Genomic DNA, 50,202 nt, shown 5'->3' with positions numbered 1-50,202 from the left:
GCCGCGCCATCGCCGTCCTGGCAGCCGACGGACTGGTCTTCACCGTGCCCCAACGCGGCACCTTCGTCACCCCACCGCAGTAACCACAGCGAAAACCCCCGTCTCGCTGCCCCTGTCCCGCGACCCCACCCAAGACCGGGTCCGCGAGACCTGGGCGCATGCCCATGCACCGCGCTTGCCGCCCGGCCTGCAGCAGAGGCCGTCCCTCCCGCCGGACCATCCGGGACCGCGCGCAGCGGCACACGGGGCGCCGGCCGCAGCGTCCCGCTCTCACCAGTCCGGGCATCGGGGGGGTCCGTCGGCGGACGACGGCGGTCAGAGCCTGAGCCGGTTGTGCTCCCCGGACGGCGCGCCAGCCGCCCTTCGGCTCGGGAAGCTCTGGCTCTCCGCCATCGTGCAGCCTCGCACGCAGCAACCGCAGCCCGTCATGGCGTCAGAATCAGAGTCAGGGACAGCCAGTGGAGCGGTGAGGTGCCGCAAGGCCTGGCGACCTGCGGTGGTGAGCAGATTCGTGCTCCTCACCGGTGACATGGCGGCACTCACCGACTGCAGGTGATGCCGGATTGTGATCTTTCACCCCCCTTTTCGGTGAGCAAATCGGTGAGTGCCACCGGGCTTCATGGAGGACATCACCCACGTCCACCCGCCCGGGAGCCCACATGACCGCCGCTGTGCATCCGCCTGCCACCGTCACCGAAGCCGGCACCACGGGGCCGGGCATGCCCGGCCCCCCGTACCGAAGGCAGCCGGACCGCGCCCTGCGGCCCGCGTTCAGCCCGGACACCAACCCCAGCCCCACCCGCGCCCCACGCCTCGGGCCACCGCGGGACAGACGCGTGTCGGCCGACGGCTTGTGGGAGCCTGGCCCGTCCTCACTGCGGGACAGGCCCAGGCCGACTGGCAATGCCCGGCCGGCGCAGGCCCCCACGGCCCGGCATACCGCGGCTCCCACCGGCCTCGAGCAGCGCGAGTGGACAGGCGCAGCCACCGCGGGTCACCACGTCACGGGCATAGCCGTCCGGACACCCGACGCCGGAACAGCCGGCCGGCCGGCCACACATCACCGCGCCTCTGGGCGTGCAGCCCGGCCGCTGCCCCCACCGGGTGCGGATGCCGCTGCTACCGGTCCGGCCACACCCGCAGGGGCAGGTGACGGCCAGTGAGGAAGCTACCCACCCGGCCTCCACGGTTCGTCGCCGTGGACAACCGCGCGGTCGACGACCAGCGCCTGAGCGTCCTGGACATCGGACTGCTCACCATGGCGCTGCGCCTGCCCGACGGCGCGGACTTCACCATCGCCGCTCTGGCCCAGACCCGTAAACCCGGCCGCGAAGCTCTCACCAAAGCCATGCGGAACCTCGTGGCATACGGCTACATCGTCAAACTCAAGATCCAGGACGCCTCCGACGGCACCTGGCGCACCGAATTCTCCGTCGCCGGCCTGCCCCACCGCCGAGAGGACATCCACCACCTCCTGGCCCAGGTGGCCGGGACACGGGCCGTGCGCGTGGAGCCGGCCTGGCTCGACCCCCGCAACCAGCACACTCCCACTCCACCCGAGCCGACGCTGCCAGAGGCGGCCGCCACAGACTTCCCGGCCGCGCAGTCCGCCCTCCGCCCGGTCACGACGGGGTCTCCTGACCCGGGCGCCACCAGTGACAACTCCGAAGACCTGCAGGCCGGACCGAGTGACGGGTTCCCGGCAGTCGGTGAACCGGCGGTCGGCGACCCGGCGGTCGGTGAACCGGCCGCCGGTCAGCCGACCGTCGGAGACCCGTCGGCTAAAGAACTAAGACTCCACAAGCAAGACGGAAAGAACTCTTCTCTCTCCTCCCCGACCATCACACCCGAACGTCCGACCGTCCTGGCACCGAGGAGAGAGACCACCACCGCATCCGGACAAGCGCCCCCGGCCGGTCCCTCGCCCGCGACGCCATCGCGATCAGGCCCCACCGGCGACGACGCAGGCAATGCCGGCACCAGTGCGCCCGCACCAGCACGATCGGCACCCGGCGGCCCGCAAGCAGCCGCTCCCGCCCAGCACGGTCACACCCCCCGCACCGCCGACCCCGGCGCGCCCGCACCAACAGGACCAGCACCGGCCGGCCCACAAGCAGCAGCTGCCGCCCGGATCGCCGACGCCTGGACCACCGCCCGCCACCACCACGGCCACCGTGTCCCCGCTCTGGCCCGGGGCCGCATCGCCCACGCCGCCGAAGCGCTCCTGGCCACCGGCATCCAAGAACAGCACCTGACCCAGGCAGCCATCGCCATGGCCCGCAAACCCACCTGGTACGACCTCAGACGCCACCTCGAACACTGGACACCCCCCACCGCCCCACAACCCGCCACACGGCCCGGACACCCCGCCTACTGCGGAGAATGCGACCACGGCTGGACCACCGACCCCGACGGCCGCGCCCGCAAATGCCCCTGTCGCACCCAAGGACAGCCATGACCCGCCAACGCCCGCGCACCCTCACCGCTGGCAATCCCCCGCCAGTGCCGAACCCCAGCCTCACCACAGACCAACAACTGCCGCCCGAACGCTCCCGGGTGCTGGCGCAGCATCCCGGCCCCGAGGGCAAGCAGGACCGCTACACCGCCACCCAGCCCGCCCTGCGCAAAATGCACCCCTTGCGCAGCACCGTCAAGAAGGTCGCCTTGCGTAACTCCGACGACCCCGGCTCCCCCGCCCATTGCGCATCCCAGGACCCGCCCCTACACCGGAATGCGCAACCCGAACCCGGCCCGCCGCCTCCCCCCATGCGCAACGGAACCCAGCCACCCTCGAAACCGACCCCAACGTTGCGCCCGCGCGATCACCTGGCCCTGCGACTGCCGGCGCGGCCGGAACGAGCAGTGCCACACCGGCCGGGCTGGTCATACCCCGGCCACGGCCACTGCGGCATCCAGCGCCCGGTGCCAGGGATAATCGGCGGGCTTTCCGGTTCCGGGCCGGTTCGGGACGAAGCCGTCGTCGCCGTACAGCACGGTCACGCCCATCGCCCGCAGCTTCGCGACGCTCTCCTCGAACTGGAGGTGCTGCACATAGGCCGCGTTCACACAGGGCATCGCTACGATCGGGATGCCCTTGCCGATGCCTTCGGCGGCCACCCCCACCACGAAGTGATGCGTGAGCCCCAGCGCCCAGGAGTTCACCGAGTTGAACGTGGCCGGCGCGAAGACAATGACGTCGGCCGGCGGCCAGACGTCCGGCTCGCCGGGCCGCTTGTACCGCGACCGCACGGGATGCCCGGTCAGCGCCGCCAGCCCTTCCAGGCTGTCCTCCAGCCAGTCCGCCGCGGTCGGCGTGAGCCCCAGACACACGTCCCAGCCACGCCGCTGCGCGTCATCGATCACCCCGGCAATGTCGAAAACCGGCGGCGCAGCGCTGGCGAACAGGTACAAGGTGCGCGTCATACCCCCACCCAACCCCTGGTGATCCATTACGCGCAACCGATCCTGCCCGCAGCGGGTGTCGGGGCGATCGCCGATGCCATGACGGATGCGGCGGGTACTGTTCCAGATGGCTGCAGGGTACGGAGGTCAAAGATGCCCAGAGGTGACCACGAGCACACCGGTACACGCATTGCCGCCGCCCGAAAGCTCGCCGGTCTGACTCAGCGAGGTCTCGCCCAGACCATCGGCTACTCCTACAGCCTCGTTCACCAGGTCGAGTCCGGTCACAAGCCCGCCAGCCCTGACCTCGTCGCGGCGGTCGCCCGTGCGCTCCGTCTCGATGTCACCGCCCTGACCGGGCAGCCCTACGTGACGGAATTGCAGCAGGACCGGCTCGAGGGGCTCATCCGGCCGATCCGCGAGGCCTTGGATCTGTACGACCTGGGAGCGGACCCTGACCTGCCTGTGCGGCCTGCCGGTCAGCTGGTCGCCGCTGCTGACAACCTGTGCCGCCTGGTCCGCGCCGCGCGCCTCAACGCTGCGGCGACGCTATTGCCGGGCGTCATCGCCGAGCTCACCACCGCGGCGTACCGCAGGCCGTCGACCACGCTGTGGCGCGCGCTCGGATCGACCTATCGCACCGCCCACGACATCACCGTCAAGCTCGGCTACTTCGACCTGTCGACGATCGCCCTGGACCGCATGGCCTGGGCTGCCGACCGTGCCTGTGATCCCCTGCTGGCGGCGGTCCGCCAGTACATGCGCGCACTGGTCTATCACCGAGAAGGCGAGCACCGCATCGGGCTACGCCTCATCGCCTCCGGGCATGGCCTGGCCGCCGACACCGAACCAACGCCCGACGCTGTGGCCGTCACCGGTCAGCTGCACCTGGGGGCCAGCGTGATTGCCGCCCGCGCCCGGGACGCCGCCCTTGTCGAGGACCATCTGGACCAGGCGAAGGCCTGCGCGGACCGCACCGGTGAGAGCTCGACGCACTGGTTGTCGTTCGGCCCGACGAACGTCGCCTGTCATGCGGTGTCCGCCCAGGTCGAACTCCACCACTACGACACGGCCCTCGCTCTGGCGGCAGACATCGAACTCCCCCACAGTTGGGCGCCCTCCAGGCAGGCCCACTTTCACATTGACCGGGGCCGCTGCCAGATGGAGACCGGCCGCACCGATGCCGCCCTGGAATCGATCACCACCGCACGCCGTCTTGCCCCGCAGCAGACCCGTTACCACCCCGGCGCCCGCGAGACGATCAAAGGCCTGGTCTACATGCGGCGCACCACCCCCGACACGCTGGACAACCTTGCTGCATGGATCGGCCTGTAAGCCCGGCTCTATTCGGTGGCACAACCTGCACAGCCGAGTGTCACGCGATGGTGACACTTAGCCACCACCGGCGTCCGCATTCTGGAAGCACCTGAACCAGACACCGATGGCGGGGGCAACCGACATGAATGCCGCAGGAAGGCCAAGCGCTTTCGTCGAAGACCGTCTCGCCTCACGCCAGGCGGAGCCCCCCAGCGGCCGCCTCAAACAGGGCGTGACCCACACCCGCAACCCTGAGCGGCAGCACGTGCAGCGGTGGGCCGGCGGGGAAGGGGACGCTCGCTGCGCGGACCGGCCGCAGATTCCCGCAGCCGGGTCCCCTGTGCCGGACATGCGCGACCTTGCGGCTGCGATCCGCCGGCTGGTGGGCAACGCCTACACCGGCTGCGTCCAGGCCTTGTGCGGCGCGGACTTCGACGTCGTGCTCACCACCTACGGTGCTCCCGGGGACCGGGCAGTGCGCTGGATGGACCGCTACCAGACCGGCGGGTGCGGGCCGGTCATCGCCAACGTCGAGCGTGACGCGCTGATGTGGCTCGTGCCGCCCGGCACCGTCCACGCGTGGGAACATCCGCACGCCTTGTGTTTCGGCGGGCCTTTCACCGTCCTCCTGCCGCCGGCCGGCGCCCGCACCGCTCCGGGGCCGCACTGGCGCAAGCCCCAACGCCTTGACCACCTGGTCGATGCCGACTGCCTGCACCACGCTCTTGGCCGGTACCGCCCGGACCTGCCGCACCCGGTGATGCGCCTGGCCGGTACACCGCTGCTGCCCGGCACCCCACCCATGCCACTGCTGCCCTCATGAACCCCGCCCCAGACGCCAGCCCGGCCCCGCCCAAGCTGACCAGCACCGAGCAGGAGTTGCTGGACGGCCGCCCATGGACAACGGGGGCGTGTCTGCTGTGCGGAGCCACAAGACTGCCGGTGACGCCCATCGTGACCGTCTACCCGCCCGGGCCCCCTGCGGCCCTGGCCAAGTGCCGGGCCTGCATGGCGGCCGGTCTGATCACGCAACGCGCCACCGCAGCCGCCCTCCAGCGCCCCTACTCCCCCGCGCTCCCCCCGATCCCCGAAGGACACCTCATGCCGCCGGCAGCCGCGTTACCCGCCACCACCGCCCGCCCAGCCGCGCAGTCCGCCAACCGGGCCGTCACATCCTCCCGCTCCCGGCCGGTGCCGCACCGGCTCGGCGTCCTCGGCCTGGTCTGGATCCTCGGCAACAGCGCCGCCCTCCCCCTGCTATGGGCACAGGTCACCACCGCACAGCACGACGGTCCCTCGTCTGCCGCAAGCACACCCGACATCACAACCAACCCAGCCTGACACCAGCAGTCCCGCAGATTCCTCCCCCCGGTCCAGGGGGAGGTTGCCCCCGGCACCCCCCGACCGGGGATGAACGACCCGCCCACCGAAGAAGGACCGGGCCCCACAGCACCCGCAGCGCACACCGTCACACCTCCCAGCCACTGGCTGTCGTTCGGCCCGACAAACGTGACCTGTCATGCCGTGTCCGCTCAGGTGGAACTCACCACTACGACACAGCCCTCTCCCTGGCAGCAGGCATCGGACTCCTCCACAGCTGGGCGACCTCCTCCAGACAGGCTCACATCCACATCGACCGGGGCCGCTGCCAAATGGAGGCCGGCCACCTGACGCCGCCCACCTGACGCCGCCCTACAATCGATCACCACCGCACGCTCGACGCCCAGCCCACATAGCGCGGTTCATTGAGATCAGAAAAGCCAGTGAGGCAAAAGAGGTCCGCGAGACGCCGACGTCGTAGCGCATGCCAGCCGAGCTGTCCTAGGGACGCCGGATCCGCAGGCACGGGCGACCATGCGTCGGAGATCTGACACTGCAGGCGGGGCAGCCCGTCGCATGCCAGGTGGGAGAGATGGACAAGGAAGAGATCGGCGCAGGAACCGGAGCGCGCGCTGCGGCTGGCCCCGGCCGCGCAGCTGGACATCGACCTGCGCCTCACTCCACGACAGTGGCGGGCTGTGCCACGTGCAGGCATCGCGGGTGGGAAGCGACAGAACGTCAGAAGATCAGCGGATGTCGCACTGCCATTCCCAGAACCGCCGTAGCGGCCAGCTTCACGGGCGCCTCCGAAGCCCTCCGGAAGCTCATCCGGGCTAGCGAGGACAACCATCTCCTCTGCCTCATCTGACGGGGAGATCCATCAGGTACGCCAGGCTGCCAGCCCCCCGGTCTCGGTTCCACCAGTGAGCCAGCAGCTCCCGTACCGGCTCTTGGAGGACCGCCGTCAGCGGGCCGCCACCGAACAGGAGGACGGTGAGCGGCGACACCACCGGGAAGACCGTCGCCAGCAGCGCGGGGGCGGCGGTCACGGCGAGGCCTGCCAGGGTCCGGTGGAACAGACTACGGTACGTGTCGCGGAGCGCACCGGCATGGTCGCGGATCTCCTGGCGGGCCCCCGCGATCCGCTCCTCAATCTGCAGCACGATCTGCGGTGACCACGGCTCTGCTTGCACCGTGGACACCACATCGTGGAGGAACTCCCTGAACTGCGCCCGCTCCTCGGCGCTGCGCTCGCGGTAACGCAGGCAGTCGTCCAGCGACAGGGCCGCCAAGTCCTCGTGGGAGACTACGGAGTCGACGATCCGCCGCTCCACCAGGGCCGTCTTCTGCCCCCTGGCCGGGTTCGGTTCGGCCCGCAAGCCCGGGATCATCGGAGCTTGGGAGGCGGCCGCCGCAGCCCGTGCCATGCGCAGGGACAACAGCCGGAAGTGCGCGTCACTGTCGGTGACCGGAACCGCGTTCTCCGCCTCGCCGATGGCAAGCGCAGTGGAGGTGGCGAGGGAGGACCCGGCAACGTACGGCAGGAGGGCGGCGTAGTCTCGGCGGTCGTCCGGAAGCATCCGGCCGGTGCACAGCGTCGGTTCTGCCGTTGGGTGGCCGTCGAGGTACAGGGCGATGGAGTGGGCGGGGCCGGAGATCACGTTGTCCCTTGCCAAGACACGCGCGGGGATCTGATGGGCCAGGTGGTGGAACGCGGGCCCGGGAATCCGGCTGCGCAGCATGCTCCATGTCGTTGGAAAGCCGTGCCGGAACAGCGCGTGGGCCTCGGTGTCGGCCAGGTCCGCGCCCAGGGCGTCGGCGATGAGCTGACCGATGGCCTGGTCCTCGACCAGACCCGATGGGTCGATCCGCCGCATCAGACCCTCGCGCTCCAGCACCTCGTACCGGCCGCTGACGGCTGTCCACTCCCGTTCTAGGGAGGCCGCCACATCCGAGGGGAGGTACGGCAGGTGCTCGTCGGCCTTGTACAGGCCAGCGCGCACGCGTGGGCTCATCGGATCGACGAAAAGGATCTCGTCGTAAAGGAGCACGGCACGCTTGAGCGTGGTCTCGTCGATCGTCCGGGAGAACGGGTAGTACAGCGCCCGGAACGGTTCTGCTCCGGCTGTGCTCACTCCCAGACCTCCGATTCGTCCTCCGGTGGCTCCTGCGGGCGCGGGCTGGCGACGGCCCTGGGCTGCTGGAAGGGCAGATTACCGGGGGCGTGGGCTCGCGGGTGGGAACCCGACCGACCAAATTTGTCCAATGCGGCCAGGAAGCCAAGCGCCTGGTAGGCCAGAACCGCAGCCGCGGTAAGCAGGCCCGATACCGTGAGTACCCAGCCAACCGCGACGATCACGGCCACGGACACGGCCACCTCTGCGATGAAGCGCAGTGCGGCCGCGATCAGCAGTCCGGTGAGTGGCACCGAGACCACAGTCGCCGTGACGCTGCGCGGCCATGCCCGGAGGGCGTAACGCACCGCCCTCCACACCAACTGTGCGCGGGGTTTCCTTCGCTGTCGACGCCGCAGCGCATCGACGCGCTCGTTCGCAATCCGCAGGTGGCGGTTCAGCTCAAATCGTCCGGGACGCCGCTTCACCCCTCCTGGCATGCCCGAACGCGGCCCAGGAAAAACGGAAATGCGCCCGTGCGCCGCTGCTTGGGTCGCCGACTGCAAGGGAGCACGACAGGACCTGGAGTGGGCGGCGAACCGCGGCGACTCCTACCCCGGAAGTACCGGGAACGCCTCGTTCAGTCCGACGAGCACTCCCAATTCGAACTCGCACACAGGCGCCCCAACCGGGGTCTCCATCACCGGCATCTCCGCGTCTGCCCCCACCATGACGGCCACAATCGCGGTCTCCGCGGCGGGACCGGTCCCGGTGCTGGCCGGCGCCGCCGCAGCGCGGGCCCAGGTGGACGGCGAGACGGGGCTCACCGAGATGATCCACGCCCTCCAAGCACAACTGGAGGCTCTGGAACACGCCGTAGCGGCAGATGCGCGGAGGTTCGCCGAGCCGGTCCTGGAGGCCGGCCAGCGGCCGGAGCACGACGGTGCGCCGGGAGGTCTGGAGTCCGCTGTGGGAGTCGGCCTCGCCAACCGGCGGCCGTAGGACATCCACGGCGCTGGGCGACGCCGCACGTGCGGCCGCAGGCCAGCGCTGCAGGAGGACAGGCGGAGGGCGAAAGCCATGGTGCAGGCGGTCGAGAATCTCACCGCGCTGACCACACGCCTCCTCGCAACGGCTCCGCATCCGCGGCTGAAGGGCTGGGACCGGGCGGTCGTCGACGTGCTTCATGCGCAACGGATCGCCGGCTTCGCCGACGTCCTGTCGCGGCATGTCGGACAGCGTCTCGAACTGGCCGTGCCGAGCCGCCTCGTAGCGGGTCTAGCCCCGGGTACCGTCATCCGCCTGCGGCCAGACTCGCCGGGGGTGAAGCAATGGCCGAGAAGCAGCCGCCCCCGGGTACCTTCGTGACAGAACCGCCGCCCTGAGGCCCCGTACCGCGCCGGTCACGTCCGTGACCTCCGCCGCCGTTCAGGACTGGGCCGCTGGCCCGCGCGTCGTGCGCAAGCCGGCCGACGGCTTCACGGCGGTGGGGCCGCTCTGGGCGGACGGGCGGATACGCCAACTCGACTGCCAGCGCAAGCACTGGCAGTCCGGTTGCGGGGTATCCGAGTCAAAGTAGCCTGGAATTGAGTGAGCGACGCTCTCTGAACCTGGAGGTAGGCGATGTTTCACCGACTGCTGCGGCGTCGCAAGCCGCGCGGGCTTGTGCTTCTCGGCAACGGCCGTCTGATCCGGGGCTTCAGCGGTAGCTACTACGACGGCCATGGATACCAGTCCTGACACCATCCGCGAGTCGAACCGGGCCCGCCGCAAAATTGGCTGCGGCGGGCTGACCTTGGAGGATGTGCGGTGGCAGAGGATACCGATGCTCTGACAGCCATGACGCGGATCCTGTCACCGCATTGCCGTGTCACCTTGATGTCCGGCGGGGCGCTCATTGCGGACTGGAGACGGACGCGTTTTCTTGCGATGGCGGGGGCGGACATCCAGAAGTTCGCCGACGGAAGCTCTGACGAGCGCGCTGAACTCGTCACCGATCTCATCCGTGCCGGCTGCGCGACGGGCCGCCGAAAGGAACATTCCAACGCCGAGGTCGGGCTCTGGCTGCGCGGGGTGCACCTGCTGATCCGGACCATGGGATTCGGGCACGTCCTTCGGCTCCTGTCCTTGGCCGCTCCGGATTATGCCCGTGCAGACCCGGCCTCACCGCAGGACATCGCACGGCTGAAACGAGCAGTGCTATCGCACGGCCGCACAAGCTGGTTCGTCAACGACGACTGCAAGGCCCAGGCCGTGACGGCTTACGTCCTGCTGCGGCGGCGCGGTCTGCAGGCTGTGCTTCACGTCGGTGTGCGTGAGCACCCGTTCGCCTTGCATGCCTGGACGTCTTCGGCCGGCCTGTGCATCCCCGACGCCGATCCGCGCGGGCACACGTTCGCACCGGTTCTGTCGATCGACAGCGGAGGGCAGTGACGTGGAAGCCCTCCGCCTGGAGTGGGCCGGGGGCGTACCGAAGCTCTCGGCGGCCGGGGCCATGGCGCGGCAGGGACTGGTGACGACGGCCTCCTCACCGGCCGGTACCGCGGTGGTCGCCGGCTGGGTCGGCTCCGTGCGTGACCGCGTGGCGGGTGCGCGCGGCCTCCTGGACGACTTCGGCCGGCCGGGAGCCGCGCCGCGTCTGCCGGCCGGTGACTTTGCGGCTGTCCTGGTGTGCCGAGACCGCATCCTGCTGATGCGGGACGAACAGGCACGCATTCCCCTGTTTTTCAGGGAGTCCGGTGGTCGTGTGAGTGCGGTGAGTACCTCGGCGCGCCGTCTGGGTGGCGGAGGAGAGCTGGAACCTCGCTACTTCTGCCATTACCTGACCGGGAACCTGGCGCAGCCGCGCTCGCAGCTCACCCCTTTCGCCGGGGTACAGCGGGTCCTGGGCGGCGAGGTGGTGGAACTCTCGCTCACCGGGCAGATACGCGGTCGCTCGCTGCGAAGCGACGGTCAGGTGCATGACCCACCGGTACCGGCAGCAGACGCTCTCCGCGTCAGCGGCGCCGCGAAGGACCTGCGTCTCGCGCTGGAGAGCGCGGTCGGGCGCCGTATGGGCAAGGTGACGGCGTGCCACGTCTCCGGCGGCACCGACTCCACCAGCATCGCGTTGCTCGCGGCACTGCTGGCCGCAGGACAGGACCAGCCGGGGGACCTCGTCCTGCTCGCCGGGCGCTTTGGCCGGGGAGAACTGGCCGGGGAACAGCCGTACCTCGACGAGGCGATGAAGGAGATCGGCCGTCTCGCACCCGCAGCCCGCCCGGTCATCGTCGATGTCGACGACGTCGCCGACTTCGACGACTTCGAGCATCACGCGGGTGACCCGGACGAGCCGCATGCGCACGCCTTCCGCGCCCCGTTTTGGAGCAGGCTTCATGCCGCGGCGTCGGAACTAGCCTGTGACACCCTCATGACCGGCTGCGGGGCCGAGCCGATTGTGGACGCCAACCCGCTTCACCTGCACCAGTTGGCCCGCTCAGGACAGCTTTGGCAGATGACGAAGCAGGCACGTGCCTGGGCCGCGGGCAGCGAGCGGGGCGTGCGGGACGTCGTCTCCACCTACGTCGTGCGGCCGGCTTTTCCCCTGGCAGCCGAACGCATCACAGCGCTCGTCCGCCGCCGTGGAACGGTGCTCGGCGGCCTTGGCAACTTCTCCCGCCCCCGATGGGTCAGACCCGGATTCGCGCGGGCCCACGGCTACCGTGAAGCCAGCATCGCGGGGAGCCGCTTCGTGTTCGGACGCAAGCCGGAACAATCCTTCTACGACGCGGCCAACTACATCGCCGCTCCCGACCCGCTGTCCTGGCGCCGCGCACAGCAGGACGGATTCTTCCTCTCGCACCCCTTCCTCGACACGCACGTCATCGCCGCGATGCGCCGCCTGCCGGCCGAAGCGACGTTTCATCCGGGCCGTCCGAAGGCGGTTCTGCGAGAGGCCATGGCAGATCTGCTCCCGCCCCGGATCCGCGGCCGGACGGTCAAGGTCCCCTTCAACGAGCTCTACGCCCGCGGCCTGCGGGCACACGGCGACCACCTCATCGACCTGTGCCGCTCCGCGCGTCATCCGCTCATTGCGGAGATGTTCGACATCGAGACGCTCTGCCGGGCAGTGCGGGAGGCACAACTCGGCATAGGAGACGCCTACTCCTGGGATCGAATGAACAGCTCTCTTGCCCTCGTGGTGTGGCTGGAGCGATTGAACCAGCGCTCCAGCGCGAACGGTGGCGCGGGCATGCCGGTCATTGCCGGCCTTTGATGTCCCACAGCGTCCGTTCGATCGGGCCCGTGAGGGCGTCGGCGAGACCGTACCGGCTCCTCAAGTCACGATCTTCTTCCTCTGGAAGTTGGCGGTCTTCTTCGCCATCGCGCCTGACGACTACTTTCAGGCCTGCGCCATGCTTGCCGAACTGCCAGTAGACGGTGACGTAGCGGGGGTCCCTCGTGTACTCGGAAATCGCGTTGCTCTCGTGCACCCTGCCGCGAGTGATAACGGAGTCCATGGGATCCTTCTGATTCGACTTCGCCATCCACTGGGGCAGCTTGCCGTCACGCCAGGAGTAGGTCTTCGAATCAAAGCGGTCCCATCGAAGCCGGTCCTTACGTGCCAAGCTCGCACTGGCGTAGAACGCCAACTGGTCGTACGGCGTGTTCATGGGCAGTTGCACGACCGTCTGGGCGACCAACGTGTCGCCTGGCTCGATCCAGCTGTTGCCGTACGCGAATGGTTGCGCCGCCACCAACTCGCCAGGCTGGTGGATCTCGCGGCGGGACAGTGGGCGCTGCTCATAATCGCCCCACTGCTCGGCATCAGTGCGCCACTGCCCGGTGAGCCGGTCCTTCTCGCTCAAGGGCACCTCTTCGCCCATGGCGTGGAACTCGGCGCCGAACACGTAGAAGCCCACATCGCTGCGGTTCTCGAGAGTGATGTCGACGGGTACGGCGAATGCCTTGCGGTCCTTGGTCACCACGGGGTCCCCCACGGTGACCTTGACGAGGGGCCTACCCTCACGCTGGGTTGGCTTGTAGAGGTTCTCGTAACCGAAATTGGCAACCGCCACTGCCGCGGTGACGACCACTGCCACGGCCAGCCGCTTCGGAGCGGGGATGACGACCGACGTCCGGTACACCGCCAAGGCAGCCCATGCCGAACCCACTACGAGCAGGCACCACAGCACCAGGTAGGGAGTGGAATCGCCATCCCTGACTGTCGTGATCACGAGGAAGATGTTGCCGGCAAATGCCGCGCCGCCGGCGATCAGCGCGACCAGTCCGGCGTAGGGGAAGCTGTTCCGGAACCAGTGGTCAACGACCGCGGCAGCGCCCAACAACGTGGTGACCGACAGCACGATGAGGAGGGCACCGGTGATCCGACCCGTGTAGGTCAGAGCTCCGCTGACGTTCTCGATGCCGAACCGACCCAGCATCACCGCTGTCGCGAGGAGGACCAGCAAGATCAACATCACCGTTGCCGGCGACCGCCCGTTTTTCGTCGGGATCCACAGCCGCTGCAAGCGTGAGCCCTCGCCGGAGCCGGGGGAAGTCTTCACGCGATCACCTGCCGCAGCAGGCCGTACGTGATGTGCCGGCAGCGCCGACGGTGACCGCGACCGGGCGAACCACCCACGCCGGCCGGAAAGAGTTCGGCCAGTCGGCATGGGCGTAGGCCAACAGAAACCATGGGGGTGTGTCTCCTTGGAGCGTCGCTGGGGGGCACTGCACGGGTGAAGCGCCCCGATGAGCCCCCTGCCGGCTTCCGGCGGCATGAACCTCGCGATGGCGTCGCGAATCATCAAAACCCCGAAGCGGATCCAGGAGACCCGGCGCTCTGCCAGGGGCTCGAGCACCATCGTCGGTGCTGATCATCCAGCTCACCATCCGGGATACCTCCGGACGGCCCAGTGAACCGCCCCGGGTCTCGTCGAGGCCCTGCCCCCCGTTGCGTGGAGCCGGGATAGCCGATTTCACGCTGCCCGTGCTGCACGTAGCTCGCACTCCGCTGGACTGAGCATGCCCAGGGCAGAAGTGCCCTGCGTTGCCGGTTGGGGCGGAGAGTTGTTGAAGGGTCAATTCTCCACCCCTCCGACTCCACCAGCCCAGGACAGACCACTCCATCGCTCCCGGTGCGGTTCACCACGTGCAGAGGGCAGCTATGTGGGAGATGATGCAATGGACGGCTGCACCCCTACCCCAGTCGCGTGTGCCTAGCGCTACGACGCAAGGGAGACAGCTATGTGGGTCGCGATCTTGCTTGCTGCACTGGCCCTGCTGCTCGCTCTTGCAGCAGTTGTCTTTGTAGTGGTTGGTCGCCACGCAGATAGCAATGGGGGCCTGACCGAGCGGGTCCGAAGTATGGCTGGGCTCCTGGCGGTTGTGGCGAGTGACGGCGCGATTGCCGGTGCGGCGGCCGTGGGCATTGACAGAGCCTCAGCAGACAGCAATCAAGTAGTCGCACTGCTCACGAGCGCGTTTACCGCTATAACCGCCATAACGACGGCATACTTCGGCATAAAAGCGGTTTCAAATACCGCGGCAAGCGCTCTGCACAAATGCGAGCAGGAAACGCCCAGGAAACCCACATGAAGTCGGTCGAGGATCTCCACGCGGACGCGGTGAGCGGCTCTCCTTTGCCTGATCCCATGGTGTTGGCGCCAGTCACGCGTTTCTTTGACGGTGAGATGCTCCTTGCGCAGGGCTTGGAGCCCTGCGGGGTTGCAGGTCGGCGGAACACAGCCGCCTCGATGTCAGTCAGACCTCACAGCCGGCCGGCCGGGGCCAGGCGGGCTCGAAGCACCACGTGAGCGCCCAAGAACGCGGCACGCTGCTTGCAGTCCTCCTGACCGGCTGCGGCGGCCGCTTTCCATGTCATCCGTCCGGCCGCCATGGTGTCGCCGGGTCTGGTGGCACGTGCGCACCGGCCACGGGCCACGACCGACCGCCCCCTCATCTGCCGTCACCGCCGGCGGCAGGCGACTGCGGCTGCTATGTGCGCAAGTGAGGCCGGGCTGCCAAGACCTGGTACCGGACGTGAGGACTTTTGTCCTTGTGGCGGAGTCCACCATCCGCAATCTCTTCCCTTCAGGAAGGCGCGATGACGGTGCAGCAACAGCAAGCTACGATTCCGACGGTTCTGGTGTACGAGGACGACCCCGGTTTTCCTCCGCAGGTCAACATGCCCGTACCGCATCCCGTTCCGCAGCTCGACATACTGCCCTTCCCGACGGCCATCGCGGAAGGCATGCCGCAGCCGGACGGTGCCGGGCCGGGTACCGAGGCCTTCCGGTACTGGGTGGCGGCCGATGCGCTCAGCAGGACCAGCCAGACCTGGGGTCCGCTGGTTCCCACCGCAGCGCAGTGGTATCCGACGGTCGGCCGCACCCTCACAGCGCACCTCAACGCAGGAGACGACCTCAACGCCTTCTACAACCGTGAAGGCCTGTGGTTCTTCCGCCACACGGTGGCGGGTGTCACGGTCGCTGCGTGCGAGAGCTCCGAGGTCGTCGAGCACGAGGCGGGGCATGCGGTCCTCGACGCTCTGCGCCCTCAACTGTTCAACGCGGCGAGCGCAGAGGCGGCCGCCTTGCACGAAGCGTTCGGTGACATCAGCGCGCTGCTGACCTCGCTCCGGCTGGAATCACTGCGGCTCGTGGTACTGGCCGAGACCCAGGGCGACCTCGAACTGTCCTCGCGGGTTTCGCGGATGGCCGAGCAACTGGGCTGGGCGATCCGCCAGAACCACCCGAACGCGGTCGACGCGGACTGCCTGCGCAACCTGTCGAACAGCTTCTTCTACCGCGACCCGGTGAACCTGACGCCGAACGGCCCCGCGAACACGCTCTCCAGCGAGCCGCACTCGTTCTCCCGGGTGTTCAGCGGCGCGTTCCTCAAGGTCGTCGCCGGGATCTTCCGGCAGCAGGACCTGCAGGATCAGGCGGGTCTGGCCGCGGCGGCCGAGATCGCGGGGCAGCTGCTGGTGGATGCCGCTGTGGCCGCGCCCGTGGTGTCCGCCTACTACGCACAGGTCGCCGGTCACATGATCGCCGCGGACCAGCGCCGGTACGGCGGCACGTACGGTCAGTCCCTGCGCTCGGCGTTCATCCGTCACGGCATCCTGTCCCTGGAGGCCGCAGCGTCCATCACCGAGCCGGAGGTGGCACGCCGAGGCGCCGGCATCGCCGAGGCGGCGCCGGGCGGTGGTGACGACCAGGGGCTCACGGCCGTCACGGTCCACGGGGCGACGTACGGCGTCACTCAGCCCATCACCCTCTTCGCCCCGGCAGAGGAACGACGGTTCGGCATCGCAGGCTCCGACCCCGCCGGCGGCTCGGTGCGGCCCGCCGACCCCGAGCGCGTCGCCACGTCGTACCTGGAGGACCTCTTCCGCCGCGGCCGCGTCGACGTACCCGCCGAGCACCGCTCCGAGGCGGCGTTCGTCGACGACAACCCCTCCCGGCTCAAGACGCACGAGATCACACGGAGCACGACCGACGAGGGTCTCGCCTTGGTCCGGCGGTGCTTCGACTGAGCAGTTCAGCAGAACTCAACGGACAAAGCGCAGACGGCGGACGGAGAGCCGTCCGTCGTCCCCGCGCTTGATGACGTGCGTCGTCCTGGGCGTCGGCTCCTCCCCCTCGAACACCGCCTCGCCCCGCGCCAGCAGGTCGCTGATGAACTTCTCGGTTGCTCGGCGCTCGGCGTCATCGCCCTGCCCGCCTCCATCGGTACCCTCCGGGCCTTCATCACTTTTTGCACCCATACAGTGCACTTTATTTCGTTGACGCCGGAATGCGTGGCTTCGTTCATTTCCAGGAACAGCGTTTGCCGATGGGCTGCGGAGGCAGTGGGATCGCGGGCGTCGAGGAGAAATGACCGCACGCGCCCGGTCTCAACGAAGGCTGCATCGCCGATCACCACACCCCTCACGTCCGCGATGTTCCGGCAAGGGGGCGGTGAGGGCCGACTGTGCTGGGAGAGCTCCCCCAAGGACCCGTCGGAAATTCTTGACGCGTCGGAGATTTCCGACCTATCGTTTCGTCATGCCTACCGACGTGTTCGGCGTACTGGCCAACCCTGTTCGTCGCAGACTGCTCGAAAGGCTGCGTGAAGGGCCTCGCTCCACCAGTGAGCTGGCCGCGATGTTCGAGCTTGGCAGACCCGCGGTTTCCGAGCACCTGGCGGTGCTCCGTACCGCCGGGCTGGTGCGCGAGGAGCCACGTGGCCGGCACCGCTTCTACCACCTCCAACCGGCCCGCCTGGCCGAGGTGAGCGAGTGGTTGCACCCATTTGAGCACTACTGGAAGCAGCGCATGGACGCGCTCGCCGATCTTTTGGACGAGGAGAACCAAACGTGACCGAGAACAACACGATCACCTGCGAGAAGTTCCTGCCCCACCCCCCGGCGGCGGTATGGAAAGCCCTCACCGACCCTGACCTCCACGCCCGCTGGTGGGCGGCCGGTGACGTCCAGCCTGTCGTCGGGCACCGCTTCACCCTCGACATGGGCACCTTCGGCAGCCAACCCTGCGAGGTGACCGAAGTGGACGACCAGCGACTGCTGACCTACCGATTCGCCGAGGGCACGCTCGACACCACCATCACCTGGAAGCTGCAGCCGGAAGGCAAGGGCACCCGCCTCCTCCTCACCCATGCAGGCTTCGACCTCGACTCACCGATGGGCCGACAGGCATACGACGGCATGGGCAAGGGCTGGCCCCACGTCCTGGACCGCCTCGGCACCGTCCTGGCTGAGAACGCCTGAGCACGAGCTCTTCCCTGGTGTCGATGCGACGATCACCAGCGCGGGCGCAGGTGGGACGGCAAGGCGGGGCTCACCGAGATGACCCACGCCCTGAGGGCGCAGCCGGAAGCTCTGCAACACGCCGTGGCAGGCGCGCTCGCCGGGGGCGGGCACTGTCCGTTCGCGGCCGGGTCGAATCAGGCCCCTTCCGAGGGGACCGGCGTCACGGCCGACGATCCATTGGGCGCCGAGGCTTCGAGCCGGTACGCAGTTGGTCAAGTGGCATGGCTTGGGATGCCGTCGCCGGGTCGTTCGGTCAGTACTTGGCGGCCAGACTGACCTGAGTGTCGCCTCCGGCGCCTTCGAGCCGCCACCGCAGCCACTTGCGGTCGGGCGCGTTGGTGTTCACCGAGAGCCAGTGTCCCGGAACGACCTTGCCCTGCCAGTTCTGGACCCAGAAGCACTCCTGGCCGCTGCACTGCCACACGTCGACGAAGAGAGTGGCGTTGTGCGACCCCTCGCGGCCGACCATCGCGATCCCCGTCCCGAAACCCACGGCCCGATTCGTCCCGCAGGTCGCCCAGTCCCAACCCTGTACGCACGACTGGGCGCCGTTGCAGAACGTGTTCCGGAACCAGATCTGCTCGTCCGTGGCGCGCGCCGCGGGCTCGCCGTAGCCGGCCCACTCACCACTGGCCTGCTTTCCGGCCTCGGGCGGTCCCTGAACCTCGCCCGGAGTGGCGGGAAGCTGGTCGATCGCGCGACCGCCCTCCACGATCGCCATCGTACCGTCGGGGAACGCGAGGATCTGGATGGCGTGGTCGTCCCCAAGTGCCATCGTTGTCTGAACGCGCGGAGGCAGCAGCGCCTGCTTGATGTCGGTGGTCATCGTCATCTCAGACTTCCTCTCTGTGGCCAGGGACGCGCGGCGGCGCACCCTGCCAAGACGAGTGTGCTGAAGGGGAATTGGGGGCCGCCGGTGCGTCCGGTCACGAACTTCCACCCGAACGGCCCCTGTCGTTTTCAGTCTGTCACGGCGCCTGTCGATGCGCTCGCCCGCTGCCCGGGCCGTCGAACCGGCTCAGCATCCCCTTTGAACTGGGCGAAGTCGGCGGCCACGGCGTCGGCGTCGACCGCGAAGCCGGCTCTCATCCAGCCCTTCACTCCCGCAGGACCCCGGGGCAGCCGACGGCGGCGAGGCGCTGAAGCAGGCTGCGGCCGCGAAACTCTCAGCCGGGACCGGGCCGGACTGCGGCTCACCGGTGCTCGCGGCTTGATGCGCTGCGTCCATGGGCAGGCGGTTTCCACCGCTGCCCGTGTGCACCTCGTGCAGCGCCATTGTCCCCAGTTCGCAGCCGCGTGTGGTGGCCGGGGAACCCCTTGCGCTCACATCGGTGACCACATCAGCCGGCACATCCTGCCGAAGGGCTTCACCTGGCGGGACTACCGCGAGCCGGTCGTCCGCGCGCGCGTCCAGCTGGCCCTGTCCACTGAACGGCTCCGTCCCGCATTCGGCTCTGTCGCCTAGTCGGTGGTGGCGCAGCGCGTTGATCACTGGAGGGGGATGCGGTGGCGGAGTAGGGCGAACCGGCCCGGCCGTGTCTCTGCCGCGTGATCCTCTTGGTTCGCGTGTTGACGCCCTCGGTGCGCCGTTGCGAGGGGCAGGGTGAGGCCCGCATTGACCGCGGACCGGTCGAGAGTTCGAGGCCGTTCGCGAAGGCGTGCAGGTGGGGTAGGGCGCAGGCGCGGACGGCTGTAGCCCATTGGTTGAGCCTGGCGTCATTGCCGGTGCTGAGGGTGAGGGGTGCGGCGAACTCTGCGACGAGATAGGTGAGTTCGGTCATCTCGGGACAGGCGGCGAGGTCCCGCACGAGCGCGGAGTCCTTGTCCCGCAGGTTGTCGGGACGGGTCAGGACAAGGCGGGTGAGCCGGCGGGGCGTGGTGACAGGTCGGTCGCTCTCGGCACGACCCTGGGTGATGCAGCGGTCGAGGAGCGTGCGGCTGCCGGTGGAGCCCAGCTCTTTGATCTCGCCGAAGCGCTGGAGCACGAGGACGGCGGGGTCGGCTGTCCGGCGTTCGTGTAGGGGGTCGCGGTAGGGGTCGCCAGGGTGGGCCGGGAGCGCGGTGCCCGACGCAGGGCCGGGGGGTTCGCGGGTGCGTGCGTAGCGTTTGACGCTGTTGAACGATGGATTCAGGCGGCGGCCGCACTCGGAGGTTCTGCAGCGCCCGGAGTAGCGTGGAGATGGACGCCTTCCCAGCAAGCCCATCAGGCACGCCGACAGCGCCCTGGGCCGTATGCGCTGGAGCGAGCCGGAGGAGGGCCACGATGGCCGAGTCCCCGCGCATCTCGTACCTCAAGGTGAACGGTGCCGCCAGAGCCGCGACCGGAGAAGTCGGCATGGCGGGCACGAAGGAGAACAGCCGGCCCGATGTGCTGCTCTTCCAGCAAGGGCTCAAGAAGGTGGTGGGCTTGGACTACTCGTCCGGACCCGGCATATTCGGCCCCGCGACCAAAGCGGCAACGACGAAGTTCCAGCGGTCGCAAGGCTGGAGCGGAGCCGCCGCGGACGGCATCCCCGGACCGGAGACCTGCAGACTGCTGGCCGACGAATCCGGCCTTTTCAAGGTCGTCGATCTCGGCGCCGCCCCCGGCGGCAGGATGCCTTCACCGTGTCCCGGGCACAAGGTCACCCACCCCTTCGGAGTCAGGAACGCGCGCTACGCAGCCGGCTACCACACGGGAGACGACTATGCCGCGCCAACCGGAGCCAAGCTTGTCGCGGTCCGGCCCGGCACCGTGGAGTTCTTCAACGGAGGTGCATACGGCAAGGTGGCCAGACTCCGGGCCGACAACGGCCGCGACTACTGGTGCTGCCACATGGAACGCAATGGAAAAGCGGGCCGGGTCAAGGCCGGCGACGTGATCGGCTACGTCGGCACCACCGGCAACGTAACCGGCCCGCACCTTCACTTCGAAGACCGGCCTCGCAACGCCGGGTACGGCCACGTGCGCAGGCCGCAGTGGTAGCGCAATCCATCCGCGCGCGGCTGGCCGACAGCAGCTGCCGGCAGGGCCCCGACGAGTGACGCCGCAGAGGCAGGGCTGCCGGTGACCGGTATTCCCCGGGGTACTGACGTGGAATGCGCGACGTCGTGTCCGCGGTGCCTGGCAGGGTGTGGCGGGCGCTGAACCGGCGGGGTCACGCGGTGGCCCGCTGCACCGTCGAACGCCTCCTGCCCGAGCCCGGCATCGCTGACCCCCGTCCGGGGCCGGAAGGCAGCCGCGGTGACCGCGGCCTTGTGTGGCTTTCTCTCCTCAGATCGTGAACGGCCGCTGTCGAAGGAAGCGGTTGCTGGGCCGACCGGTCACGAAGAGGTTCGGGCTCTGGGTGGCCGGCATCCGCCTGAGGATCTCGCGGTGGAATGCCTTGTAACCGCCCGGGAACTTGCCGCCGTTCCACACCTGAAGAAGGGTGCCGGTGAACAGGCCGTTACGCAGCCCGTCGGCGGCCAGCTGGTTGTCCTGGCACGCCGAGATCAGCACAGCGCTCGCGCCGAGTTCCCGGCTGTCCCGTGCGTCCAGCTCACGCTGGATGGCGTCGTAGAATCCCTGGTCACGCCGGTAAAGCTCATCCTGCTTGTCCAGGGGCATGAGCCTGGATGTCGTCTCGATCTGGTTGGGGTCGGTCGTCTGGAACTGCTCTTCCATGGCTTCTGGCGTGAGCAGTTGCCGGACCCGCAGCCCCGTTCCACTGTGACAGCAGTCCAGGAAGGCCAGGATGCGAACGCCCTCGGCGAAAGCCTCCAGTTCCTTGTACAGCTCGTCGTCGATGTACTCGCGGTCGAAGAAGCACATCGTCTCATCGAGCCGGTCCGGCTCGTCCTCGGGCCCGTTGATGTCGGGGACTTGCCCGCCATGGCCCGAGTAGGTGAACAGCAGGATGTCCCCCGGCGACAGGACCTTGGCTGCCCTGCGCAGTTCGGTGTTCACGTTGCCGACGGTCGCCTCGGCGGTCAGGAGCATGGTCCGGTCCTTGAACCCGGCTTGTTTGGCGAGCTGTTCCATGTCGCGAGCGTCGTTCTCGCAGGCGATGAGCTTGCCGTCCCAGCCGTTGTACTTGTCAGGGTCGACGTTGTTGAGTCCGATGTGGATGGACATGCTCTGAGCCATGGACTGGCTCCTTCCGTACGAGTGACAGCGCCCCGCGGGTCGCCCGCGGGTACCGAGAGCCGGTCATCGGGCCGAAAGCCCGGCCGATGGAAAGGGCCGGCTCCCGCTCCCTCCCCACTCCCGGCATGATCCTAATCGCCCGATTAGATGCCCAGTGTTCTATGTAGATCTATTTGGGTGATGTTGGGATGCATGCGGGCGTGCAGACACGGGCGGCACGGTAGGTAGCCAGTCATGGCCACTCCCCCCGATCCGTCACCGGATACCGCAACGGCGAGCCGTGAATCGCTGGCCCACCGCAAGGGCTACGACGAGCGCTTCCTCGGGCCGGCGGTGCCGCTGCCCCGGCCGACCGATCCGGGCATCGAAACGGTAATCCTGCCCTACACGCACTTCAGCGTGGTCTTCCGTCCGGACCGGCGCCTGGCAACGGCCACGGCTGTTGCGATCAACGGCGGCGAGCTGATGGACGTGGACCGCAACGACAACTGGCGTTTCGACCCCCGCCTCCCCGAGAGCCAGCAGGCCGGGCACGCGGTGTACAAGGACAACCCGCTGGACAAAGGACACCTGGTGCGCAGGCTCGATCCGGTATGGGGTCAGGCGCCGGAAGCAACCGTGGCCAACGGTGACACGTTCCACTACACCAACGCTGCTCCGCAGATGGACATCTTCAACCAGGGCAAGGAACTGTGGCAGGGGCTGGAAAACTTCCTCCTCGATCACGCCGGGCAGTTCGACCGCAAGCTGACAGTGTTTACCGGAGCAGTCCTTGAGGACTCCGATCCGCCGTACCGGGGCATCCAGGTCCCTCTTCGCTTCTGGAAGGTCGCCGGTTTCATGCAGGACGGCGACTTGGCGTCCACCGCGTACGTCCTGGACCAAAGCCCCGACCTCAGCAAAGACGCTGCCGCCCGGGCCCTGGACGAAGCGGCCAGAGCCGGCGATCCCCCACCGCTGGGCGCCTTCCGCACCTTCCAGGTACCGGTCGCCGACGTCGCAGACATCACCGGACTGGACCTGGGCCCCCTGCCGGCCGCCGACCGCCTGCCTGCCGGGGCCCGCGCCGCCAAGCGCTGGACACAGCTGGAATCGTTCGACGACATCGTCGTATAGGGCCCCGCAGACGCGCCGGGCCTGGTGTCCTCGAGATCCGCAGGGCAACCGGCCGCCCGTGCACGCCACGGGTTGCAATTCCTTGGCGGGAGCACGGACGGCCGCTGCCCCGTACAACGGGCGACCCGACGCTCGGCCCCGACCGGTACGCGGAAGAGGACGAGGCGCTCGCCGGTCTCGCCGCCGGGCACCACGACCTCTCGACCGGCACCATCCGGCCGCGTGACCGGCTGCTCCTGCGGACGCAGACGCATGACCCCAGGCCGCGTCGATGGCAGTACGCCGGGTAACGCCGACGGCGGCCCGGGCAAGCGCCCACCACGCATTCGTATCGGACAGCGGCTCCAACCGGCGCCGCCGGCGCCGGACCGTCCGTGACCAGAACCGGCTGCCGACGCCCTGCCCCGCCGTGCGCCTTGCGTGAGCACCTGTTGGTGCGCCGCCGCGACAGCGCCGGCAGAGCCTCGTCCGACGAGGGGCATGGCACGGGTCGCGAGGTCCCGTGCCCGCGGGCCCGGCCGCCGCCGCAGTGGTGCTGTCGGCAGACAACACCACCCATGGCCGAGCCGGGAGCACCCGGGTGCCCCGGCAAGCAGACCGGAATACGGCTCGTTCCCCGGCCATCGCCCGTACTGCCGGCGCCCTGGTGACCTTGACCCGCGCGAACAGACCCCCTGGCCCCGTACCCGGATCGTCCCCTGCGACCTCCCCATACGATCACCGCCTGGCTTTTCTTGGGGCGCCCCGGCAGATAAGGCCGTCAGCCAGGAAAGGCCCCTTCGAAAGGCACCGAGCCGTGGGGGGGCGTCGTCTACCCGCCGTGGATGACAACGCTGAGTTGCGGGCCCTTGTACCCGGTGCGACGGTGTAGCGGGGGCAACGCCGACTGCCTGGCAACCGACAGCCTTGCAGGTCACGGCATCACGCGTCGACACGCGGCTGAACCGCTCCCCGCCACCCTTGGCGCCTGACGACCCGTGAATCGGCGTGCCCCCATCCAGCCGGGGGGAAGCACACAGAAAGCGGGAAGAACCAATGGCGAACGGCCCCATGGACAGGCGTGCCTTCGGCGAGCAGCCCCATCGGCCCAACGGCCCCGGTATAGGTCACGGTGCCGAATACACCGGCCGCTACGTGGTCCTACTCGACCCGAGCAACCAGGAAAACGGACTGAACGCACTGCGATCGGCCGCCGACATCGCGCCTGTCGAACGCGTTCGAGGAACGGAGACCGGGAATGTCTCCGAACTCCTCGAGCGCCCCGACGTCTCGGTGCTCTTCGAGGAACTCGGCGCCGCCGTCGTCGAGGTACGGCCCGAGCAGCGCCACGCACTGGTGACCACGGCCGAGGCGGAGCCCTCGATCATCGCGGCGGAGCCGGAACGCATGGTCTACGCCTTGCCGATCACCGCCCCGCAGCAGGCACCGACCGAATTCTTCCCCGCCTACCGCAGCGACGAAGACGTGGTCGCCCGCCACACCAGGGCCGAAGTCGCCGCCGTCCAGGGCCCGGCCTGGGACGAGCAGCAGTGGACCTGGGGCCTGCAGGCGATCCGGGCCAACCTGTCCAGCCTGACCGGACGCGATGTGAAGATCGCTGTCCTGGACACCGGCGTGGACACCGACCACCCGGACCTGGCCGGACGCATCGAGGCGACAGCCTCCTTCGTGCCCGGCGAAATCGTCGAGGACGGCCACGGCCACGGAACACACTGCATCGGCACCGCCGCCGGCCCGGCCAACCCCCAGCAAGGACCCCGCTATGGCGTGGCCTGCGAAGCCCGGATCCTCGCAGCGAAGGTCCTCAGCAATGCAGGCAGCGGCACCGACGGCCAGATCCTGGCCGGCATGGCCTGGGCCGTCGCCCACGGCGCGCGAGTGATCTCCATGTCGCTCGGCGCACGAGTCCAACCCGGTGAGCTCTTCCCGCAGACATACGAGAAACTGGCCCAGCGCGCACTCGAACGCGGCACGGTCATCGTCGCCGCCGCAGGCAACGACAGCCGGCGGCCCCCGAACATCGAGCCCGTCAGCCGGCCCGCCAACTGCCCGTCCATCCTCGCGGTGGCCGCCCTCGACAAGGGCCTCACACCGGCGTTCTTCTCCAACGGCGCCATCAACGGCCAAGGCGGCGAAATCAACATCGCCGCACCCGGATGGCAAGTACGATCCGCAGCCCCCAGCGGCGGATACCAGTCCATGGGCGGCACCAGCATGGCCACCCCACACGTCGCCGGAGTCCTCGCACTCCTCGCCCAGGCAAACCCCAACGCCACCGCCGCCGACCTCGTAGCCAGCCTCAAATCCGGCGCCTTCCCGCTGACGCAACCCGTCAGGGACATCGGCGCAGGCCTCCTCCAAGCCCCGTGAACAAGTCGTCCCAACCCGCACCGGTCGGGGTCATCCTCGCAGTCGACCCCGACCGGTTCGCAGACGTGCTCATAGCCTTGCGGCAGGCCGGACTGACGGTCACCAACCAGCAGCCGATCCTCGGCACGCTCACCGGCACCATCACCGAAGACCGGATACCGGCCCTGGAAGCAATCGACGGCGTCGAATCCCTCGACCGGGAACGCACCACCGAACTACCACCCCCCCAATCCCCCATCCAATGAACCCCAACGAACACCCCGGCCAATGAGGCCGCGGCCTGTCCCGGTTCTGCCCAGCGTGACGCTCCCCGAGTAGGACAGGACCGGCAGGCACAGCGGGCCCCCCTACCGCCGAATGAGGCGTGCCGGGTCGATATCGAGGAGGAACGGCTCGGTGACGGTGGTGGTCTGTCCAGCTTGGACCAGGCGGTCGGTGTAGGTGCCGTTGTCGAGGTGCCCAACAGTTGATGTCACGGATCCGGACACGTCGGTCGTGCCGACGGTGATGTCGAAAGCGGCCCCGGCAGGTGATGACCAGCCCGGCGGAGTGGCCGCGCACTGCCTTGCTTGGGCCCCGGACACCGCCGCGGCGTCCGGTATGGCCCCGAAACCAAGGAAGTTGGGACACACTCGGGGTGTGACAACTGCCATCACCACAGAACGGGTCCACCGACGCCCTCCAACTCCACCCGCTCACGCCGAAACGACACCGAAGGCGAAGACGCCCTGACACGGTCAAGGAAGGGACGTTGCGGGTCGACCCGTCGCGCCGCAGGCCTCACGTCCTGATGTTGTAACGCTTCCCCGGAGTCGCCGCCCATTCGTGTTAGTGATTGTGGCTCCCGGCAAAGTTCTGTCCGAAGGACACCCTGAACCCCAAGTGCTTCCGAGACGTGGCAGGGTCACGAGACGGATTCCGATCACTGTGGAGGACCGTGGTACCGCAGAACCAATCCGAGGGCGAAGCGCCACTCGACCTGGGAACCTCGATGACCGACAAGGGCCGCTTCCACGACGCGATCGAACCGCTGCTGCGGGCCGCCGCGATCAGCGGTCCCGCGGCTCAGCGCCGGGCGACGGCGATGGCCCTGCTGCGACTCGGATTCGGACTCGGAGAACGGCAGAGCTTCACCGACGCGCTGCGAGTCCACATTCGGGCGGCGGCGCTCTTCGCCGAACTCGGGGATGTCGAACGGGAACTGCAGTGCCGCATCCTCACGGGCGTCTGCGAGTGGCAGCTCAAAGCGTACGAGAGCGCGATCCAGATCTTCGAATCTAACGCGGAGAAGGCGCTCAGTACGGGCAAGACCGCGTTCCGGGCCCTGGCGATGCTGAGCATCTCCTGCATCCTGGTCGACCATCTGCGCCAGCACCAGCGGGCGGTCCCGTACGCAACCGAAGCCGCGAGGCTCTTCCGGTCGACGGGCCACCACGAGCAGGCGGCCCATGCGCTCCGGCACCTCGACGAGGCGCGGCGCGGAGGGAATGTCTGATGGACCGGTTCGCCCTCTACTACCCGCACATCCACGTCCGCGACGACAACTGGCTCAAGTACGCCGCCCTGTACTGGCCCAAGATGGCCCGGATCCGGCCGCCGGGCTACCCGCTCCAGGACTCGCCCGCCGCACAGGAGCTGCACGCCGCGCGCTGGCTACTCGACTTCGAACCGCCCGCGTGGGCCGCCGCCGAAGTCGCCGAGCCGTTCCTGGAACTGCTCCACGAACACAGCGCCGACCTCCGGGACCGCTTCGGCCTCAACCGGATCGAGACCTGGGGCCTACCGGTCGCCGACGCCGGATTCGGCAACGCGGGCGGGTTCTCCGCAGGCAGGGAGGAGCCCGCCGAAGACGAACCCACCTGGCTCAACCCGCGATTCGGGTACGTCCACACCAGCCGCATCAGCGAGCACCTCCTCGACTCGGCCGTTGACCAGGGGCTCGCGGTCGTCCGCCCGGGCCGCGGCGGGATCTGGGTGGCGATGCACCCCCAGCTGGCCACCGTCTACGTGCTCGCGCTGGCCGAGCAGATAGCCGCCGAGAACTGCCTGCACCCGATCACCGACCAGACGCTGCCGCACACCGCCATGTCCGGCTGGACCTTGGAGCGGCTCACGGCGGCGCTCCTCGACGGCCTCCCGGCAGAGGATGCCGCGGCCCCGCCGGCGCCCGAGGAGGCGTTCGCCTTCCTGGCGTTCGCGACGGTGATCCCCGCGGATCTGCGGAACATCCCGATCGAGAAGATCCTCGAAATCCGCGCCGAGTTCGGGGCGGAACTGGACGCGTTCCGCGAGTTCACGGCCGACCAGGTCCAGCAGCTCGGCGCCATCGAGGACGTACGGGACGCCGGGCTCTACCAGGAGTATCTGCACACCGAAGTCGACCGCGCGGTCCGCACACGGCTCGACGACCTGGACGAGCGCATGCGCGGCGCCGGCCTCGAAACCGCCCGGGCCCTGGCCAACGTCAGATCCGTGGCGCTGCCGCCGCTGGCCGCGGTAGCGGCGAACGCGGTCGGTGTCACGCCCGCGCTGACGGTCCCCGCCGTGGTCGCTGGCTGCGTCGTGGGCGCGCCCCTCCAGTGGCGGCGCAGGCGCCGCAAGATCGCGCAGGAGTCGCCCGTCGGCTATCTGTTCCAGCTCAAGCGGGCCATCGGCCCGGACACGCTGATCGACAAGCTGCGAAGGACATGGCCGCTATGACAGGTGACGACGCCGCTTTCCCCGCGGCCTTTCACAAAGCGTTCCCAGGACTCGACGCCGACTCCGGCCACGTGCTCATCCCCAAACCCGGCACCGATCCGACGGTCCTGGCCCGTGCGGACCGGCAGACCCGGCGTCTCGTCGAATGCCTCATCGGCGAGGCTCCGTCCGACTGCCTGCAGATCACCGCCGTGTTCGCCCTGACGCTGCGCTCCGAGGTGGCACACGTCCGCCACTCGAACGGCCGCGCCACCACCGACGCCACGCCGGGTCCCGACGCGGTCCGACTGGCCCGCGAGCTGCGCCGGACCACCGGCCGGCTGCCGCGCGGGCCCTGGTGGCGGGTGACGCTCGACCTCCACGTCGACGACGGCGTCGAAGCGGACGTCGACTACGACGTGGGCTTCGACTACGGCGACGAGCCGTTCCCCGACGAGCACCTGTTCGCCCCCGAGGACTACCGGGCCGACCTCGAAGCCTTCGACTGGTCGGCGGAGAAGCTCCCGACCTGGCTGTCCGCCTTCGTCAGCCACGACGGCAGACAACAGCGCAGCCCGCGGACGGCCGCCGTACCCGCCGCCCCGCACGGCGCCCGATCTGCACAAGACGTCTCGCCGAACGACATGCCGGGTCTCACCGAGACCTGGTCCCGCTGGGCCGTCCTGTCGGCGGCGTTCGTCGCGGCCGGTTCCGAATGGGGGCCGCGGATGCAGCCTTCGCAGGCTCGGTTCGAGGGCTCGAAACGCGGCGGCTCGACCCTGTCGATGCTCGCGGGCGGTCGCGCCGTGCTCTCCGGCGGCGTCTGGGACGCGCCCAGCCTGATCGAGGCGTATCGCGGTGACGCGCCGCACCCCGAGCTGTTCGCGGGGGCGCCGGCGTGGGTGGCGGATCCGCTGCTCGACGAACGGGGCAAGGTCGGCCTGATGTCCTTCTGTTACTGGTGGGAGAGCGGGCGCTGGCGGCGGGGCGAGTCGCCGCCGGCGGAGGAGCTCGCGACGGCGATCCCCGGCGTCTGGACCGGCGAGACGGTCGCCGACATCGTGTCGAAGCTGGCCCCGCGCGTGACGCGCGACACCGAGGCGGCGGCGCTGCGGCTTGTCACCGCCGCCGAAGGGGGATTCGCCGAGCGCGGCATGCTGGCCGAGGTCTTCGGGAACGGCGCGGTCGCCGATCTCGACGGCGCCTACCACCAGTTGGTGATGGCGGGCGTCACCCACCGCACCGACCTGCCGCAGTTGCCCCGCCACCAGGCGATCGCTATCGTGCGCCGCTACATGCTCGCCCACGACATGGACAGCCCCGACTACCGGGTCGCGGACCTCGTCGCCGACCGGATGGACTGCGGATGGATGGTCTACGCGCCGGTCGCCGCAGGTGAGATGAGGATCGGCCGCGGCATCTTCTTCGTCGCCGACGACGAGGTCCTGGAGATCACGGACAGCCAGAGCTCGTACCCGCACCTGTACGCGCAGCAAGTCGCGGACCGGTACCGCGCGCGGTGGGGTCTGTGAACTCAGGTCTGTGGCTGAGGGTTGGAAGCGGGTGGCGGTGAACTGACGCTTGGGAGCCGGAATTTGGGAGCCGGTCAGGGCCGAGGCTCCGCCAGCTCCCAGTCGAGGGTCCACAGGCGGACGCGTCCGTCGCTGCCGCCCGAGACCGCGTACGTGCCGTCGGCCGTCACGGCGAGCTGGCCCAGGTGACCGGGCTGGGCCTCCACTGTCCGCAGGCAGGTGCCGGCCGCCAGGTCCCAGAGCCGCAGCTCCGCGCCGTCGTGGCCGGAGAGCAGAAAGCGGCCGTCCGGGGTGAAACGCATGGGCCGCGCGTTGCCGCGCTGCCCTTCGAGCACCGCGGTGCACGCGCCGGTGGCGGTGTCCCACACGCGGATCGACAGATCGTCGTAGCCGCCCGCGGAGGCCACCTGGCTCCCGTCGGCGCTCATCGTCACGGCCATGACCCCGGATGTGTGGCCGCTCAGCACGGCAGTGCAGCGGCCGGTCCCGAGATCCCACAGGCGGACCGTACCGTCGCTCGCGCCCGTGGCGGCGATGCGGTCGCCGGGGCCGAGCCACACGGCCCGCGGCATTCCCGTGTGGCCGACGAGCGTGCGCAGGCAGGTGCCGGTCTCCAGGTCCCAGAGCCGCAGCCGCCGGTCGTTGCCGTCGCCGCCGACGAGCACGCGGCGCCCGTCGGCGGTGAACCCGGCCGCGTCGGGGCTCATGCCCACGGGAAGGATCCACCGCAGCGTCTGGGGCATCTCCGTGCCGATGAGCCGGTCGTCGGACAGCGCGTGCCGCTGCGCGCCGGTAGCAGTCGACCACGTCTTGGCCGATCCGCTGCGTCGCCAGGCCATGACGGTGCCGCCGTCGGTACTGAGCTGCACCTTGTCGATGCCTGCGACCGGACTGGCGGGCGCGCTGCGATCGGGGTCGGTGATGGTCCGCAGCAGCGCGCCGGTGCCCGGGTCCCAGAGCCGGATCTCGCTGCCGTCGGTGGTGGCCATGACGTCCCCGCTCGCGCTGATGTCGAGCGAGTCGACGCCCGACCGGTGCGCCGGGAAACCGCGTTCGAGCCAGACCGCACGAATGCCGGTGCGGACCAGTGACCGGCTGAGGCCGTGCCAGGCGGCCATCACGTCGGGAGCCCGCTCGTGCCCGGGGACGGCCCGGGCCTCCCGCAGCGCGTGGAGCGCGGCGGCACGGTCGCCTGCCACCTCGCGGGCTGCCGCGGTGTCGAGCAGTGCCTTCACCTTCTCTTCCAGCAGGTTCAGCACGCCGTGCCTACGGGGGCGGCTCACCTGGAACGGAACGGCGGGAGAGTCGGGCATCCGCCACAGCCGTACGGTGTTGTCGAGGGACGCGGACAGCGCGAACCGGTCGCCCGCTCCCCAGCGGACGTGGGCCGCCTCGCCTTGGTGGCCCCGGAACGTGCGCAGGCACTTGCCGGTCTCCAGGTCCCACAGACGGACCGCGCCGTCGCGGGCGCCGACCAGGAGTCTCGCGGCATCGGCGCTGATCGCGAGCGATCTGACGGAGCCTCGCAGTGTCCGAAGCCGCCGCGCCGTCCGCAGATCCCAGATGCCGACGGCGTCGTGGTTGTCGGCGATCGCCGCCCGGCCGTTGCCCTGGTCGAAGCACAGAACGGGCTGGTTCACGCCTTTCCCGTCCAGCACCTTCACGCATTTCCCGGTGCGCAGGTCCCAGAGGCGGGCGATGCAGTCCTTGTACCCGGCCACGAGGACCCAGCGGCCGTCAGGGCTGAGCTCGGCTTCCGGGAACTGCGCCAGCGGGCCGAAGAGACGCCAGCGGACCTGGCGCCGGCGCAGATCCCACACGACGACGTCGACGCCGTGCACACCGTCCTTCCAGCCCGGTTCCGTGGCGACGGCGATGCCCTCCCTCGCGCTGACCGCTGCCCACTCGAAGGACCTCGCCGCCCTGATGGACCGCAGGCACCTGCCGTCGGACAGGTCCCAGATGCGCAGGACCGAGCCGAAGTCGACCGAGGCGCAATACCTGCCGTCGGGAGTGATCCGGACCGACCGCACCGTGGACTTGTGGCCGCGAAGGGTACGCAGGCACCGGCCCGTGAGCACGTCCCACATCCGGACGTGTTCGTCGTCACCACCGGACACGGCGGTCCTGCCGTCCGCGGACACATCGATGCGGAACATCGGGTCCGGTTTCCCGGCGGCGGTCGGGTTCCAGCGGATCTCCTTGACCCCGATGCAGTCCGCGGACGGCACCGTTCCGGAGTCGAGCACGTCCAGCGCCTCGCTCACGTCCCGCAGCCCGGGCTGCTCGCGGTCGACGCGCTCAAGAAGCGGCCGGGCCGTGGCGAGGTCGCCCCGTTCGAGGTGGACCAGGCCAAGCGCGTGCCGCGCCGGCCAGGCGTCGCCGGTGTCGGTGCGGACGGCGTCGAGATCGGCCACCACCTGTTCGTCGGTGATCTCGCCACGGCGCCACCGCCACAGCCCCAAGTTCAGGGTCGCGTCGGCGTGCTGCGGGTCGGCGGTCAGCGCTTCATCGAACGCGGCGGCGCCCTCCTCGGGACGCTTGAGGTCGAGCAGCGACAGCGCCCGGTTGTTGAGCTCCTCGGCACGCAGGTCGGCTGCCTTCGGCTCCAGGCGCCGGTACCGCTCGCCGGTGATCCGCAGATGGATCTCCGCCAGTTCCTCGGCGACCGCGGCCATCGGCCCCGGCCGCTCCTCGGGGTCCGGATGGAGGCAGCGCTCCAGCAGTTCGCCCAGATCCGGCGGCATCGGCGGCAGCCCAAACCCGTACGACTCGATGACGTGCCGCTCTCTGATCGTGTCGTTCGCGGACGGACCCCGGCCCCAGCGCGGCCCGCCGGTGAACATCTCAAGCACCGTGACACCGAGACTGAAGACGTCCGTCGGCTTCCCGACCAGCCGCTTCGACAGCTGCTCCGGCGAGGCGTACGCGGGTGTCCGCCCGCCCGCCGAGACCGGGACGCCCACGCCGTGCGGAAGGTCCCCGCCGTCCTCGGCGACGATCGGCCGGTAGCGAGCCAGGCCGAAGTCGGTGACCTTGGCGACGATGTCACCGCCCTCCATGTCGAGCAGCACGTTGGCCGGCTTAATGTCCCGGTGCACCAAGCCCGCGGCGTGCGCATGTCCCACGCCCCAGGCCATCTGGATCGCCAGGTCCACCATGCGCACCACGACCGCCTCCGGGTCGCCCTCGTACAGGCGGCGGTCGGCGATCCAGTCGTGCAGGCTGCCGTCGCCGACGTACTCGGCGAAGACGTAAGGGACGTCGTCGACCACGCGCACGTAGTGGCACCCGCAGATGTTCGGGTGCAGCCCGAGCGCGACCCACGCCTCGGCCTCGGTGACGAACCGCTTGCGCTGCTCATCGGTCGCGAACACCTCCGGCCTCGGCATCTTGACCGCCAGGTCGATTCCCCACTGCCGGTGCAGGACCCGCAGCACCCGCCCCATCCCGCCCTCACCCGCGACCTCCTTAACCTCGTAGCGGTCGTCGAGAACCTCCTCGATTGCCCTGTCGCCCATGTACAACACGCCTTTCGCCGAATCGACTGCAACTTCCTGCTCATTAGAGACCGGGCCATCCGGGTCTGTACGGTCAACGGTGATTCCCCGCTCAGCTGGTCTCACGGAATGGGAGCTGGGCGTCCTGGCCTCGTATACCGTCGAAACGCACTGGGAGCAGTTCACCGTGGCCCTGCGGGTGCCGGAGCCTGTTGCCGCCCGGCTCCTGCCGCGGAACGGGTCGGCGCTCCCCTGCATTGCGCAGGACGCGGCGGTGGCGGCCACGCCGGAACTTCCGCCCGAGGAGGAACAGCCTTTGGGTCCAGGGGTGTTCGACGACACCCCGGTCAGCGACTGGCGCCCGGTCACGGCCGCGCACCTGCCGGCACTGTGCCTCGCCTCCCGGGATCCCGACCAGCTCTATCTCGTCTTCTCCATGACGGCGGGGCCGGAGGTCATCGCGCTGACCGTCCTGGAGCGGCGCTGCGCTGCCGGATGGGAGGGCGTCATCATCGCCGGCGCCGATGACCTGCCTGGCACGCTCGTTGAGGCCCGGCGCGACGCTGGCTCGGCGGACGGCGCGCCGGACGGGGAAGGCGTGTGGCTGCCGCGTGTCCACAATTCCCGTAACCCGGACTTCGGCCGCAGCTTGAGCACAGGAGAGGGAGAACGGCTGCTTGTACGCCTGTGCAAGGGGCGGTGGGGCGCACCGGCGCCGGTGGGGGTGCGCCCCTCTTCCCTATCGCTGAGAGGCCCGCGTTCTCCTCATCCGGTCTCTCGTCCGTGTGGATGAGACGGGGCCGATAACTGGGACGGCATGCTCAACGACGGATGCGCACGAGGGACCCTGATCTCGGCCCCCGAACCTTGACGCGGTCGACCGGCATGCTGGTGGGGTTGTTGTTCTTGTGGGGCGGGCATGGCTTCCCCTCAGGTGACACGACGGGTCTGAGAGGGGCGCGGTGGCTGGCAGTGTCCTCTGAAGCGCGGCACAGGCTAGGGGCTGTCCGATGGGTCGTGTGAGCTGATCAGGGCCGTGGCTTAGGCGCAGATGAGCTTCTCCGAAGGCGCCTTCGTCGGGCTCGCTGGCACTGATAGCTCGTCGCCAATCCGCCCTTGCCTGCGTCGGTCGGTTGAGGAATTTGGTTGCGGTGGATCAGGCGGATGCGGTGATACTCCGGCATGAGTAGAGACGCCGAGGTCATCGTGCTCGCCCGCTGGTCGGACGAGGTGATGCAACCGCTGACCCAGGACGACCCGGAACGCACGTGGCAAGGTCGCTTCGTCCCGATAGCGGGGCACTGGGGCTACGAGTTCGGGTGGGCCCTGGAGTTCGAGAAAATGCGTGCCCGCAAGGGCCTGCTCAGGCACCTGGAGTCGCTGCCGTGGCCGCATCCGCATACGGTGCAAGTTCTGCTTCGCGACCAGGACGACGACTGCTTCGGACTATGGATGTTCCAGGAGGGCCGACTGGTGGAAGTCGCCATTCCGCGCACCGAGCGTTTCCACCAGTCGGCACCGCCCAATGAGGACTTCGAACCCGACCCGGGCATGCTGCTGCGCACCGACCAAAACACGGCTCTGCCCGAGCAGACCCCAGAAGCACGCCGCGACACCCGCTCACCCTGGTAGACCGGGTTCGACAGCTCATCTCGGCCCTCGTCATCGGCGTCGGCCTGGACGGCCCGCAGGATCCTCTCCCACGTGCCGTCCGCCGACCACCTGCGATGACGATCGTGAACCGTCTTCCAGCTACCGAAGCAGGGAGGCAGGTCCCGCCAGGGGAGGCTGGTCCGCTGCCGGAACAGAATCCCGTTGATCACACGGCGGTGGGATTGCCAGCGTCCACCCTGCCCGCGATTCGTCGGCAAGTGCGGCTCCAGTCGAGCCCACTCTTCATCCGAAAGATCTCCCCGCCCCATGTCCCACGGAACGAGTGCCCGGCGGGAGCGTCACGCGACCCATCGCACACGACCTAGAGAACCTCCGCGGTAAATCCCTGCGTAGCCCGCCCGAGAGTCGTAAGCTGGGTACATCGACGCGGGGTGGAGCAGCTCGGTAGCTCGCTGGGCTCATAACCCAGAGGTCGTGTGGTTCAAATCCCGCCCCCGCTACCAACATCCGGCCCCTGCCCGACTTTTCGTCGGACAGGGGCCGGAGCCGTATGCATAGGCTCCCATCCCTCTGTCCGACCGAGGCTCCGGGCGCGGAGTTCCTCGCCTCACGAGCCCCAAAGATCACGTGGAGTCTGCCAAGGGCGGGGCGAGGGCATCGAATGAGGGCCCGTACCTGCAGCAGCGGGCTGTCGGTCGCGGCACCTGGCATCTGCGCGATGACCCGGACCACAAGTGCCCGGTTCCGGTGGCAGTTCGCCGCCGGTGCTCCCCGACCGCGGCCCGCTGCCTGTTCCGGCACCACCTGCAGCACAGTGAACTGCGCGACGCGCAGCACTGGCGCAGACAGGCTCTGCTGCTGCGGCACCTGGGCCAGGCCCCCCTGGCGCACGCCGCGTGGTCGCGGGCGGGGACCGGCGCCGTCCCGGACGGCGATGGTGCCCCAGGTGGTCACGGTCGATGTCGTTCACCGGGCGTGCCGGCGCGCGTCGTCCCTGTCGCTGTCGAACTCGCTCACCAGGGTCGTGCAGCGGCTCGAGGCGCTACCCGATGAGGACTTCGGCGCCCTTGCCAAGCCCGACCCGGAACTCGCGGCCGAGCTCGTGGACTGTGCGGCTTCTTGATGATCGGGTACGTCATTGGTGCCGTGGCGGCAGCGGGCTGTTCGCCACCCCGGCGCTACGTGACGGATGGATGCCTCGTCACTTCTCGCTTCTTGTGACGACCAGTGCGGCGAACTCGGTGATCGTCGCCCGGGCTGTGGTGGGCGATGGTCCCCATAAGGTCGCATTCGCGGGAGTCATTCCAGCGTGCGCCAGAGGTTGTCGAAGGCGGCCTGCTCGATGGCGCGTCGTTGTTGCTCCGCCTCCAGTTCCTCCAGCGCGGTACGGACGCAGGCCAGCACCGTCTGCACCGCGTAATCGGTGATTTCGGTTGATTCATTGGCCTGGTCGTGGTCGATACCCAGGCTTTCAGCGAGAGCGAGGAGGACGGGCTCGACATGGGCCCAGCGCGTGGTCGCCCGATGGCGGAACGGTGAGTTGGCCAGAGATCTGCGCCCCTCCCGGAAGAGACGGCCGCGCTCTCGCACGATGGTTCCCTGTGCTTCCAGTGCGGCCACGTATGTCTGCGTCAGGGACTTGCCTCTGCGCCACAGCCAATCACTCACCAGCTCGTACGGCTCGTCCATGACGAATGAGGCGGCAGCCTCGGTCAGGAGGCGATCAGCCGGTTCCCCGGGATGGCCCGGCACGATCCGGTCCCCGTCCAGCCGGATGGTCGGGGCCTTGAGGAGGTCGATCAACTCGGCTCCCGCGAGCGCGAGCGACAGGCCGCCTGGCGCGAGTGGAGGCCCGGCTTCCACGTCCAGGACGACGATCAGCAAGTCTTGCGGTGTGGTCATGAAAAGCTCACGTCCCCTGGGTCGTAACGCCTGACGTCAACTGCCGCCGCCGATGTGCTCGTTGCGTTGGTTGAGCTGTTGGCCTGCCGCATCCGGCGGCTGAGGGACAGGGCATTCTCCGGCTGTGAGCGCGGCGGCCGACGAGGGATCGTCCGCGGCTACCAGGAACACGGCCGCGAGAGTTCACGACTGCCGACGCCGCGCATGCAGGTGATCGACCCAGCACGTCGCCTGCCGCCTCCCGGCAGGCTTACGCCGGCTGGTGACGTGGCCCGCGCCATCACGGCAGGCTGCGGCAGTCCGCCATCAGGGGCGGCGGCCGGCAATCGACGCTCACAACGGCCAGGCTCCGCGAAGCGGGCTTCGTCCCTACAGACGGCCGTACCCGCCCGACCGGCTGACGACCGGGAAGTCGCTCTCACACCGACGCCGTGATCGATGGAGGAGCGGTTTGTCAGGCCGACTTGTCACCGCCGTTGAGGATGGAGAACAGTTGCAACGCCTCCACGTAGATCCACACCAGGGTCAGTGTGAGGCCGAAGGCCGCCAGCCAGGACTCCTCGCGCGGGGCTCCGTGGGCTATGCCGTCCTCGACCTGTTTGAAGTCCAGGGCCAGGAAGCACGCGCCGAGGATGATGCCGATGACGCCGAAGAGGATGCCAAGGCCGCCGCTGCGAAGGCCCAGGCCGTCACCACCGGCGAAGGCGGAAATCAGCAGGTTGGCGACGGTGAGCAGCAAGAAGCCCATCGCGGCGGCCATCGCGAAACCGTAGAAACGTCGGGTGACGCGGATCCAGCGTCTTTTGTATGCGATCAGCGTGCCGGCGAAGACCGCCATCGTGCCGAGCACGGTCTGGATCACCACGCCGGGGCTGATGTAGGTGGAGGTGGCGCTGGAGATGGTGCCGAGGAAGATGCCTTCGAACGCTGCGTACGCCAGGATCAGTGCCGGGACCGGCTTGGCCTTGAATGTTTGGACGAGCGACAGGCCGAAGGCCAGTAGGGCGGCTCCGACCGCGATGCCGTACGACGTGCCCAGGTTGGCCTCATCGACAGGCAGCAGCACCCACGCAAGGACGGCGCCAAGCACCACCACGCCGAGTGTCGTTGCCGTGCGGGCGACGACATCATCGATGGTCATCGCCGTGCCGAAGACCTGCGGCAGAGCAGCGGGCCCGGCGTCGGGCGCAGCGTCCGCGTGGTGCACGGGCGCGCTCCGGTTGGCCGTGCCCTGCGCGTAGGGGTTGTCCGCGGCAGAGCCATCGGCGTGCGGGTTCTGCTCGTTGAGGCCCGCGTAGCTGTTGCTGCGGTTGAACACCCCTCGCGAGAAGACAGGATTGCTGCTCTTCATCTCACTCATTCCTCTGCGGTTGCACCCCCGGTCCGGTCTCGAGACGGATCTGGGGATCCGAATACCGGCCCTGGGGGATGCCTCAAAACGGCGTTCATCGATGACATGTGACACAGGTGCCGGAGGCTCACGTTGGGGATCACGCCACGTGCCGTACGGGAAACCTCAGGGCGCGAGCACGCGGAGTGTGCTCGGGTCCGTCGTTTCCCGAAGCGCCCGCTGAGCATCGCGCGCCGGCAAACTGTGCCTTGGTCCGCGTGTCCGAGTACGGCGCTCCCACGCCCGGTCGGCTCCTCGGCGGCGAGGGCCGGCGGTTGGCGTTCGGGATGGGCGCGGCGCGGCGGTGTGGCCGCGTGTCCCGGGGCGGCTGTGCGACTGGGGGGGGCCGAGTCGCGCAGCCGCCCCGGGGGCTAGAGGCGGTGCGTCAGGTCGGGCACGGTCTGCTAGCGAAGGGACCGGAAGCCCGCGCGGAGCTCGTTCACGAACAGGGCCGGCTGCTCCCAGGCGGCGAAGTGGCCGCCCTCGTCGAGCCTGTTGTAGTGGACGAGGTTGGGGTAGGCCTGCTCGGTCCAGCTCTTCGGGGGCTGGAAGAGCTCGTCGGGGAAGACGCTCACGGCGACCGGGAGCTTGACGCCCTTCGGTGCGAAGAACGGGGAGATCCGGTTCTCGGCGTACAGACGGGAAGCGGAGATCGCGGTGTTCGTCAGCCAGTAGAGCGTGATGTTGTCCAGGACGTCGTCCCGGGACAGGCCCTCGGTCACCCCGTCGAAGGCCCGGGAGATCATGTCCAGGCTGGCCGCGTCGTGGTCGAGCAGGAAGGCCGCCAGGCCGACCGGAGAATCCGCCAGGCCGGTCAGCGTCTGCGGGCGGGAGGCCATCATGTAGGCGTAGTAGACGTGCTTGTAGAAGAAGTCCAGCTGCTCGACGGCACGCTTCTCCTCGTCGTTCACCAGGACCACGCCGGGCGGCAGGGGGTTGCCGGCCGATACGGCCTGCTCGATGACGGGCGGGAACACACATGCCAGATTGGTGTGGATACCGACGAGGCCCTCGGGCTCGTGCACGCCCATCATTTCGGTGATGAGCGCACCCCAGTCGCCGCCCTGCGCGACGTACTTGGTGTAGCCCAGGCGCTTCATCAGCTCGGCCCAGGCCTGGGCGATGCGCTCGGGGTCCCAGCCGGTCGAGGTCGGCTTGCCGGAGAAGCCGTAGCCGGGCATCGAGGGGATCACCAGGTGGAAGGCGTCCGAGGCGTCGCCGCCGTGGGCGGTCGGGTTGGTGAGCGGCTCGATGAGCTTCATCTGCTCGATGATCGTGCCCGGCCATCCGTGGGTGACGATCAGCGGCAGGGCGTTCTCGTGCTTGGAGCGGACGTGGATGAAGTGGATGTCCAGGCCGTCGATCTCGGTGATGAAGTGCGGCAGGGCCTTCAGCTTCGCCTCGGCCTTGCTCCAGTCGTACTCCGTGGCCCAGTACCGCGCCAGCTCCTGAAGGGTGGCCAGCGGGGTGCCCTGCGACTGGTCGGCGACGGTCTCCTTCTCGGGGAAGCGCGTCGCGATGATCCGTGCGCGCAGGTCCTCGAGTTCCGACTCCGGGAAGTCGAACGTGAACGGACGGATCGCATCCCGGTCAGGGGTGACGGACATGTTGGTCTCCACGATGTCTAAGTGATGTGCAGAAGGAGGGGGATGTGACGTCGAGTTCGCTGACGTATCCGCACGTTGTCAATCCCGCTTGCCGGCGCTGCGGGCCGAGGCCTGCTCTGCCTTCCGGCGCACTTCCATGATGGGCCTGGGTTGCCGCATCGGTAATCTGGAAAGTGACCTAGATTCCGCAGAGGCGGTGATGTTTTTCCTAGGTAACGTGACGTGGTGCCGTCGGCGGGCGTCAGAGCAGTCATGTGATGGAATCCCGCGGTCGCCGCCGTGGTGACCGGCGCCTAGCAAGGGAGTTGCCGCGTCATTGCGTGCGGTCGCGAAGGGGATCACTTGTCAGGGCGGTGCCGGAACTGCGCCGTGTTTGCGCCCCCGCAAACCGAATGACACCAGGGCAGTTGCACGGCCAGGCGACAGGAACGACGATGTCTGCACCGGACCCCTTGGCGAAGCTTTCAGGTTCGGCGATGAGCCGCCGACACAGCTTGGCGGCCGCCCACTCCCCCAACGCACCGCCCGTGGGCCAGAGCGAACGAGGACAGCGGGCGGCTCGGTTGCAGCAGCGCCCTTGCAACGCCGTGAGGGTCCCCGCCTACTTTCAGGCGGGGACCCTCACGCGGACACGACGCAACCGTCATGCAGTCAGACACTGCCCGGTGCGCCGCAGGAAGCTTGGCGAACGCTCGATTCCGACCCGTTGCGTGGAGGGCGGAAATGACGAGCCACTCGGGCCTGCGGGCTTGCGCCCGGTCCACTCGCGCGGAAGACGCCTCAGGCGTCTGCCCGTTTCGGCAGCCGCCAGTTCGGGCGCGGAAAGTGACAGGTGTAGCCGTCCGGATAACGTCTCAAGTAATCCTGATGCTCCGGCTCGGCTTCCCAGAAGGTGTCGGCCGGCACGACTTCGGTCACCACAGTCCCCGGCCACAGACCAGACGCCTCGACATCCGCGATGGTGTCCTCAGCGATCCGCCGCTGCTCGCCGTCGAGAGGGAAGATGATCGAGCGGTAGTCGACGCCGACGTCGTTTCCCTGCCGGTTCTTCGTCGTGGGGTCATGGATCTGGAAGAAATATTCCAGGATGGTGCGGTAGTCGGTGACGGCAGAGTCGAAAGTGATCTCGATCGACTCTGCATGATTTCCATGGTTGACATAGGTCGGATGGGGCATGTCGCCGCCGCTGTATCCCACCCGGGTACTCACGACGCCGGGAAGCGTCCGGAGCAGATCCTGCATGCCCCAGAAGCAGCCGCCCGCAAGCCATGCCTTTTGCTGGAATTCAGTCATCCCTGTTCGTCCTTCTTCCATGTTCGGGAACACACGCCCATACCTACCGATGTCGGCCAGAGGCGACGGCCCGATACGTGCTTCCGGGCAACTCACGCGCCCGGCATCACCGTCCGCTGCGCCCATGGCCACGCTCAACGGGTTTCCGGCCACCCGTCGCAGCAGACGCGGCGGCCCTCCGGGACGCTTCGGGGAACGGTCGGAGGCCGTCCGCGCACCGCAAGGACAACACCGATCGGTTTGTCCGGGTGTAGCTGTCGCAGGCGACATGCTCTGCCCGCCTTGTCCAGGGCGTCGCATCTGCGCCCAGGGAAGGCGCCGAGTTCGCGAAAGGGGACGGGTCCCGCGCTCCGGTCCCCCGCTGTCGGGGCGCGGGGCCGGAGCAAGGGGGTGCGGGACCCGCCGTTTGAGGGGGCCGTAGGAGAATCGGCCCGGTGCCCGTTGTTCAGGCGTTCGTGTTCGGGGTGTTCGTGGACCTGGTGCGTGGCGTGGCCGCGTGGCCCGGGGCGGCCAGGTGGCTCGATGAGGAGCCGCTCGGCCGCCCCGGCGGGCTGGGGTCCGTGCAGTGGGTTGTCGACGATGGATTACCGCAGGGAGCGGAAGCCCGCACGGACCTCGTTCACGAGCTGCTCAGGCTGCTCCCAGGCGGCGAAGTGGCCGCCCTCGTCGAGCCTGTTGTAGTGGACGAGGTTCGGGTAGGCCTGCTCTGCCCAGCTCTTGGGGGCCTGGTAGACCTCGTCGGGGAAGACGCTGACGGCGACCGGGATGTTGACGCCCTTGGCGCCGAGGAACGGGGTCTTGTTCTCCGCGTAGAGACGCGCTGCGGATATCCCGGTGTTCGTCAGCCAGAAGAGCGTGATGTTGTCCAGGACGTCGTCTCGGGTGAGGCCTTCGGTCTGTCCGGCGAAGGCCCGGGAGATCATCTCCAGGCTCGGCGCGTCGTGGTCGAGCAGGTAGGCCGCCAGGCCGACGGGCGAATCCGCGAGTGCGGCCAGCGACTGCGGGCGCGAGGCCATCATGAGGAACTGGGCGATGTTCTGGTACAGGTGGCCGACCTGCTCGACCGCGCGCTTCTCCTCATCGTTGGCCAGAACGACGTCGCGGGGCAGCGGGTTGCCGACCGCGAGCGCCTGCTCGACGGCGGGCGGAACCGTGCCGGGCAGGTTGACGTGGATGCCGGCCAGCCCGTCGGGCTCCTGAACGCCCATGAGGTCGGAGATGATCGCACCCCAGTCGCCGCCCTGCGCCACGTACTTGGTGTAGCCCAGGCGCGTCATCAGCTCGCCCCAGGCACGCGCGATGTGCTCGGCGTCCCAGCCGGCCGAGGTCGGCTTGCCCGAGAACCCGTAGCCGGGCATCGAGGGGATCACCAGGTCGAAGGCGTCCGAGGCGTCGCCGCCGTGGGCCGTCGGGTTGGTGAGCGGCTCGATGATCTTCAGCTGCTCGATGATCGAGCCGGGCCATCCGTGGGTGACGATCATCGGCAGGGCGTTCTCGTGCTTGGAACGGACGTGGATGAAGTGGATGTCCAGGCCGTCGATCTCGGTGATGAAGTGCGGCAGGGCCTTCAGCTTCGCCTCGACCTTGCGCCAGTCGTACTCCGTGGCCCAGTAGCGCGCGAGTTCGCGCATCGTCTCCAGCGGCACGCCCTGCGAATGGTCGGCGACGGTCTCCTTCTCGGGGAAGCGCGTCGCCTCAATGCGTGCACGCAGTGCCTCGAGCTCCGACTCCGGGAACTCGAAGGTGAACGGACGGATTGCGTGCTGGTCAGGGGTGACGGACATGGTGGTCTCCTTGATGTCTGCGTTATGTGCAGGAGAAGGCGGGATGTGACGCCGAGTTCGCGGGCGTATCCGCGACTCGTCTTTCTCGCCGGCCGGCGCTGGGACCGTGTGACCCGGCCCTTCTTTCCGGCGCACTTCCATGATGGTCACGAGATGCCGCCTCGGTAATCTGGCACGTGACCTAGATTCCGCAGGGGCGGTGTCGTGCTTCCCCGGTAACCTGACGCGGTACATCGCCTGTGTCACGGCCAGTCATTCGACTTACCGCGTACCTTCGGCGTTGCCGCCCCGGGGTGCGGGCGGCTGCGGCGATTGACGACATTCGATCCGGGCTGCATCGAGCTCTTGCGGAAAACACATCCGGACTTCACAGGTGCGACGCCTCGTTCCACCGAGCCCGGCGGGCGCCCCGCTGCCGCCGGCATGGTGCCAAGCGGCCTACCTCGGACCGGCCGCCCCGTCGGACCCGTACGGTCAGCCGGACGGCGAAGGCGCCGACCGCCCCCTTCGGCGTGTGAAGTGTGCGACGAGCCGGCACTCGGCGTCGTTACCGGACGCAGCAATGGTGCGTCTGCCCTTCCGGCATGGCCGCCCTCAGCCAGGCCTTCGGTAGCTGTGCCCGGCCTGCCGGGCCCCGGACCGTGGGCGGATACCGAAGGCCGCCGCACGGTGCGGTGGCCTGGGTGTGCGGCCGTGTCCGGTTGCTGGTCCCGGCAGAGGGTGCCTGGGCGGCGGTCCTGGCATCGGCTGTCGCCCGGTGGGCGGCGGGGGGGGCGGCGGGGGAAGGCGTTGCCGTTTCAGCATCGGTGTTCTGGGGGTGCTTGCCGGACGCCGCCGTCCCGGCGCCCGGTGCGGCTCGTCAGCCGAAGCGTGCGGTGCGGTGCGGGCGGATCGCGGCGGTGACGGCGTCGGCCAGGGCCGGCACCTCGTCCGCGGTGAGGGGCGAGATGGTGATGCGGATGCCGGGCGGCGAGGAGAGCCGGAAGCGCGCGCCGGGTGCGACCGCCCAGCCGGCCTGCAGCAGTCGGGTCACCACCCCGGTCTCCTCCGGTACCGGCACCCAGACGTTCATGCTGCTGCGGCCGTAGGCCGGGACTCCGCGGTCGGCCAGTGCCCGCACGAGAGCGTCGCGGCGCGCGGCGTAGGCGGCGGAGACCGCCGCGACGTCCACGGCGTCGGTGCGCCAGAGATGGGCGACGGTGTGCTGGAGCAGGTGGCTGACCCAGCCGGGCCCGAGGCGGTAGCGGCCGCGGAGCCGGTCGAGGGTCAGGGGGTCGCCGGTGAGGACGGCCAGGCGCAGGTCGGGGCCGTAGGCCTTGGCGGTCGAGCGGACCAGCATCCAGTGCCGTGTACTGCCGGCGAGCGGGTGGAGTGGCAGTTCGGTGAGTCCGTGCACGTGGTCGTCGTCGATGACGAGGACCTGCGGGTGGTCCGTGAGGATGGCGCGCAGGTCCTGGGCTCGGGCGGCCGAGATCGTGGCGCCGGTGGGGTTCTGGCCGCGGTCGGTGACGATCAGCGCCCGCGCGCCCTGCCGCAGGGCGGCGTCCACGTCGTGCGGCAGGGGGCCGTCGTCGTCGACGCCGATCGGGACCGGCCGCAGCCCGAGGGCGGGGACGAGGTCGAAGACGCTGCCCCAGCCGGGGTCCTCCACCGCCACCGCGTCGCCGGGTCGCAGGTGGGCGGTGAGCGCGCGCTCCATGGCGTCGAGCGATCCGGAGCTGAGGCCGACCGGGCCGTCGGGGACGCCGTCGGCGTCGAAGGCGGCGCGGGCCAGACGGCCCAGCTCGTCATCGAGTGGAGCCTGTCCGTACAGCATGGGTTGCCGGGCGTGCCGGGCGGCCGCCTCGGCCAGTGCCTCGCCGAGCGGGGGGAGCAGCGCGGGGTCCGGGTTGCCTGCGGACAGGTCGCGCACTCCGGGCGGCACCTCCAGGCGGATCTCGTCGTGCGCGGTGATGGCGGGGCGCGGCCGCACCCGGCTGCCGCGCCGGCCCGCGGTCTCGATGACGCCGCGGTCGCGCAGCAGGCGGTAGGCGGCGGCGACGGTGTTGGGGTTGACGCCCAGTTCGGTGGCGAGCTCCCGCAGCGGTGGGAGAGCGGTGCCCGGCGCGAGCGTGCCCTGTCCGACGGCCCGCTCGACGCTCGCCGCGATCTCCGCCGCGCCCCGACCGGTAAACGTGTACTCTCCTATCACAATATCCATTATGCGCTAGTTCAAAAGGATCGTGTTATCCCTCCCCCGCTCCCCTCCGGTGTGCCTGCGCCGCCACTGACCGCACGGTCCCGACCCGCAGCCGCGAGCGCGCCGCGTACGGCCGCGAACCGGTGCATGCGATCCTCGACGCGGACTGTCTCTGCCACCTCGGTTTCGTCCGCGGCGGGGCGCCGGTCGTGCTGCCGGCCCTCTACGCGCGCGGCGCCGGCGAGGACACCGGACTCGCCGTGTGCCCGACCGTCACGCACGTGGACGGGCTCGTGCCGGCCCGGTCCGCCGCCCACCAGGTGCGCACCGGACGCTGATACAGGTCTCGCATGTCACCCTCCGTCACCGGAACGGCGTCGTTGAGGAGTTGCGCACATTGGTTCGGAGCAACGTGACTTGACGTGGAGCGCGTCGGCCGGACCGGATCGGTCTTTCGGCTGCTGCGTCTCCTCATCAGCGCCTGCCGCGTTGCAGCACCGAGTCAAACTGCCGGCGCAGCCGGTGAGTCGCACCTCGGATGCGGGTGACAGGGGTCACGGCTGCCGTTCCGGGCGGCCGGAACACCCCGGATCCATGGGCTGTTTACACCACACAGGTGTCGGAAAAGGGATGTATGTCCCAAGGTCAGTCCCTCGGCTTGCAGCCAACCCCGCACCTCTCCTTCTTCCCGACTCTGCTGTAAGGATCGACTTCTGTGCCGTATGACATCGAAAAGCCGGACGAGCAGTGGCGCGCCGAACTGACTCCTTCCGAGTACCAGGTCCTGCGCCGCGCCGCCACGGAGACGCCTTTCACCGGCGAGTACACCGACACCAAAACGACAGGCGTCTACTCCTGCCGCGCCTGCGGCGCTGAACTGTTCACCTCCGCGGAAAAGTTCGACTCCGGCTGCGGCTGGCCCTCCTTCTACGACCCGAAGGACAGCGACGCAGTCGAACTGGCCGAAGACCGGTCCTACGGCATGGTGCAGACCGAGGTCCGCTGTGCTCGCTGCGGCTCTCACCTCGGGCACGTTTTCGAGGGAGAGGGCTTTGCCACCCCGACCGACCAGCGCTACTGCATCAACAGCATCTCGCTGCGTCTGACAACCGACGAGAGCTGATCATCACCTAGCGCGCTGTCGACGCACGCGCCGGGGAAGACATGCGTCCTCCTGGCCGACGGTCCGTTCTCCGCGTGTGCCGCCGGCCCCATCCAGTGCTCTGACCGGGATGGTTCGCCGGGTTGCCGGTCGTGGCGGTTGGATGTGCGGTGACGTCCGCTCGATCGTCGGGGGTGTGGTGGCAGAACCTGTCCGTGTGGGCAGGTTGACCGACCAGGACGGGCAGAAGCTGCAGCAGATCGTGCGCCGGGGCAGCACCAGTTCGGTGCGCTACCGGCGCGCGATGATGCTGCCGGCCTCGGCCGGCGGGAACCGGGTCCCGGTGATCGCGCAGCCGGTCCGGGCCGACGAGGTGTGCTTCACCCCGGCTTAACCCGTCCTGGGCCAACCCGATCGAGGCCCACCTCGGGCCACTCGCGGCAGTTCACCGTCGCCAACTCGCAACCACTGCAACCCCGCCGTCCAGACGTGCGCCCTGCATGCCTGCCTGCGTTGGCGCACCACCAACGCCGGCCATCGGGATGTCCTCGCGGGCCCAGCGCCGCGAGGACGCGTGCATCCGCAGGGAGAAGGGCCTTTCGCCGGGGCGGGCGACCGGCGAAAGTCGCGTGACCCTGCCCATGGCACCGGCGACACTGACGCCATGACCGGTTCTGCACGGCCTCAACTGCTTCGACCGCATGCCCTGAGGCCCAAAGACCTCGTGGTCATCGCATCGCTGTCCGGTCCGCTGCCGGCCGCTTACGAGCCCAACGTCGAGCAGACGGTGGTGGTGCTCGAGCGGATGGGATTCCGGGTGCACCGGGCTCCGCTACTCGAAGCAGGACGCCGCCATTGGTGGAGCGCGGCCACGCCGGCGGTCATCGCCGGGGAACTCAATGGTCTTCTGCGTGATCCTGAGGTGCGCGCGATCGTCGCGAGCCAGACGGCGCTCGGCTACCTTGACCTGATCGACGTCCAGGCGATCAGAGCCGACCCCAAGCCGATCCTCGGCTACAGCGACATCTCGCTGCTGCATCTCGTGCTCTACGCGCGCACGGGTCTGGTCGGGTTCCATGCCGACATGGCCGTCCCCGGCTTCGGCGGACACTGGCAGTCCGCGCCCGTGGCGCGCCAAGCGGAACTCGAGAAGCTCTACGCCAGGTTGCTGACCGGTACCGAGGCGATCGGAGCGCTGCCCGCGAGCCCGTCGTGGGAGTGCTGGCGTCCCGGTCGTGTGGAGGGTCGGCTGATCGGCGGGGTGATCAATCGCATCGTGCTGGCGCAGGCGACACGCTTCGCACTGCCGCTCCCATGGTTCGACGGTGCGGTGCTGTTCTGGGAGGAGATGGGCGGCACGGCATCGCATGTGTGGAGCTATCTGCAGGTGATGCGGCACTGCGGCATCCTCGACCGGATCTCCGGCATGGTCGTGGGCGTGCCGCGCGAGATCAGCGGACTCGAGCCCGGCGCCTCCCCTAGCCTGCCCGAGATCGTCCTCGACGTCCTCGGCGACCGTGACATCCCGGTCCTGGGCAACGTCGAGTTCGGGCACGCCGGGCCGAATCTGCCCATGCCGGTCGGTATCCGCGTCGGCCTCGATGCGCGGCAGCGGACGTTGTCGCTACTCGAACCGGCCGTGGGCCGCACGCGATGACGGGACCGGCCGGCCGAGCAGCGTGAACCAGTGGGCCGACGGCCCCCGGCAGCACCCCCGGGGCCAACACACGCTTCGGTGACCCCCGCCCTGAGCCGCTTGTCCGGCCTGCAAGCGGAGGAGCCACGAACACCTGCCGGCTCGTGTCGATCTGGAAGCTCAGCACCGGACGCCAGGGATCACCAACCCGGTGAACGCATGCGGTCACAGCACCAGCCAAGCCATCGCGCCCCGGCGGCCGATCACATCACATCCGTCATGGCCGACGACCACGCCATGGATCCGCACCGCGGGTGAGGGGCCGATGCCACGGGGAGGCATCCGGGGTGGACGGTGAGACGCCGGGCGTCGGGCCGCAGGAAGTCAGCCGCGTCCGCTCGCGCATCGAAGAGGCGACGCAGTGTGCCGAGAAGTTCCCAGCGGTGGAACCGGAACGCTGTTCGAGGGCGCTGCGGACGTCGCTCGCCGAACCGGGTGTGCTGTCCTCGCAGGTGCTCCGGGCCTCCTGCACGTCACCGCTGGACGGGGGAAAGCACCTCCGTTCCGTCCCTTCCCACCTGTGCCCGGTCAATGGGCCCGCCCACCCGGCAGCCACACGCTTCTCCCAGGGCTGACCCGGCGGGCCATTGCGGCACGGTGCTGTTCGCCGGCGGGCACAACGCCTGTCAACTGGGCTGCAGTATGCGCCGGCGGCGAATGGGCCGCACGGAAGGGGTTCACGTGACGCCAGGGACCAGTACGCCCGGTCCCATCAGGACGTGGGACCAGCGGTGCCCGCAAAGGAACACAACCACTGCGACCCGTGGAAACCCCGGGAATTGCCGCCCGGTGAAGCATTTTCCGATCAAGAAAACACCTTTGGCAATAGTTAAATTTGCAAGCGTTGCTTGCACCAAAGTTAAATGCCACGTACCTTTTCGGTGTGGGTCGGAGCCGACTGCAATCGGCTGACCCCCTGCCCGATCTCATGTGCCCGTTGTGGCAGCCGGGCTGTACGCGCCGCTGTGCCGGCGCCCTCACATCGATGAACACGCGGCGCACCGAGTGCTGCCGTTTCACCTGTCAGGAATCGCTGTCGGAAGGACATCTCCATGGACCTGAAGCTCGAAATGATCGTCCTTCCGTCTCCGGCAACGGCTGGGTGCTCCAGGACGTGAAGAAGCGGCTCCCCGGCCGCTGACTTCGCCCCGTCCGCCCCACCACCCGGCGCCGGACCGGGCTGTGCGGCCGGCCGCCGGTCCCGCCTGATACGGCACCGGCACAGCCTGACGGAACGGTGCACGGCCCCGGTTCTCCCGGCAGGTGCCGGATGCCTGCGGGGCGCGGCCGACCGGCACGCTCCCCCACGCCCCCCGGCAGGCGGCACGGAGGCCCGTCGAGGGGCCGCCCGCCCCGCCCTTTCCGCTGCAGGCGCCCGTGAGCGCCGTGCCGGCAGTCATCCGGGCCTGCACCAGCTTGACCCCAGTCCCCCCACACCCGTACGGAGCAGTGATGAACGAGACCACCCGCACCTACGACGTGATCGTCATCGGCGCGGGGCCGGTGGGCGAGAACGTGGCCGAACGCGCTCGCGCCGCCGGGCTGAGCACCGTGATCGTGGAGCGTGAACTGCCGGGCGGCGAGTGCTCCTTTGGGGCCTTCGACCCCGGCAAGGCGCTGCTGCGCCCGGTGGTGGCGCAGGCCGACGCACGCCGGGTGCCGGGGCTTGGTCGGGCGGTCGCCGGGCCGCTGGACGCCGGGGCGGTCCTGGCTCACCGCGACAAGATGGCCTCCTGCTGGAAGGACGAGGACCAGGCCGGCTGGCTGGAGTCGGTGTCCGTCGATCTGATCCGCGGCCACGGCCGGCTCGACGGCCCCCGAACGGTCCGCGTCCAGACTGCCGGCGGGGATGCGATCACGCTCTCGGCGCGGCACGCCGTGGCCTTGGCCACCGGCACCCACGCGGCTGTGCCGGCGGTTCCCGGCCTGGACACCGTCCGTGCGTGGACCAGCTGTGAGGCAACCAGCGCCGGCACGGTCCCCTCACGCCTGGCCATCGTCGGCGGCGGCGTGGTGGCCGTCGAGATGGCCACCGCCTGGCAGGCGCTCGGCTCCCAGGTGACCATGCTGGTTCTCGAGGACGGGCTGCTGCAGCGGATGGAATCCTTCGCCGGCCGGCTGGTGACCGACGGCCTGCGGGAGGCCGGCGTCGACGTCCGGTTCACCACCTGCGTGGCCCGCCTGGCGCGTGAGAACGGCGAGGTCCAGATCGCCCTTGCCGACGGCGGGCACCTGGTGGCGGACGAGATCCTGTTCGCCACCGGCCGCGCCCCCAACACCTGGGACCTGGGCCTGGAGACGATAGGCCTCACCCCGGGCGACTGGCTGAAGGTGGACGACACCTTCCGGGTGACCGGCGTCGCCGACGGCTGGTTGTACGC

General features: G+C 69.2%; 41 protein-coding genes, 1 tRNA gene and 3 pseudogenes. 29 read left to right on the top strand and 16 right to left on the bottom strand.

Translation table 11 applies throughout. The features are described from left to right. Positions 1-1,159: 1,159 nt before the first annotated feature. A complete protein-coding gene (locus ACFV3E_RS41495) occupies positions 1,160-2,458 on the top strand; it encodes a hypothetical protein (protein ID WP_500540957.1) in 1,299 nt (432 codons plus the stop codon). 425 nt (positions 2,459-2,883) lie between these two features. Here the strand turns inward: ACFV3E_RS41495 and ACFV3E_RS41490 are convergent, their stop codons facing one another. Further along, positions 2,884-3,423 carry a flavoprotein gene (locus ACFV3E_RS41490; RefSeq protein WP_500540955.1) on the bottom strand — a complete coding sequence of 180 codons (540 nt, stop codon included), beginning with the start codon at positions 3,421-3,423 and terminating at the stop codon, positions 2,884-2,886. A 132-nt stretch (positions 3,424-3,555) separates the two neighbouring features. Between ACFV3E_RS41490 and ACFV3E_RS41485 the strand changes: the two genes are divergently transcribed. The 3 genes from ACFV3E_RS41485 (at position 3,556) to ACFV3E_RS41475 (ending at position 6,060) form a co-directional block, all read left to right on the top strand. Continuing rightward, entirely contained in the window at positions 3,556-4,737 is a 1,182-nt protein-coding gene (locus tag ACFV3E_RS41485; RefSeq protein ID WP_500540959.1) for a helix-turn-helix domain-containing protein, read from the top strand. Between the two features lie 331 nt (positions 4,738-5,068). Continuing rightward, positions 5,069-5,542 (top strand): hypothetical protein, encoded by a 474-nt coding sequence (locus ACFV3E_RS41480; protein WP_500540953.1) that lies wholly within the window; start codon positions 5,069-5,071, stop codon positions 5,540-5,542. After that, the gene (locus ACFV3E_RS41475; protein ID WP_500540951.1) at positions 5,539-6,060 is read left to right on the top strand and encodes a hypothetical protein; all 522 of its coding nucleotides are present in this window, start codon (positions 5,539-5,541) and stop codon (positions 6,058-6,060) included. The genes ACFV3E_RS41480 and ACFV3E_RS41475 overlap by 4 nt, the downstream gene beginning before the upstream one ends. Before the next feature lie 839 nt (positions 6,061-6,899). Here the strand turns inward: ACFV3E_RS41475 and ACFV3E_RS41470 are convergent. Together ACFV3E_RS41470 and ACFV3E_RS41465 are read right to left on the bottom strand one after the other, a co-directional pair. Further along, positions 6,900-8,174, bottom strand: a complete 1,275-nt coding sequence (locus ACFV3E_RS41470; RefSeq protein WP_500540949.1) for a hypothetical protein — start codon at positions 8,172-8,174, stop codon at positions 6,900-6,902. Next, on the bottom strand, positions 8,171-8,641 hold the full coding sequence (locus tag ACFV3E_RS41465; protein ID WP_500540947.1) for a hypothetical protein: 471 nt from the start codon (positions 8,639-8,641) through the stop codon (positions 8,171-8,173). The genes ACFV3E_RS41470 and ACFV3E_RS41465 overlap by 4 nt, the downstream gene beginning before the upstream one ends. Before the next feature lie 241 nt (positions 8,642-8,882). On the opposite strand from ACFV3E_RS41465, the gene ACFV3E_RS41460 reads away from it, so the two are divergent. The 4 genes from ACFV3E_RS41460 (at position 8,883) to ACFV3E_RS41445 (ending at position 12,408) form a co-directional block, all read left to right on the top strand. Further along, the gene (locus tag ACFV3E_RS41460; RefSeq protein ID WP_500540945.1) at positions 8,883-9,155 is read left to right on the top strand and encodes a hypothetical protein; all 273 of its coding nucleotides are present in this window, start codon (positions 8,883-8,885) and stop codon (positions 9,153-9,155) included. A gap of 78 nt (positions 9,156-9,233) precedes the next feature. Beyond that, positions 9,234-9,521, top strand: coding sequence for a hypothetical protein (locus ACFV3E_RS41455; protein ID WP_500540943.1), 288 nt, complete (start codon positions 9,234-9,236; stop codon positions 9,519-9,521). A 441-nt stretch (positions 9,522-9,962) separates the two neighbouring features. Further along, the gene (locus tag ACFV3E_RS41450; protein WP_500540941.1) at positions 9,963-10,586 is read left to right on the top strand and encodes a lasso peptide biosynthesis B2 protein; all 624 of its coding nucleotides are present in this window, start codon (positions 9,963-9,965) and stop codon (positions 10,584-10,586) included. Between the two features lies 1 nt (position 10,587). After that, on the top strand, positions 10,588-12,408 hold the full coding sequence (locus ACFV3E_RS41445; RefSeq protein ID WP_500540940.1) for an asparagine synthase-related protein: 1,821 nt from the start codon (positions 10,588-10,590) through the stop codon (positions 12,406-12,408). Here ACFV3E_RS41445 and ACFV3E_RS41440 read toward each other — a convergent pair. Then, positions 12,392-13,699 (bottom strand): hypothetical protein, encoded by a 1,308-nt coding sequence (locus tag ACFV3E_RS41440; RefSeq protein WP_500540938.1) that lies wholly within the window; start codon positions 13,697-13,699, stop codon positions 12,392-12,394. The genes ACFV3E_RS41445 and ACFV3E_RS41440 overlap by 17 nt on opposite strands. Positions 13,700-14,381: 682 nt before the next feature. Here ACFV3E_RS41440 and ACFV3E_RS41435 point away from each other — a divergent pair. Both ACFV3E_RS41435 and ACFV3E_RS41430 read left to right on the top strand, forming a co-directional pair. Continuing rightward, positions 14,382-14,732 (top strand): hypothetical protein, encoded by a 351-nt coding sequence (locus ACFV3E_RS41435; protein WP_500362076.1) that lies wholly within the window; start codon positions 14,382-14,384, stop codon positions 14,730-14,732. A gap of 508 nt (positions 14,733-15,240) precedes the next feature. Continuing rightward, complete coding sequence (locus ACFV3E_RS41430) at positions 15,241-16,674, top strand: gluzincin family metallopeptidase (RefSeq protein ID WP_500540936.1); 1,434 nt, start codon at positions 15,241-15,243, stop codon at positions 16,672-16,674. A gap of 15 nt (positions 16,675-16,689) precedes the next feature. Here the strand turns inward: ACFV3E_RS41430 and ACFV3E_RS41425 are convergent, their stop codons facing one another. After that, a complete protein-coding gene (locus ACFV3E_RS41425) occupies positions 16,690-16,905 on the bottom strand; it encodes a hypothetical protein (RefSeq protein ID WP_500540934.1) in 216 nt (71 codons plus the stop codon). Positions 16,906-17,185: 280 nt separating this feature from the next. Between ACFV3E_RS41425 and ACFV3E_RS41420 the strand changes: the two genes are divergently transcribed. Continuing rightward, positions 17,186-17,500: an ArsR/SmtB family transcription factor gene (locus tag ACFV3E_RS41420; protein WP_500540932.1), complete on the top strand. Its 315-nt coding sequence runs from the start codon at positions 17,186-17,188 to the stop codon at positions 17,498-17,500. Continuing rightward, positions 17,497-17,907 carry an SRPBCC family protein gene (locus tag ACFV3E_RS41415; RefSeq protein ID WP_500540930.1) on the top strand — a complete coding sequence of 137 codons (411 nt, stop codon included), beginning with the start codon at positions 17,497-17,499 and terminating at the stop codon, positions 17,905-17,907. Before ACFV3E_RS41420 ends, ACFV3E_RS41415 begins: the two co-directional genes overlap by 4 nt. A gap of 295 nt (positions 17,908-18,202) precedes the next feature. On the opposite strand, the gene ACFV3E_RS41410 is transcribed toward ACFV3E_RS41415, so the two are convergent. After that, positions 18,203-18,781 carry a hypothetical protein gene (locus ACFV3E_RS41410; protein WP_500362081.1) on the bottom strand — a complete coding sequence of 193 codons (579 nt, stop codon included), beginning with the start codon at positions 18,779-18,781 and terminating at the stop codon, positions 18,203-18,205. An 868-nt stretch (positions 18,782-19,649) separates the two neighbouring features. Here ACFV3E_RS41410 and ACFV3E_RS41405 point away from each other — a divergent pair. Together ACFV3E_RS41405 and ACFV3E_RS41400 are read left to right on the top strand one after the other, a co-directional pair. Further along, positions 19,650-19,970, top strand: a complete 321-nt coding sequence (locus ACFV3E_RS41405) for a hypothetical protein (protein WP_500540928.1) — start codon at positions 19,650-19,652, stop codon at positions 19,968-19,970. A gap of 242 nt (positions 19,971-20,212) precedes the next feature. Then, positions 20,213-20,914: a M23 family metallopeptidase gene (locus ACFV3E_RS41400; protein WP_500540926.1), complete on the top strand. Its 702-nt coding sequence runs from the start codon at positions 20,213-20,215 to the stop codon at positions 20,912-20,914. 288 nt (positions 20,915-21,202) lie between these two features. Here ACFV3E_RS41400 and ACFV3E_RS41395 read toward each other — a convergent pair whose 3' ends face one another. Continuing rightward, entirely contained in the window at positions 21,203-22,057 is an 855-nt protein-coding gene (locus ACFV3E_RS41395; protein ID WP_500540924.1) for a caspase family protein, read from the bottom strand. 234 nt (positions 22,058-22,291) lie between these two features. Between ACFV3E_RS41395 and ACFV3E_RS41390 the strand changes: the two genes are divergently transcribed. From ACFV3E_RS41390 to ACFV3E_RS41380, 3 genes are all read left to right on the top strand, one after another. After that, positions 22,292-23,173, top strand: coding sequence for a DNA/RNA non-specific endonuclease (locus ACFV3E_RS41390; RefSeq protein ID WP_500540922.1), 882 nt, complete (start codon positions 22,292-22,294; stop codon positions 23,171-23,173). 1,050 nt (positions 23,174-24,223) lie between these two features. Further along, the gene (locus ACFV3E_RS41385; protein WP_500540920.1) at positions 24,224-25,543 is read left to right on the top strand and encodes a S8 family peptidase; all 1,320 of its coding nucleotides are present in this window, start codon (positions 24,224-24,226) and stop codon (positions 25,541-25,543) included. Continuing rightward, entirely contained in the window at positions 25,540-25,788 is a 249-nt protein-coding gene (locus ACFV3E_RS41380) for a hypothetical protein (RefSeq protein ID WP_500540918.1), read from the top strand. The genes ACFV3E_RS41385 and ACFV3E_RS41380 overlap by 4 nt, the downstream gene beginning before the upstream one ends. A 102-nt stretch (positions 25,789-25,890) precedes the next feature. Here ACFV3E_RS41380 and ACFV3E_RS41375 read toward each other — a convergent pair whose 3' ends face one another. After that, positions 25,891-26,019, bottom strand: coding sequence for a hypothetical protein (locus tag ACFV3E_RS41375; RefSeq protein WP_500540916.1), 129 nt, complete (start codon positions 26,017-26,019; stop codon positions 25,891-25,893). Positions 26,020-26,534: 515 nt separating this feature from the next. Here ACFV3E_RS41375 and ACFV3E_RS41370 point away from each other — a divergent pair. From ACFV3E_RS41370 to ACFV3E_RS41360, 3 genes are read left to right on the top strand one after another with little or no spacing between them, the layout of a single operon-like run. Next, the gene (locus tag ACFV3E_RS41370; protein ID WP_500540915.1) at positions 26,535-27,038 is read left to right on the top strand and encodes a hypothetical protein; all 504 of its coding nucleotides are present in this window, start codon (positions 26,535-26,537) and stop codon (positions 27,036-27,038) included. Beyond that, a complete protein-coding gene (locus tag ACFV3E_RS41365; protein ID WP_500540913.1) occupies positions 27,038-28,243 on the top strand; it encodes a DUF6236 family protein in 1,206 nt (401 codons plus the stop codon). Before ACFV3E_RS41370 ends, ACFV3E_RS41365 begins: the two co-directional genes overlap by 1 nt. Continuing rightward, positions 28,240-29,754 carry a hypothetical protein gene (locus ACFV3E_RS41360; RefSeq protein ID WP_500540911.1) on the top strand — a complete coding sequence of 505 codons (1,515 nt, stop codon included), beginning with the start codon at positions 28,240-28,242 and terminating at the stop codon, positions 29,752-29,754. The genes ACFV3E_RS41365 and ACFV3E_RS41360 overlap by 4 nt, the downstream gene beginning before the upstream one ends. Before the next feature lie 74 nt (positions 29,755-29,828). Here the strand turns inward: ACFV3E_RS41360 and ACFV3E_RS41355 are convergent, their stop codons facing one another. Then, the gene (locus ACFV3E_RS41355; protein WP_500540909.1) at positions 29,829-33,275 is read right to left on the bottom strand and encodes a WD40 repeat domain-containing serine/threonine protein kinase; all 3,447 of its coding nucleotides are present in this window, start codon (positions 33,273-33,275) and stop codon (positions 29,829-29,831) included. Here ACFV3E_RS41355 and ACFV3E_RS41350 point away from each other — a divergent pair. Next, positions 33,274-34,047, top strand: coding sequence for a hypothetical protein (locus ACFV3E_RS41350; protein WP_500540907.1), 774 nt, complete (start codon positions 33,274-33,276; stop codon positions 34,045-34,047). The genes ACFV3E_RS41355 and ACFV3E_RS41350 overlap by 2 nt on opposite strands. A 389-nt stretch (positions 34,048-34,436) precedes the next feature. Then, positions 34,437-34,886 (top strand): hypothetical protein, encoded by a 450-nt coding sequence (locus ACFV3E_RS41345; RefSeq protein ID WP_500540906.1) that lies wholly within the window; start codon positions 34,437-34,439, stop codon positions 34,884-34,886. A gap of 8 nt (positions 34,887-34,894) precedes the next feature. On the opposite strand, the pseudogene ACFV3E_RS41340 reads toward ACFV3E_RS41345, so the two are convergent. Then, positions 34,895-35,176 (bottom strand): annotated as a pseudogene (locus ACFV3E_RS41340) (IS5 family transposase); the annotation flags it as partial. Positions 35,177-35,293: 117 nt separating this feature from the next. On the opposite strand from ACFV3E_RS41340, the gene ACFV3E_RS41335 reads away from it, so the two are divergent. Then, positions 35,294-35,371, top strand: a tRNA-Met gene (locus ACFV3E_RS41335). A 443-nt stretch (positions 35,372-35,814) separates the two neighbouring features. Then, positions 35,815-35,991 (top strand): hypothetical protein, encoded by a 177-nt coding sequence (locus ACFV3E_RS41330; RefSeq protein WP_500540904.1) that lies wholly within the window; start codon positions 35,815-35,817, stop codon positions 35,989-35,991. A 176-nt stretch (positions 35,992-36,167) separates the two neighbouring features. Here ACFV3E_RS41330 and ACFV3E_RS41325 read toward each other — a convergent pair whose 3' ends face one another. The 6 genes from ACFV3E_RS41325 to ACFV3E_RS41300 form a co-directional block, all read right to left on the bottom strand. Further along, the gene (locus ACFV3E_RS41325; RefSeq protein WP_500540902.1) at positions 36,168-36,770 is read right to left on the bottom strand and encodes a GOLPH3/VPS74 family protein; all 603 of its coding nucleotides are present in this window, start codon (positions 36,768-36,770) and stop codon (positions 36,168-36,170) included. A 454-nt stretch (positions 36,771-37,224) separates the two neighbouring features. Beyond that, positions 37,225-38,121, bottom strand: coding sequence for a Bax inhibitor-1/YccA family protein (locus tag ACFV3E_RS41320; protein ID WP_500540900.1), 897 nt, complete (start codon positions 38,119-38,121; stop codon positions 37,225-37,227). A gap of 443 nt (positions 38,122-38,564) precedes the next feature. Beyond that, on the bottom strand, positions 38,565-39,767 hold the full coding sequence (locus tag ACFV3E_RS41315; protein WP_500540898.1) for an epoxide hydrolase family protein: 1,203 nt from the start codon (positions 39,765-39,767) through the stop codon (positions 38,565-38,567). 780 nt (positions 39,768-40,547) lie between these two features. After that, complete coding sequence (gene msrA / locus ACFV3E_RS41310; RefSeq protein WP_500540896.1) at positions 40,548-41,060, bottom strand: peptide-methionine (S)-S-oxide reductase MsrA; 513 nt, start codon at positions 41,058-41,060, stop codon at positions 40,548-40,550. A gap of 584 nt (positions 41,061-41,644) precedes the next feature. Continuing rightward, positions 41,645-42,844, bottom strand: coding sequence for an epoxide hydrolase family protein (locus tag ACFV3E_RS41305; RefSeq protein ID WP_500540894.1), 1,200 nt, complete (start codon positions 42,842-42,844; stop codon positions 41,645-41,647). Between the two features lie 859 nt (positions 42,845-43,703). Continuing rightward, positions 43,704-45,044, bottom strand: a complete 1,341-nt coding sequence (locus tag ACFV3E_RS41300; protein WP_500540892.1) for an aminotransferase class I/II-fold pyridoxal phosphate-dependent enzyme — start codon at positions 45,042-45,044, stop codon at positions 43,704-43,706. A gap of 65 nt (positions 45,045-45,109) precedes the next feature. Here ACFV3E_RS41300 and ACFV3E_RS41295 point away from each other — a divergent pair. The 5 genes and pseudogenes from ACFV3E_RS41295 to ACFV3E_RS41275 all read left to right on the top strand — a co-directional run. Continuing rightward, positions 45,110-45,340, top strand: a pseudogene (locus tag ACFV3E_RS41295) (PNPOx family protein); the annotation flags it as partial. Between the two features lie 398 nt (positions 45,341-45,738). Further along, positions 45,739-46,146 (top strand): peptide-methionine (R)-S-oxide reductase MsrB, encoded by a 408-nt coding sequence (msrB, locus tag ACFV3E_RS41290; protein WP_500540890.1) that lies wholly within the window; start codon positions 45,739-45,741, stop codon positions 46,144-46,146. 178 nt (positions 46,147-46,324) lie between these two features. Next, positions 46,325-46,498, top strand: a pseudogene (locus tag ACFV3E_RS41285) (IS630 family transposase); the annotation flags it as partial. A gap of 291 nt (positions 46,499-46,789) precedes the next feature. After that, complete coding sequence (locus tag ACFV3E_RS41280) at positions 46,790-47,782, top strand: S66 peptidase family protein (protein WP_500540888.1); 993 nt, start codon at positions 46,790-46,792, stop codon at positions 47,780-47,782. Positions 47,783-49,273: 1,491 nt separating this feature from the next. Next, positions 49,274-50,202: FAD-dependent oxidoreductase (locus ACFV3E_RS41275; RefSeq protein WP_500540886.1), on the top strand; the 929-nt coding region annotated here is incomplete at its 3' end.

This window comes from Streptomyces sp. NPDC059718, assembly GCF_042733315.1.
GTDB lineage: Bacteria > Actinomycetota > Actinomycetes > Streptomycetales > Streptomycetaceae > Actinacidiphila.
Note: the sequence above shows the minus strand (reverse complement) of the source record. Positions and strands in the feature narration are given on the sequence as shown.

What these genes read in the sequence shown, in the direction of transcription:
- ACFV3E_RS41365 (WP_500540913.1), top strand. Translation starts at nt 27,038, where the DNA reads ATGGACCGGTTCGCCCTCTACTACCCGCACATCCACGTCCGCGACGAC.
- ACFV3E_RS41390 (WP_500540922.1), top strand. Translation starts at nt 22,292, where the DNA reads ATGGCCACTCCCCCCGATCCGTCACCGGATACCGCAACGGCGAGCCGT.
- ACFV3E_RS41360 (WP_500540911.1), top strand. Translation starts at nt 28,240, where the DNA reads ATGACAGGTGACGACGCCGCTTTCCCCGCGGCCTTTCACAAAGCGTTC.
- ACFV3E_RS41280 (WP_500540888.1), top strand. Translation starts at nt 46,790, where the DNA reads ATGACCGGTTCTGCACGGCCTCAACTGCTTCGACCGCATGCCCTGAGG.
- ACFV3E_RS41355 (WP_500540909.1), bottom strand. Translation starts at nt 33,275, where the DNA reads ATGGGCGACAGGGCAATCGAGGAGGTTCTCGACGACCGCTACGAGGTT.
- ACFV3E_RS41385 (WP_500540920.1), top strand. Translation starts at nt 24,224, where the DNA reads ATGGACAGGCGTGCCTTCGGCGAGCAGCCCCATCGGCCCAACGGCCCC.
- ACFV3E_RS41435 (WP_500362076.1), top strand. Translation starts at nt 14,382, where the DNA reads ATGTGGGTCGCGATCTTGCTTGCTGCACTGGCCCTGCTGCTCGCTCTT.
- ACFV3E_RS41300 (WP_500540892.1), bottom strand. Translation starts at nt 45,044, where the DNA reads ATGGATATTGTGATAGGAGAGTACACGTTTACCGGTCGGGGCGCGGCG.
- ACFV3E_RS41420 (WP_500540932.1), top strand. Translation starts at nt 17,186, where the DNA reads ATGCCTACCGACGTGTTCGGCGTACTGGCCAACCCTGTTCGTCGCAGA.
- ACFV3E_RS41305 (WP_500540894.1), bottom strand. Translation starts at nt 42,844, where the DNA reads ATGTCCGTCACCCCTGACCAGCACGCAATCCGTCCGTTCACCTTCGAG.
- ACFV3E_RS41315 (WP_500540898.1), bottom strand. Translation starts at nt 39,767, where the DNA reads ATGTCCGTCACCCCTGACCGGGATGCGATCCGTCCGTTCACGTTCGAC.
- ACFV3E_RS41485 (WP_500540959.1), top strand. Translation starts at nt 3,556, where the DNA reads ATGCCCAGAGGTGACCACGAGCACACCGGTACACGCATTGCCGCCGCC.
- ACFV3E_RS41490 (WP_500540955.1), bottom strand. Translation starts at nt 3,423, where the DNA reads ATGACGCGCACCTTGTACCTGTTCGCCAGCGCTGCGCCGCCGGTTTTC.
- ACFV3E_RS41345 (WP_500540906.1), top strand. Translation starts at nt 34,437, where the DNA reads ATGAGTAGAGACGCCGAGGTCATCGTGCTCGCCCGCTGGTCGGACGAG.
- ACFV3E_RS41480 (WP_500540953.1), top strand. Translation starts at nt 5,069, where the DNA reads ATGCGCGACCTTGCGGCTGCGATCCGCCGGCTGGTGGGCAACGCCTAC.
- ACFV3E_RS41370 (WP_500540915.1), top strand. Translation starts at nt 26,535, where the DNA reads ATGACCGACAAGGGCCGCTTCCACGACGCGATCGAACCGCTGCTGCGG.
- ACFV3E_RS41410 (WP_500362081.1), bottom strand. Translation starts at nt 18,781, where the DNA reads ATGACGATGACCACCGACATCAAGCAGGCGCTGCTGCCTCCGCGCGTT.
- ACFV3E_RS41320 (WP_500540900.1), bottom strand. Translation starts at nt 38,121, where the DNA reads ATGAAGAGCAGCAATCCTGTCTTCTCGCGAGGGGTGTTCAACCGCAGC.
- msrA (WP_500540896.1), bottom strand. Translation starts at nt 41,060, where the DNA reads ATGACTGAATTCCAGCAAAAGGCATGGCTTGCGGGCGGCTGCTTCTGG.
- ACFV3E_RS41395 (WP_500540924.1), bottom strand. Translation starts at nt 22,057, where the DNA reads ATGGCTCAGAGCATGTCCATCCACATCGGACTCAACAACGTCGACCCT.
- ACFV3E_RS41475 (WP_500540951.1), top strand. Translation starts at nt 5,539, where the DNA reads ATGAACCCCGCCCCAGACGCCAGCCCGGCCCCGCCCAAGCTGACCAGC.
- ACFV3E_RS41400 (WP_500540926.1), top strand. Translation starts at nt 20,213, where the DNA reads ATGGCCGAGTCCCCGCGCATCTCGTACCTCAAGGTGAACGGTGCCGCC.
- ACFV3E_RS41350 (WP_500540907.1), top strand. Translation starts at nt 33,274, where the DNA reads ATGTACAACACGCCTTTCGCCGAATCGACTGCAACTTCCTGCTCATTA.
- ACFV3E_RS41325 (WP_500540902.1), bottom strand. Translation starts at nt 36,770, where the DNA reads ATGACCACACCGCAAGACTTGCTGATCGTCGTCCTGGACGTGGAAGCC.
- ACFV3E_RS41455 (WP_500540943.1), top strand. Translation starts at nt 9,234, where the DNA reads ATGGTGCAGGCGGTCGAGAATCTCACCGCGCTGACCACACGCCTCCTC.
- ACFV3E_RS41425 (WP_500540934.1), bottom strand. Translation starts at nt 16,905, where the DNA reads ATGGGTGCAAAAAGTGATGAAGGCCCGGAGGGTACCGATGGAGGCGGG.
- ACFV3E_RS41430 (WP_500540936.1), top strand. Translation starts at nt 15,241, where the DNA reads ATGACGGTGCAGCAACAGCAAGCTACGATTCCGACGGTTCTGGTGTAC.
- ACFV3E_RS41460 (WP_500540945.1), top strand. Translation starts at nt 8,883, where the DNA reads ATGACGGCCACAATCGCGGTCTCCGCGGCGGGACCGGTCCCGGTGCTG.